The sequence below is a fragment of the Streptomyces sp. adm13(2018) genome (assembly GCF_008042145.1).
In the GTDB taxonomy this organism is placed as follows: domain Bacteria; phylum Actinomycetota; class Actinomycetes; order Streptomycetales; family Streptomycetaceae; genus Streptomyces.
In genome coordinates, this window is record NZ_RDBH01000129.1 from 1,144,179 (window position 1) to 1,184,988 (window position 40,810).

Sequence of the window (40,810 nt, forward strand, 5' to 3'; positions counted from 1 at the left end):
GAGGTGTACTCGCCGGCCGCCATGGAGAAGGCACCGGCGGCGAGGCCCGCGAGACCGGTGATGACGACGGTCTGGGAGGAGACGGCGCCGCCCGCGACTCCGGTCATCAGGGCGAGGTTGGAGACGAGGCCGTCGCTCCAGGCGTGCCGGTGCTGTGCGGAGATCGGGGCGGCCAGGCCCCTGCGGAGGTTCTCCAGGGTGCCGCGCTCCGAGAAGCCCGCGCCGCGGAACGGCCCCTCGTCGAGGTCGGCGATCCAGTGGTGCCAGGCCCGCTCGACGTGCCGGACGGTGAGGGCCGAGCCGTGCCGGGCGAGCAGCAGCGCGGAGAAGATCGCGTACTCGGTGTCGTCCGTGCCCGCCGGCCGGTCCGTCACGAAGCCCTCGATCCGGCCCCAGCGGCGGCGGATCTCGGAGGGGCGCATGTTCTCGGCGGGCGCGCCGAGCGCGTCGCCGACGGCGAGGCCGAGGAGCGCCCCCCTCGCCCGTTCGCGCGTATCGCATGCCGTGGTGGTCACCATGTCCGTGGCCCCTTCCTCGCCGGGGGCGCGCGAGGGGCGCCCCGATGCCTGGATCTGTGCCACGAAGGGCCCGCGAACGCGACGAAGAAACGTCTCTGTCACCCGCCTGACACCCCGCCAGAACCCGGTTCACGCAGCAAGGCCCGCCTTAGTAAGTACGGCCTGCCTTGCTGGCGCGCCCCTTACGTCGCGCGTATTTTCGAGGGTGTTGGGGGCGGCGGGAGCAACCCGGCCCGCCGGAACGAGGGGAGAACCATGTCCATCATCGAAGCCCAGGCACCACTGCACGAGGCCCACCGCGACAACCACACGCACCGTGACGTGAACGGCGGTTGGCTGCGCCCCGCCGTGTTCGGCGCGATGGACGGCCTCGTCTCCAACCTCGCCCTGATGACCGGAGTCGCGGGCGGCGCCGTCTCCTCCCAGACCGTCGTCATCACCGGTCTCGCGGGCCTCGCCGCCGGTGCCTTCTCCATGGCGGCCGGCGAGTACACCTCCGTCGCCTCGCAGCGCGAACTCGTCCAGGCGGAACTGGAGGTCGAGCGTCGCCAGCTGCGCAAGCACCCCGTCGACGAGATGGAGGAGCTCGCCGCGCTCTACGTCTCCCGGGGCGTCGAGCCGACGCTCGCCCGCGAGGTCGCGATGCAGCTGTCGAAGGACCCCGAGCAGGCCCTGGAGATCCACGCCCGCGAGGAGCTCGGCATCGACCCGGACGACCTGCCGTCGCCGACGGTGGCCGCGGTCTCCTCCTTCGGCTCCTTCGCGCTCGGCGCGCTGCTGCCCGTCCTGCCCTATCTGCTCGGGGCGACCGCGCTGTGGCCGGCCGTGCTCCTCGCGCTCCTCGGGCTCTTCGCCTGCGGCGCGGTGGTGGCCCGGGTGACCGCCCGCGGCTGGCTCTTCAGCGGCCTGCGCCAGCTCCTCCTCGGCGGAGCAGCCGCGGCCGTCACCTACGGCCTCGGCATGCTCCTCGGGGCCGCCCTGTAGAAGGGGCGCGATCCGTACGGCCAACCCACCCGTACGACCCGTCCGACCCGTACGACCGATCCACCCCGTACGACCAGTACGACCCATCCGCCCCGTACGGCGCTACGGATTCCGTACTCCGGAAACAGGCCGAGAGGGCCCGAAAGGGACCTCTCGGCCTTTTCGGCGCACCATCAAGGGAGAAACCACGCATTTCGGCTGTGACGCATATCCCTGTCGCGATGCCCTGCGGCGATGAGACACTATGCGGGACGCCACATATGTAGCCGGTTACTCGGCGGTTTCGAACCCGTGACCAACGGGAATGAGGCATGAGCGTCGCTGGGCAACGAAGCCCACACAGTGACGGGTCGGCGACGACCCGGAGATCCTCCGGACCGTCCCGGTCCGTCCCCGCGAGACAGGGCCCCTGACCTCGCAAACCACAGGTGAACCGACACCACCGCTCCGTATCGACGGTGTCCGCATGTTGGAATGCGCTATCCACTTAGCGAGAAACCAGCCATCATGTAACCTGCATGAAATTTCGCGGAGGGCCAACGTCGTCCCTCGGCAGCAGCTCCCCCAGACGTGGTCTGGGAGAAGCCCCCAGCCACGACGACGACGGGAGAGCCGATGCGTTCCGACGCCTGGTCGCCCATGGACGGTCGCCCTGCTCCGCAGGGAATGTACGACCCCCGTAACGAACACGACGCCTGCGGTGTCGGGTTCGTGGCCACCCTCACCGGTGTTGCCAGCCACGCACTGGTCGAGCAGGCGCTGACCGTACTGCGCAACCTCGAGCACCGCGGCGCCACCGGCTCCGAGCCCGACTCCGGAGACGGCGCCGGCATCCTGTTCCAGGTCCCGGACGCCTTCCTCCGCGAGGTCGCCGGCTTCCCGCTCCCCGAGGCCGGCGCGTACGCCGTCGGCATCGCCTTCCTCCCCGAGGACGGCACCGAGGACACCGCCGCGAAGATCGAGACGATCGCCGCCGAAGAGGGCCTGAACGTCCTCGGCTGGCGCGACGTCCCCGTCGCCCCCGAGCTGCTCGGCGCCTCCGCCCGCGCCACCATGCCGGTCTTCCGCCAGCTCTTCGTCTCCGACGCGGCCGGCGAGGCCACCGGCATCGCGCTCGACCGCAAGGCCTTCGTCCTGCGCAAGCGCGCCGAGCGCGAGGCGGCGACGTACTTCCCGTCGCTCTCCGCCCGCACCCTCGTCTACAAGGGCATGCTGACCACCGGCCAGCTGGAGCCCTTCTTCCCGGACCTCTCGGACCGCCGCTGCGCCACCGCCGTGGCCCTGGTCCACTCCCGGTTCTCCACCAACACCTTCCCGAGCTGGCCGCTGGCCCACCCGTACCGCTTCGTCGCCCACAACGGTGAGATCAACACCGTCAAGGGCAACCGGAACTGGATGACCGCCCGCGAGGCCCAGCTGGAGTCCACCGCCTTCGGCGAGGGCCCGCTCGACCGGATCTTCCCGATCTGCACCCCGGACGCCTCCGACTCCGCCTCCTTCGACGAGGTCCTGGAGCTGCTCCACCTCGGCGGCCGCTCCCTCCCCCACGCCGTCCTGATGATGGTGCCGGAGGCGTGGGAGAACCACGAGACGATGGAGCCGGCCCGCCGCGCCTTCTACCAGTACCACTCCACGATGATGGAGCCCTGGGACGGCCCGGCCTGCGTCACCTTCACCGACGGCGTCCAGGTCGGCGCGGTCCTCGACCGCAACGGACTGCGCCCCGGCCGCTACTGGGTCACCGACGAGGGCCTCGTCGTCCTCTCCTCCGAGGTCGGCGTCCTCGACATCGACCCCGCCAAGGTCGTCCGCAAGGGCCGCCTCCAGCCCGGCAAGATGTTCCTCGTCGACACCGCCGAGCACCGCATCGTCGAGGACGACGAGATCAAGGCCGCGCTCGCCGCCGAGAACCCCTACGAGGAGTGGCTGGAGACCGGGGAGATCGAGCTCTCCGACCTCCCCGAGCGCGAGCACATCGTGCACACCCACGCCTCGGTCACCCGCCGCCAGCAGACCTTCGGGTACACCGAGGAAGAACTCCGCGTCATCCTCGCCCCGATGGCCCGCACCGCCGGCGAGCCCCTCGGCTCCATGGGCACCGACTCGCCGATCGCGGCCCTGTCCGCCCGGCCGCGGCTGCTCTTCGACTACTTCACCCAGCTGTTCGCGCAGGTCACCAACCCGCCGCTGGACGCCATCCGCGAAGAGCTCGTGACCTCGCTGCGCTCCTCGCTCGGCCCCGGCAGCAACCTGCTGGAGCCCACCGCCTCCACGTGTCGCAGCGTCACCCTGCCCTTCCCGGTGATCGACAACGACGAGCTGGCCAAGCTCATCCACATCAACGCCGACGGCGACATGCCCGGCATGAAGGCCGCGACCCTCTCCGGCCTCTACCGGGTCTCCGGCGGCGGCGACGCCCTCGCCGCCCGCCTCGACGCCATCTGCGCCGAGACCGACACCGCCATCGAGGGCGGCGCCCGCCTCATCGTGCTCTCCGACCGGCACTCCGACGCCGAGCACGCGCCGATCCCCTCCCTGCTGCTCACCGCGGCCGTCCACCACCACCTCATCCGCACCAAGCAGCGCACCAAGGTGGGCCTGCTGGTCGAGGCCGGCGACGTCCGCGAGGTCCACCACGTGGCCCTGCTCATCGGCTACGGCGCCGCGGCGGTCAACCCGTACCTCGCCATGGAGTCCGTCGAGGACCTCGTCCGCGCCGGCACCTTCATCGAGGGCCTGGAGGCCGAGCAGGCCATCCGGAACCTGATCTACGCCCTCGGCAAGGGCGTCCTCAAGGTCATGTCCAAGATGGGCATCTCCACCGTCGCCTCCTACCGCGGCGCCCAGGTCTTCGAGGCCGTCGGCCTCGACGAGACCTTCGTCGCCACGTACTTCAACGGCACCGCCACCAAGATCGGCGGCGCCGGCCTCGACGTGGTCGCCAAGGAGGTCGCCGCCCGCCACGCCAAGGCGTACCCCGTCTCCGGCGTCGCCTCGGCCCACCGCGCCCTGGAGATCGGCGGCGAGTACCAGTGGCGCCGCGAGGGCGAGCCGCACCTGTTCGACCCGGAGACCGTCTTCCGCCTGCAGCACGCCACGCGCAACAAGCGGTACGACATCTTCAAGCAGTACACGGACCGGGTGAACGAGCAGTCCGAGCGCCTCATGACGCTCCGCGGCCTCTTCGGCCTCAGCTCCGACCGCCCCGCCATCCCGGTCGACGAGGTCGAGCCCGTCTCCGAGATCGTCAAGCGCTTCTCCACCGGCGCCATGTCGTACGGCTCCATCTCCCGCGAGGCCCACGAGACCCTCGCCGTCGCCATGAACCAGCTGGGCGCCAAGTCCAACACCGGTGAGGGCGGCGAGGACCCGGACCGCCTCTACGACCCGGCGCGCCGCTCCGCGATCAAGCAGGTCGCCTCCGGCCGCTTCGGCGTCACCAGCGAGTACCTGGTCAACGCCGACGACATCCAGATCAAGATGGCCCAGGGCGCCAAGCCCGGCGAGGGCGGCCAGCTGCCCGGCCACAAGGTCTACCCGTGGGTCGCCAAGACGCGTCACTCGACGCCCGGCGTCGGCCTCATCTCGCCGCCGCCGCACCACGACATCTACTCCATCGAGGATCTGGCCCAGCTGATCCACGACCTCAAGAACGCCAACCCGGTCGCCCGCATCCACGTGAAGCTGGTCTCCGAGGTCGGCGTGGGCACGGTCGCCGCCGGTGTCTCCAAGGCCCACGCGGACGTCGTCCTCATCTCCGGCCACGACGGCGGTACGGGCGCCTCGCCGCTCACCTCGCTCAAGCACGCGGGCGGCCCCTGGGAGCTCGGCCTCGCCGAGACCCAGCAGACGCTGCTGCTCAACGGCCTGCGCGACCGGATCGTCGTCCAGACCGACGGCCAGCTCAAGACCGGCCGCGACGTCGTCATCGCCGCCCTGCTCGGCGCCGAGGAGTTCGGCTTCGCGACCGCGCCGCTCGTCGTCTCCGGCTGCGTCATGATGCGCGTCTGCCACCTGGACACCTGCCCGGTCGGCATCGCCACCCAGAACCCGGTCCTGCGCGACCGCTTCTCCGGCAAGCCCGAGTTCGTCGTCAACTTCTTCGAGTTCATCGCCGAGGAGGTCCGCGAGCTCCTCGCCGAGCTGGGCTTCCGCAGCATCGAGGAGGCCGTCGGCCACGCCGAGCTGCTCGACACCAGCCGCGCCGTCACCCACTGGAAGGCCCAGGGCCTCGACCTGGAGCCGCTCTTCTACGTGCCGGAGCTGCCCGAGGGCGCGGTCCGCCACGCCCGGATCGAGCAGGACCACGGCCTGGAGAAGGCCCTCGACAACGAGCTGATCCAGCTCGCCGCCGAGGCCCTGAACGCCGCCTCCGCCGAGGAGGCCCAGCCCGTCCGCGCCCAGGTCGCCATCCGCAACATCAACCGCACGGTCGGCACCATGCTCGGCCACCAGGTCACGAAGCGGTTCGGCGGCGCCGGCCTCCCGGCCGACACCATCGACATCACCTTCACCGGCTCCGCGGGCCAGTCGTTCGGCGCGTTCCTGCCGAACGGCGTCACCCTCCGCCTGGAGGGCGACGCCAACGACTACGTCGGCAAGGGCCTCTCCGGCGGCCGCGTGATCGTCCGCCCCGACCGGGGCGCCGACCACCTGGCCGAGTACTCCACGATCGCGGGCAACACGATCGGCTACGGCGCGACCGGCGGCGAACTCTTCCTCCGCGGCCGCACCGGCGAACGCTTCTGCGTCCGCAACTCCGGCGCCCTGGTCGTCTCGGAGGGCGTGGGCGACCACGGCTGCGAGTACATGACCGGTGGCACGGCGGTCGTCCTCGGCGAGACCGGACGCAACTTCGCGGCCGGCATGTCGGGCGGTGTCGCCTACGTCGTCGACCTGGACCGGGACAACGTCAACTCCGGCAACCTCGGCGCCATCGAGACCCCGTCGGACACCGACAAGGCATGGCTGCACGACGTCGTGCGCCGCCACCACGAGGAGACCGGCTCCACCGTCGCCGAGAAGCTCCTCGCCGACTGGACCGTGAACGCGGACCGGTTCACCAAGATCATCCCCACCACGTACAAGGCAGTGCTCGCCGCCAAGGACGCCGCTGAGCTCGCCGGTCTCTCCGAGTCCGAGACCACCGAGAAGATGATGGAGGCGGCGACCCATGGCTGACCCCAAGGGCTTCCTGACCACCGGTCGCGAGGTCGCGCAGACCCGCCCCGTGGGCGAGCGCGTCAGGGACTGGAACGAGGTCTACGTCCCCGGCTCCCTGCTGCCGATCATCAGCAAGCAGGCCGGCCGCTGCATGGACTGCGGCATCCCGTTCTGCCACAACGGCTGCCCCCTCGGGAACCTGATCCCCGAGTGGAACGACTACGCCTACCGCGAGGACTGGGCGGCGGCGTCGGAGCGGCTGCACGCCACGAACAACTTCCCGGAGTTCACCGGCCGCCTGTGCCCGGCTCCGTGCGAGTCGGCCTGCGTGCTCGGCATCAACCAGCCGGCCGTCACCATCAAGAACGTCGAAGTCTCCATCATCGACAAGGCGTGGGACGCCAACGACGTCAAGCCGCAGGTGCCCGAGCGCCTGTCCGGCAAGACCGCCGCCGTCATCGGCTCGGGCCCGGCGGGCCTCGCCGCCGCCCAGCAGCTGACCCGGGCCGGCCACACCGTGGTCGTGTACGAGCGCGCCGACCGCATCGGCGGTCTGCTCCGCTACGGCATCCCCGAGTTCAAGATGGAGAAGGTGCACATCAACCGCCGCATCGAGCAGATGCGCGCGGAGGGCACCAAGTTCCGCACCGGCATCGAGATCGGGCGCGACCTGACCTCGACGGACCTGCGCAAGCGGTTCGACGCCGTGGTCATCGCCGCCGGCGCCACCACCGCCCGCGACCTGCCCGTCCCGGGCCGGGAGCTGAACGGCATCCACCAGGCCATGGAGTACCTGCCGCTGGCCAACAAGGTGGTCGAGGGCGACTTCGTCTCTCCGCCGCTCACCGCCGAGGGCAAGCACGTCGTCGTCATCGGCGGCGGCGACACCGGCGCCGACTGCGTCGGTACGGCCCACCGCCAGGGCGCGGCCTCGGTCACGCAGCTGGAGATCATGCCCCGGCCGGGCGAGGAGCGGAACCCGGGGCAGCCCTGGCCGACCTTCCCCATGCTGTACAAGGTCACCTCCGCGCACGAGGAGGGCGGCGAGCGGGTCTACTCCGTCTCCACCACCCACTTCGAGGGCGACGAGGACGGCAACGTCCAGTCCCTCCACCTCATCGAGGTCGAGTTCGTCGACGGCAAGCTGACCCAGAAGCCGGGCACGGAGCGGAAGATCCCCGCCCAGCTGGTCACGCTCGCGATGGGCTTCACCGGCACCGACGTGGAGAACGGCCTGGTCGCCCAGTTTGGTCTGGACCTCGACGAGCGGGGTAACATCGCCCGAGACGCGGACTTCGCCACCAACGTCGATGGCGTGTACGTCGCCGGCGACGCCGGCCGCGGTCAGTCGCTCATCGTCTGGGCCATCGCCGAGGGCCGCTCGGCCGCCCGGGGCGTGGACCGCTACCTGACCGGAGCCAGCTCCCTGCCGGCCCCGATCCGCCCGACGGACCGTTCGCTGATGGTCTGATCCGACCGGATCACCCCGAGAACGTCCCGTACAACGACGTACGGAACTGAGCACGGCGCCCCCCGAATGTCCCCGACCGGACGACTGGGCGGGCGCCGTGGTGCGTCCGGGGGCGGGGCGGGTGACCGGTTCCCGGGTCAGCTCACCGGGCCCGGGAAGATCCAGGTGACGAGCGAGGCCGCCGACACGGCGAGGACGCCCACGAGACCCATCCAGCGGGCCCAGCCGGTGGTGCGCCGGACGGTGACGGCCCGCTCCCTCTCGTAGTTCAGCAGGTACTCCGCGTCGGTGAGCACCTCCTCGTCCGGCCGTTCGTGAACGGCCGAGACCATCATCCAGGAGGCCGCGAGGAGGAGTAGGAAAGCCCCGGCGAGCAGCCCGATGACCCACCACCTCGGGCCCGTGGTCATCTTGCTCAGGTTCTCCTGCCCCTTGAGCACGAAGATCACGGTGAGCAATCCCGTGAGCGTGGTGAGGAAGTTCCGGTACCCCTCCGCCTGCTGGAGCGCGGCCCGCAGCCGCTCGGGCGGGCTCGCCATCGCCCGGCCCCGCAGGGAGGCGTTCCACAGCTCGTCGTCGGTGAAGTCGCTCACAGAGAGATTCCCCCCGACGGAAGCGCGATCCAGAACGAGGCTCCGCAGCCGTCCGGGACGCCGTCGGGCCGGTTCAGGTGCCAGGTCGTGCACTCGCACCTGGCGGGCCTCGGCCCGCCTGCGGCCAGGAGATCCCGCAGAGGCTTCGAGGGGCCCTTGCTGACGTACTGGACGGCGGCGATGACGTTCTTGGTCACGCACCGGCACTGGGGGCACTCACCCGTGGCCTCCACACCGTCACGATCGCTCCGCACGTGCCAGAGGAAGGTGGTGAGGGGCTGGGTGCGGGGGAAGGGCCTGCGCTGCCAGGGGACGGTCGCACTCATGTCTGCGGTCCTCCGGGGGTGGAGACGACGAGCGAGAAGAGTCGGGCGTAGCGTTCGAAGAGGCTGCGGACGTCGTCCACGGACTGTTCCGTCTCCTCGGCGCAGAGCACGAGGTGCTCGGCGGTGACGGTTCCCGCGATGGCGGGAGCGCGACCGGTCAACCGTTCGGTGAGGACGATGACATCACGCCAGCCAGGGACGATGCCGCGTTCGTCGCCCTGGGGTTCGGGCGTGGTGACGTCGAGACCGAGGCTCTCGAAGGGCGCGTAGCGGTCGTACGTCTCCCCGAGTGTCCAGCCGAAGCGGCCTGCCACGAGGACGAGTTCGAGGGGGCCGAGGGTACCGGGGCCGAGAAGCCCCGGATCGAACGCGGCGAGGTCGAAGTCGGTGGGCTGGAAGTTCTCCAGCCGCTCGGCTCCAGGGCCCGTGAAGGGTCCGGGGAGAGCAGGGCCGCCGACGGAGCGGAAGGCGAGGGAGGTGCGGACGGCGGTACCCAGGCTCTGATTGGCGCGCCTGGCTTGGTGGAGGAGTCGCTTACGAGAGAGCTGGGAACTGGAGGTCATCCGCCCACCAGGCTCCTCTTCGGTGAAGAGGGTCATGACCGCCATACGTGGGGTGAGCGCCCGGATGGATGCGGGCAGATCGACGATCTTCAGGGGAAAAGGCAGGCTGAGCGCTCTCAGCCTGTCGACCTGGGCGCCGATTGTTCCCTTCTCCCGAGCGGCGAGGTCGGTCAACGGCTCCAGGCCCAGACCATGCGTGTCAAGGTCCCAGCGTCCGGCGCTGTAGGCCGAGTACGGATGCACCGTGTCGAGGAAGCGGACCAGGTAGGGGTCCAACGCGGTGATCTGTTCGAGGCTCGCTTCGACGAGCGGCAGGCAGCCGGGGGCCAGCACGCCGCATGCGTCCAGATGACGCAAGTCCTGGCGCAGCGCGTCGAAGTCCGCACCGGTGTCCAAGTAGCGAAACGCGGCGACGACGCGCCAGGGGCCGAAAGGGTCTTGTTCCTGGGGCTCCGACTTGTAGGGCAGGAGTTCTCCGACCCACTGAGGCACGGTCCAGTCGGTGGTGCTGGGTGGTACGTGAGGCGCCGAGAGGCTTGTGGCGGCTGTGAGGTCGCTGATCTGCTCCACTACGCGGCCCAGTGGAACCTTCATGCTCATGGACCGTCTGAAAACGTCGAACAGAGTGAAGCCACGCCTGACCCAGGGGCGCTCGCCGTCGATGTCGTACGAGAGGAGGCGGCGCTCGTCGCCCGTCAGAGGCGGATGGCTGAGAGTGGCGTCGGATACTCCCGCGCTCAGGCGGAGCCCCAGCGGCTCCAGCTCCTTGATCCGCTCGACGAGCTGTTCGCGCTGCTCGACCGATGAGGCGTGGACCAGAAGATCCACGGGGTGGACGGATCCCCCCTGCCAGGTCTGGGGGCGTCTGTCCGTGAGCGCGCCGGGGGAGGCGGCCAGCGCCCTCGCCTCCGTTTCGAGGACGATGCCTCCGGTGAGCCGAGGGATCTCCTCCCAACCGGGAACGGGCACGCTGCGCACGAGATCTCGTGCCGCGGCGATGGTCTCGGACAAGGTGATGTCGTGGACCGCCGCCACCGTGAGGAACGGGGCGAAGGGTGCCGGGGTCTGGTACTCCTCGGCCCACCGGGGACGCCGCGCGTCCCAGTCCGCGAAGTAAAGGTCGGCCATGACCTCCGTGGGGAAGAAGTGGTCGAGTGCGCGGATGTCGGCCGCCTCGGGCACCCGGACGCCGGCGATGGCATAGCGCCGTTGCGCCCGCACAGCCACCGAAAGGGGCTGTCCGGCGAACGCCGCTGCCCGCAGGGGCGCGGCCCACGAGCCGTCGGGCACGACGCGGTCGAACAGCAGCGCGTCGATGCCCTGAGGCAGCGGGTACCCGCGGGGTGCGAAGGGCTTGTGGACCTCGCTGAAGACGTTCAGGACGGAGCTCCGCCATCGGTCGAACAGGGCCCCTTCGTGCCCACGCTCGTCACCGAAGGTCTGCTCGTAGTGGTTCAGGCGGATGGATCTTCCGTCGAAGGGCAGACAACCCACCTCGCGCAGGCGGAAGGTCGAGACGGCCAGACTCTGTTCCTCCTGCGTCGCGTGAAGGACGCCAAGGGCGTCGTCGTCGAGCGAGTCGAAGACCTTGACCGCCAGCGGCGGTTCGCTGAGGGCCAGTTCCCACAGCCAGCGCAGCCGCACCTCCGCGAAGTTTCCGATCGCCTCGGTCACTCCGGCGAGCAGGCGCTCCTCCACTCCCACCTCGTCGTAGTCGACCAGCCCGTTGCGGTCCACCGTCGGGACCGGCTGGTCACGTTCGCGCAGGTTGAAGATGTACCCATCGACCTCCGGGGCGTTCCTGACGACGACGCCGTCCAGGAGCAGCTGGCCTTTGCCCTGGACGAGCCACGCGTCCGTTCCGGCTCCCGCCGGGTCGCCCGGCCAGTCCCCCGAGGCCTTGAGCTCGCCCGGGGACCACTCCTCGGAGCGGATCTTGTTGCCCTCGCGGTCCAGTTCGAGTGCCGTCACCCGGTGGTCGCTCACCCACAGCAGTCTTCGCAGGGTCTCCACCAGGGACGGCGGCGTCTCGCCGTCCGCGCTCAGGTAGAGGCGGACGACGGTGCCGCCGCGTTCCGGTGCGTCGGTGGTCTCGACGATCTCCAGAAGTCCCGAGCCGGACTGGATGGTGGCCTGAAGCGGGGCCTCGGTGCGGGACGGGTTGCCGTGGAGGTCGATGGTGGCGGTGGTGACCACGACCTCCTCGGCCAGCATGAAGTAGCTGAACACCCCGATGCCGAAACGACTGTTGAACGGCATGGGATCGATTCCGGCGCGCCGCCAGTTCCGGCGTTCCTGGACGAAGTCCGGGTCCTGCTCGTACCGCTTGCCCGCGCGGGCGAACATGGAGGTGAGCTTCCGGCGGCTCATCCCCGTTCCCGTGTCGTGGCATTCGATGTACGGCCGGTCCTCGGCGTCGTACCCCTGGACGAAGGAGATCTGAGGTTCCTGGCCCCTTGTCCGGCACCTCTTCAGCCGCTCCCCGTACGCGGTCCGGAGCTGCCGATAGCGGCAGGCGTCCAAGGCGTTCTGATAGAGCTCCCGGACGGCGAGCATCTTGTCGCCGTACAGCTGCGTGCCCATGAGCAGCGGGCGGATCTCGTCCTCGGCGAGCCGGAAGCGTTCCAGCGGCTTGGTGTACTGCTGCTCCAGCGGCTCCAGGAACTCCGTGGTCACCTTCCTAGGGACTCCACGCAGCAGGTCCGGAGCGGTGGTGCGGGCCTCCCTCCAGCTCCGGCGGAGCGCGCGAACCGAGGCGTCCGCGGTGGCTGCCAGCTCCTCCAGCGCGGCGTGCAGTGCGGGGTGGGGGCAGAGGAAGTCGACCGCGAGGTCGTACCCGTCACTTCCGTCCGGTGGCACGTGCTCGTCGTGGGACTCCAGGCGGTACTCGGACAGGGCCGCGGTGACGTCCGCGGGCACGAGGCGGCGGTGCGCGCCCAGGTGGTCGACGAGGACACTGGACATGCGCCGAGGGTCCGCGGCCAGCAGGGAGGCCAGCCAGACGAGGTACGCGAGGTCGCGGGCGCGCCAGGTGTTGCCGGGTACGGCCGGATGCTCGTTCCAGCGGAGTTCGCCGCTGTCGTCGATCCGGGGGCTGCTGCCGGGTGCGACGGTGACGTGGGCCAGCACCTGCCGGAGCTGGCGCTCGATCAGGGTGCGCTTCTGCGGAGAGGGCGCTGTGGGGGAACCGGCGGTCACCGCCGCCGTCACCATGTCCAGCAGATGGTCGACCGCCGGGTAGTCGCCCGTACGGTCCCACAGCCGGTCCCAGTCGGCGATGAACCGATGCCGCAACCAGTGGTCGGCCGCCGCGGCCGGCTCGTGGAGATGACGCTGACGCAGCGTCTCGGCGGCCAGGCTGACCTGCGAGTGGGCTCGGGATACGTCCCGCGCCGCGTCGCACACCAGACGGTCGTGCGGGGTGAGGGCCTCGCGCCCCCGGCCGTCCTCGCGCCGGTCGATCCTGTCCGGCCGCAACGCCGCCAGCTCGCTCAGGGCGATGGCCACGATGCCCTCGTGCAGCAGGGGAGCGGCGAGCAGCGCCGCCGTCTCGGCGGGGGTGAGCCGCTCGCCGCCCGTGAGACGGGCGGCCTCGACGAGGCGGCCTAGCCGATCCACCACCCTGAGCGGATAGTCCGGATCGCTCCACGGGGTGACGAGCGCCGAGTCCGTGACGAGGCGGCTCTTCGCGACCTCGCGCGCGAGGTCGGACAGCCTCTCCTTGACCCGGTCGTGTGTGGCCGACTCGTGCGAGGTGTGCTGCCAGAGGACGGACGCGCTGATCGCGTCGGCCCAGCGCTGGGTCACCCGTGAGCCCCGGCAGAGAACCAGCCGGTCCGCGAGGCCCTCCACGCACTGGAACTCGACCGACGGCGGAGGCTCCATGAGACGCGAGGCGAGCCGCTCCACCCGGTTCCGGACGAACTCGTGGACGTCCCCGAAGGTCTTGGGTGGACTGTTCCGCGACAGGGCCTCCGAGAGGGCGATGCCGAAGTAGCTGCCCTTCTCGGGGTCCGCGTACGCCGGCTGGCCCCGGCCGCTCGCGTGCAGCCATGCCACGTCGCGGTAGGCGGAGTTCACGAGAGGCGTCTCGTGCTTGTCCCGGGGCGGGGACGGAGCCGATACGCGGCACGTGTCGAGGCAGACGACGACCGTGACGCCTGCGGGCAGGTCACCGAGGAGGACCTCGGGGCTGACTTCGAGCATCGCCCGGCCGAACAACGAGCCGTCGGCGCGGGGCCGGGCGTCCGCGGTGAGCAGGTACTCGCGTTCGCCGACGGTCACACCGTGGCAGGAGAAGTAGAGGAACGCGGTGTCCCCGGCCCCGCAGGAGAGCAGGAACTCCTCCAGGGCGGTCTCGATCGAGCCGGACGTCGTGTCCTGTCGCTCCGTGTCGGCGTGGCCGGGATGCAGGGTGTCGACGTCGTAGCCGGACTCGGCGAGGGCGGAGCCCACCATCTCGATGTCGCGGTCGACGAAGTCGAGCGGCGGGTAGCGCAGGGAGAGTCCCTCGTCCCGTTCCAGAAACGGGGTCCTCCCGACGCCGATGAGCAGTGCCCGCCGCCTCCCGGTGACCTCCGGCTCTCCGGCCGTGTCCGCCGGCACGTACGTTGTCGAGCTCACCCTTGCCCCCAGCTCCCGTGCATGGCGCCCCTGTGTCTCCATGATTCCAGAACGTCGCAGGACGCGAGGGGCTCTCGCCGGGAGACGATCCTCAGCCATGTCGCCGCGCCGTCCGGTGCCGCGTCCGCCTCCGTCAAAACCTGCGCCTCGCCGCGGGAGCCGTGGAACATGCCTGTGCGCGGGCGGACTTCGGCAAGGACGACGGAGGGGCGGCACCCGTGCCACCCTCGCCGTGCTCGTGGCGGCGACCGGAGGGCGGCGAACCCGCCACGGCGGGCCGGGGGCCGGAATCCGATGGCCCGTGATCGCGGCCGTGGGCCATCATGACGCGCATGACTTCCCTCGTACGCCACGTGACCATCGACTGCGCCGACGCCTACGCCCTCGCCACCTTCTGGGCGCAGGTCCTGGACGCCAAGGTCTCCGACGAGGACAGCCCGGGCGACGAGGAGGCGCTCGTCGAGACGCCCGGGGCCGGGCTGCTCTTCATCCAGGTGCCCGAGGCCAAGGCGGTCAAGAACCGGATCCACCTCGACCTCCAGCCGCAGGACCGCACCCGCGACGAGGAGGTCGAGCGGCTCCTCGGGCTCGGCGCGACCCTCCTCGACGACCGGCGGAACCCGGACGGCACGGGCTGGGCGACCCTGGGCGACCCGGAGGGCAACGAGTTCTGCGTCGAGCGCAGCGCGGCCGAGCGCGCCTCCACCGCCTCCACCGTCACTCCCACGGCCTCGACCGTCGCCTCGGCCTGAGGGCGGGCCTCCGCCCCACCGTCACCCCCACGGCCTCGACGGTCGTCTCCGCCTGAGGGCGGWCCGCCCTCGGCGCGACGAGGGCCCGCCCCGTCCCGTGCCGCGGCCGCCGGGGCGGTCTCCGTCGGCTGCCGGGACCCGTGGCGCCAGAATGGTCGCGTGCCGAACACTCCCCAGAGCCCCAGCAAGAAGAAGTCCCCGGTGAGCGGCGGGCCCGAGCGGCGTCGTGAGCTCCTCGACACGGCGGCCGAGGTGTTCGCCGCCCAGGGGTACAACGCCACCACCGTCCGGAAGATCGCGGACGCCGCCGGCATGCTCGCCGGCAGCCTCTACTACCACTTCGACTCCAAGGAGTCGATGCTCGACGAGATCCTCTCCACCTTCCTCGACGAGCTGTGGCAGGGCTACGACGCGGTCCTCGACGCCCGGCTCGGTCCCCGCGAGACCATCGAGGCCCTCGTCACCGAGTCCTTCCGCGAGATCGACCGGCACCGCGCCGCCGTCGCCATCTACCAGAAGGAGTCCCGGCACCTCACCGACCAGCCCCGCTTCCACTACCTGACCGACTCGCAGCGCAGGTTCGAGAAGGCCTGGCTCGGTACCCTGGAGCGGGGCGTCGCCGACGGCGTCTTCCGCGCCGATCTGGACGTCCGGCTGACCTACCGGTTCGTCCGCGACACGGTCTGGGTCGCCGCGTCCTGGTACCGGCCGGGCGGGCGGCACAGTCCCGAGGAGATCGCCCGCCAGTACCTGTCCATGGTCCTGGACGGCGTCGCCGTACGCCGCTGACGCCGCCCGCCCGCACCCGTCGGAGGGCCGTGACGGGCGCCCTCCCGCTGTGAGGTCGCCCACGTCGCACCCCGCTGGGCAGGTCTGATCCGTCCGGGCATCGGTCGGGAGGGGCGGGAAGGTTCCGGAGCGCACTATTGTTCCGGTAGAGACATCCGGGGTGCGTCCGCACGTTCCCGGAGAAACAGCCGGGGCCCGTATCGCGTGTTCCGGGTAGAGCAGCCGGGGCCCGTACCGTGCAGGTGCGGGCCCTGGCTGTGCCGCGAGCACCGGCCAGAAAGGCACGCATGACCCGCTCCGAACGCCCTCACAAGCGCAGCCCCCGCACCGCCCAGGCGAAGTCCACGTCACAGCCGAAGGCATCACGCGGAGGCCGTCGTCCCTCCGCGCCCCCGCCGCCGAGCGAGTTCACGCCGCCGGAGACGGTGACGCCCGCCCTGCCCGCGGTGGCCGCCTTCGCCGACCTCGACATGCCCGAGGGCCTGCTGCGGACCCTGGGTGAGCAGGGCGTCACGGAGCCGTTCCCGATCCAGGCCGCGACCCTCCCGAACTCGCTGGCCGGCCGTGACGTGCTCGGCCGGGGGCGTACCGGCTCCGGCAAGACCCTCGCCTTCGGACTCGCGATCCTGGCCCGTACGGCCGGCCGCCGCGCCGAACCGGGCGCGCCGCTCGCACTCGTCCTGGTGCCCACCCGCGAGCTCGCGCAGCAGGTGACCGACGCGCTCACCCCGTACGCCGGGGCGCTGCGGCTCCGCATCACCACCGTCGTCGGCGGCATGTCGATCAGCCGGCAGTCGTCCGCGCTGCGGCGCGGCGCCGAGATCCTCATCGCCACCCCCGGCCGCCTCCACGACCTCATCGACCGCGGGGACTGCCGGCTCGACCAGGTCGCCGTCACCGTCCTCGACGAGGCCGACCAGATGGCCGACATGGGCTTCCTGCCCCAGGTCACGAAGCTGCTGAAGCAGGTCGAGCCGGGCGGGCAGCGCCTGCTGTTCTCGGCCACCCTCGACCGGAACGTCGACCGGCTGGTCAAGATGTTCCTCGACGACCCGGTCGTCCACTCCGTCGACCCGTCGGCCGGCGCGGTCACGACGATGGAGCACCACGTCCTGTACGTGATGGACGAGACCGACAAGAAGGCCGTCACGCTGAAGATCGCGGCCCGCGACGGCCGCACGATCCTCTTCCTGGACACCAAGCGGTCCGTGGACCGGCTGGTCAAGCGGCTCCTCGCCAGCGGTGTACGGGCCTCCGGCCTGCACGGCGGCCGCTCGCAGCCGCAGCGCAACCGGACCCTGGACCAGTTCAAGAGCGGCCAGGTCACCACCCTCGTCGCCACGAACGTGGCCGCCCGGGGCATCCACGTCGACGACCTCGACATGGTCGTCAACGTCGACCCGCCGATGGACCACAAGGACTACCTGCACCGCGGTGGCCGCACCGCCCGCGCCGGTGAGTCCGGCAGCGTCTTCACCCTGGTGCTGCCCGAGCAGAAGCGCGACATGGGCCGGCTGATGTCGCACGCGGGCATCAGCCCCCGTACGGCGCAGATCAAGTCCAGCGACGAACAGCTCGTCGAGCTGACCGGCGCGCGGGAGCCCTCGGGCGTTCCCGTGGTCATCGAGACCCCGCAGCCGACCCCGCCGCGCAAGCCGGCCGGCTCCGGGACGGGCACGGGCCGCTCCGGCGGCCGCCGGCGCCGTCCGGCCCCGGCCGGCGGCACGGCCGCCGCGGGTACGGCCTCGGGCCGCGCCACGGGCTCCGGGGGCCGTACGTCGGGCTCCGCGGGCCGTACGTCGGGCTCGACGGGCCGGGCGTCCGGCGCCGCCGCCTCCGCGGGCCGTACCGCCGGTGCCGCCGCCTCCGCGGGCCGCGCGTCCGGCGGCGGCCGGGGCGCCGGATCCGGCACGGGTGGCGGCCGCGGTGCCGCCGCGGGCGCCGGAGCCGGGCGCGGCGGGCGCCAGGCCGCGGGCACGGGCCGCGCGCGCGGTGCCGGCGGTGCGCGGAACTCCAGGCCGAGGCCGTCCGACGCGTAGTCGGACACGTAGGCGAACGCGCTCCCGTACGAGGAGCGCGGCCGCTCGGGGGCGGTGTCGGGGGACTCCTCCCGCACCTCCCCGAGCGGCATGGTCCCGGGCCGGGCTCCTCCAGGAGCCCGGCCCGTTTCCGTACCCCCCTCCCGACCCCCGGCGCGTCGCTCGGGCCGGGGGTCGGGAGGGGGGGCGCCCGCCCTCACCCCCCGGGCGGCCCGCCCGACCGGGACCCCGTCCGTCCCCGACGTCCCCAAGCCCGACCTGAGGTCGCTGCCGGCCTACGGCATCACCATCGGCGACGCAGCCGGCCAGGGCGCCCCCGGCAAGGACTACCTCGCCTTCAGCGCCAACGTCTGGAACGCCGGCCCGGCTCAGCTCGTCGTCGACGGCTTCCGCTCGCCCGGCAAGGCCAAGATGGACGCCTACCAGTACTTCTACGACGCCAAGGGCAAGCAGGTCGGCTACACGCCCACCGGCACCATGGAGTGGGACCCGCGTCCCGGCCACGTCCACTGGCACTTCACCGACTTCGCCAGCTACCGGCTCCTGAAGGCCGACAAGAAGGAAGCGGTCCGCAGCGGCAAGGAGGCCTTCTGCCTCGCCAACACCGACGCGGTCGACTACACGGTGAAGAACGCCAACTGGCACCCGTTCAACACGGACCTGTCCACCGCCTGCGGCCAGGAGAGCTCCATCTCCGTCCGTGAGGTGCTGGACGTCGGCTCCGGCGACACCTACACCCAGGACCTGCCGGGCCAGTCCTTCGACATCACGGACCTGCCCAACGGCACCTACTACATCCAGGTCCTCGCCAACCCGGCCAAGCGGCTGAAGGAGACCAACCTCGACAACAACAGCGCGCTGCGGAAGATCGTCCTCGGCGGTACGAAGGGTGCGCGCACCGTGACCGTGCCCGCGCACGACCTGGTGAACGCCAACTGACCACCGCGCCGAGGGGCGCGCGCAGACCGGTGTGAGCGGCGGCCGGACCCGGGACACCCGGGTCCGGCCGCCGTTCGGCGTTCGCCGCCCGGGGGACGTGGGTGACGTGCGGGCGTGGCCTGCTTGACCGGCCCCGCCAACCCCTGCACAGTCGGAGGGCGGCACCGCACCGGCCCGCTCGCCCCCGCCGACCGGCCCGGCCGTCCCGCCGTCCACCGGCACCCCCCTCGCGTCCAGGAGCGGCTGATTCGATGGTCCTTGACCTGATCGTGGTCGGCACGGCCATCAGCCTGGGGCCCCTGCACAACAGCGCCTTCATCCTCCTGCTGTCCTCCCGGCGCGGGGTCCGCAAGGGGCTGGCGTTCCTGCTGTCGTGGCTGGCCAACCTCCTCGCGGTGATCGCCTGCGTGGTGCTGCTGACCGGTGGCAAGCCGCCGGCACGCCACAGCGTCCCCTCGACCGCCGCGATCGTCGCGAAGCTCGTCCTCGGCCTGGCACTTGTCGGGTACGGGGTGTACCGGCACCGCCGGCCGCCCCGCCCGCACGGCCCGCCGCGCTGGTCAGCCCGGATCGACGAGGCCTCCCTCGCCACCGCCGCCGCCCTCGCGTGGCTGTTGCAGCCGTGGGGTCTGGTCGGCGTGGGCGCCGCGACCGCCGTCGACGCGGACCTGTCCACCCTCACCGCCTGGCTCACCCTCGCCGGCTACTGCCTGCTGGCCACCCTGAGCCTGGTGGTGATGGAGATGTACGCGCTCCGGGCACCCGAGGCGGCGAACGCCCGCCTGAACGCCCTGCGGACCTGGCTGGAACAGCACCAGGAACGCCTCATCGTCATCCTGGCCCTCGTCGTCGGTCTGTGGACCACGGCCCGGAGCATCTACGCACTGGTCGCCTGACGGGGACGGCCGCAGCGGCTCCCCGGCGCCTCCGACGGCCGGGCCGCCCACCGCGGCGGCCTCTGAGCCGTTCGGCGGACAAGCGCGACGCACGGTGCGGAAGCCGTCGAAGCCGGGGAAGGAGACGACGGCAGGCAATCCGTCCGCAGCCGGAGGAGCGACCACCGTGGACCACGCCGGATCGACCAGCGAGAACCAGCCGTCCCCCGACGGCGCGACGGAGGGAGAACACCCCGGCCACGCCTCGACCGTCTCGCTGCGGGTCAACGGGACCACGTACGAGCTGCGGCTCGACCACCGCACGACCCTCCTGGACACCCTCCGCGAGCACCTGGACCTCACCGGGGCCAAGAAGGGCTGCGACCACGGTCAGTGCGGGGCGTGCACCGTCCTCGTCGGCGGCCGCAGGGTCGACAGCTGTCTGGTCCTGGCCGTCACCTGCGACGAGCCGGTCACCACGATCGAGGGTCTCGCCGGCCCGGAGGGTCTCCACCCCCTCCAGGACGCGTTCGTCGCACACGACGCCCTGCAGTGCGGCTACTGCACCCCGGGCCAGATCTGCTCGGCCGTGGCCATGCTGGACGAGGCGGCCGCGGGCCATCCCTCGCACGTCACGGCGCCGGACGGGCCGGGCGGCGGCCCCCTGGTCCTCACCCCGGAGGAGATCCGCGAGCGCATGAGCGGAAACCTCTGCCGCTGCGGCGCCTACGCGCACATCGTCGACGCCGTCCGGGAGGTCGCCTCGTGAAGCCCTTCGGCTACGTCCGTGCCGAACACACCGACCAGGCGCTCGCCGCGTACGCGGCCCACCCCGGCGCCCACTACATCGCCGGCGGCACCAATCTCGTCGACCTCATGAAGCTGGGGGTGGCCACCCCGCCGTTCCTCGTCGACATCGGCCGCCTCCCGCTCGGCGGCGTCGACGAGACCGCGGACGGCGGCCTGCGCATCGGGGCGACCGTCCGCAACAGCGACCTCGCGGCCCATCCCCTGGTACGCGACCGGTACCCGGTCCTGTCCCAGGCCCTCCTGGCCGGTGCCTCCGCGCAGCTGCGCAACGCCGCCACCACCGGGGGCAACCTGCTCCAGCGCACCCGCTGCCTGTACTTCCAGGACGCCTCGAAACCCTGCAACAAGCGCGCGCCGGGCACGGGATGCCCCGCCCGCGAGGGCGTCCACCGGGACCTGGCGGTGCTCGGGCACTCCCCGGGGTGCGTCGCCACGCACCCCTCGGACATGGCCGTCGCGCTCGCGGCGCTCGACGCCCGGGTCCACCTCCTCGGCCCCGACGGCGAGCGCGCCGTGCCCCTCACCGGATTCCACCGGCTGCCCGGTGACACCCCGGAGCGGGACACCGTGATCCGGCCCGGCGAACTCGTCACCGCGGTGACGCTCCCGCCTCCCTCAGGAGCCCACAGCGCCTACCGGAAGGCCCGCGACCGCGCCTCGTACGCCTTCGCGCTCGTCTCCGTCGCCGCGGCCGTCACCGTCGAGAACGGCGTCTTCCGCCACGCCTCCCTCGCCTTCGGCGGGCTCGCCCACGCACCCTGGCGGGCCTCCCTGGCCGAAGAGGTGCTCCGCGGAGCACCCGCCACCGAGGAGACGTGCGCCCGCGCCGCCGACGCCGAACTCGCGGCGGCCGACCCGCTGCGCGACAACGCCTTCAAGGTGCCCCTCGCCCGCGGTCTCGCCGTCCGCGTGCTCACCGACCTCGCGTCCCGCCCCTGAGGAGGCCGGCCCCGTCATGTCCCCGCACTCCCCGCGCCACGCCCCGTCCACGCCCGACGAGGACGCCCCCGCCCGCCGCGACGCCCGGCAGAAGGTGACCGGATCGGCGCGCTACGCAGCCGAGCACACCCCGCACGGCTGTGCCCACGCCGTCGCGGTTCCCGCCACCGTCGCGCGGGGCAGGGTGACCGCCGTCCACGCCGACGAACTGCTGCGACGACCGGGCGTCCACGCGGTGCTCAGCCACGCGAACGCCCCGCGCCTCGGCGAGGCCGACGACCCGACGCTCGCCCTGCTGCAGACCGACCGCGTGCCCCACCGGGGCTGGTACGTGGCCGTCGTGGTCGCCGACACCCTGGAGGCGGCCCGCGCAGCCGCCGACGACCTGCGGATCGAGTACACCACCGAGGAGCACGACGCGGGCCCGGCCGCCGACCACCCCGGCCTCTACGCACCCGAGGAGGCCAACGGCGGCCATCCGGCCCTGCGCGAGCGCGGGGACTTCGACACCGCCTTCGCCGCGTCGGCCGTGCGCGTCGACGCCACGTACACGATGACCGCCCAGCACAACCATCCGATGGAGCCGCACGCCGCCACCGCGTGGTGGGAGGACGGCGCGCTGACCGTGTACGACTCCAGCCAGGGGGCGACCAAGGTACGGGACGTCCTCGCCGGGCTGTTCCAGGTCCCCCGCGACCGCGTCACGGTCACCTCCGCGTACGTCGGCGGAGGCTTCGGCTCCAAGGGCACCCCGCGGCCCCAGGCCGTCCTCGCCTCGATGGCCGCGCTGCACCTCGGACGGCCCGTCAAGCTCGTCCTGCCGCGCCGCGAACTCGCCGCCGTCGTCGGTCACCGCGCCCCCACGGTCCAGCGCGTCCGCATCGGTGCCGACGCCGACGGCGTGATCCACGCCCTCGCCCACGAGGTCGTCACCCAGACCTCCACGGTGCGGGAGTTCGTCGAACAGGCGGCCGTACCCGCCCGCGCCATGTACACCTCGCCGCACAGCCGGACGAGCCACCGGGTGGTGGCCCTCGACGTGCCGACACCCTCGTGGATGAGGGCCCCCGGCGAGGCGTCCGGCATGTACGCCCTGGAAGCGGCCATGGACGAACTCGCCGTCGCCACCGGCGTCGATCCGGTCGAACTCCGGCTGCGCAACGAGCCCGACACCGAACCCGACAGCGGCAGGCCGTTCAGCAGCAGGAGCCTCACCGCATGCCTGCGGGAGGGCGCGCGGCGCTTCGGCTGGGAGGGCCGCGACCCCCGGCCGGGAGTGCGGAGGGAGGGGCACCTCCTGACCGGTACCGGAGTGGCCGCGTCGACCTACCCGTACCTTCTGAGTCCCTCGTCCGCCTCCGCCCACGCCGCGCCGGACGGCCACCACCTCGTACGGATCGCCGCCACCGACATCGGGACCGGCGCCCGTACGGTGCTCGCCCGGATCGCCGCGGAGGCGCTCGACGTCCCCATGGACTCGGTGCGGGTGGAGCTCGGCAGCAGCAGCCTGCCCACCGCGCCCCTGGCGGGCGGCTCCTCGGGGACCTCGTCCTGGGGCTGGGCCGTCCACAAGGCCTGTACCGCCCTGGCCGGGATGGTGCGCGCCCATTCCGGGCCGCTGCCGCCCGAGGGCCTCACCGCGCGGGCGGACACCACGGAGGAGGCCGGCCGGGAGTCCCCCTACGCACGGCACGCGTTCGGCGCGCAGTTCGCGGAGGTCGGGGTGGACACCGTGACGGGGGAGGTGCGGGTCCGCCGGCTGCTCGGCGTCTTCGCGGCGGGCCGGGTCCTCAGCCCGCGCACCGCGCGCTCCCAGTTCATCGGCGGCATGACCATGGGACTGGGCATGGCGCTGACCGAGAGCAGCACGCTCGACCCCGCGTTCGGGGACTTCGCGGAACGGGACCTGGCCTCGTACCACGTCCCGGTCTGCGCCGACCTGCCGTCGCTCGAAGCGCACTGGCTGGACGAGGAGGACCCCCATCTCAACCCCATGGGGAGCAAGGGCATCGGGGAGATCGGGATCGTGGGGACGGCGGCCGCGATCGCGAACGCGGTCCACCACGCGGTGGGCGCACGGCTCCGGGAGCTTCCCCTGACCCCGGACCGGATCCTGGGCCACCTGCCGGACTGAACACGCGGGCCGGGCACGGCGCCGTGCGGGACTTCCTCGATAGGCTCGTCCGATGACGGAGAGCGAGATCCAGCTCAAAGCCATCGCGGCCCTCACGGCCCTGCGCGGTGGCGTCCCCCAGGACTACGTCTCCGACCTGCTCGGCGAGGTCATTCCGACGCGGTTCCTGGTGCCCGACACCGACGACGCCGTGGAGGTCGGGGCGGCCGTCCTCAGCCAGCTCACCGGCCCGGTCAGCGCCCTGGTCCGCGGCTTCATGCTCGCCTTCGAGACGGTCGCCAACGCCTACGACCAGACGGAACCCGGAGCACCCACCGAGCAGGTCCTCCAGGCCCTGGCCCTCGCGATCGCCGGCGACGAGGACGAGGACGAGGGGGACTGAGGCCCCGCGGCCGGACGCCGGCCGGTTGCTCACGAGCCCGGCTGTTCACGGGCCGTCGGCGCAGCCGGCCGGCCGCCGACCGGCGTGGCGGATGCTGTCAGGCGGCCGGCAGTCCCAGCAGGCCGGCCAGGCGGGCGCGGTGCCAGGGCGGTGGGCCGAAGAGGCGGGCCGAGCCGTGCGCCCGCTTGAAGTAGCGGTGCGCGTCGTGCTCCCAGGTGATGCCGATGCCGCCGTGCAGCTGGATCATCTCGCCCGCCACCGCCGTGTACGCCTCCGAGCAGGCCGACTTCGCGGCGGCGGCGCGGCGGGACAGCTCCGGGGCCCCCGCCGCGGCGGCGAACGCGGCGCCGAGCGCGACCGAGCGGGCCGACTCCACCAGGACGTACGCGTCCGCGAGACGGTGTTTGACCGCCTGGAAGGAGCCGATGGGCCGGCCGAACTGGATGCGCTCCCCGGCGTAGCCGAGGGTGAGCTCCAGGCAGCGTGCGGCGGCGCCGACCTGTTCGGCGGCGAGCGCCGTGCAGGCCAGGTCCAGGACGTGCGACAGGACCTGTTCCCCGTCGCCCTCGACTCCCAGGAGCCGGGCTTCGGCCGCGGCGAGGACCACGCGCGCCTGTGCGCGCGTGGCGTCCATCGGGACCGCGGGTACCCGCTCCACGCCCGTGCCGTCCAGGGGCACCTCGAAGAGCGAGACGCCCGCCGCCGTACGGGCGGCCACGAGCAGCACATCGGCCCGCCCGTCGTCGAGGACGTGCTCCTTGGTCCCGCTGATCCGCCACCCGCCCGCGGGCCCGGGGGCGGCCCGGGCCCGCACGTCCGACGGATCCCAGGAGCCGCCCTCCGCCCACGCCAGGGTTCCCACCGCCGTACCCGAGGCCAGTCCGGGCAGCAGCCGGGCGCAGGCCGCCCCGTCGCCCGAGGCGAGCAGCGTCTGGACCGCGAGCACCGCGGAACCGAGGTACGGGACCGGGCTCAGCTCCCTTCCCAGTTCCTCCATCACCACGCCGACCTCCACCGCCCCGCACCCGGCGCCGCCGTACTCCTCCGGGACGGCCAGGCCCGCGACGCCGATCTGCCGGGTCAGCGGGCCCCAGGCCGCGTCCCCCGGACGGCGGCCGAGCACGGCCCGTACGGCGGACCGCAGTTCGTCCTGCTCCGCCGTCGTCCTCACGTCAGGGCCCCTTCGGCGAGGACGCGGGCGCGGCAGGCCGCGGGAGTGCCCCAGGCGTCCCGGAGGGGGCGGGCCTTGCGGATCCACAGGGCGAGGTCGAACTCCTCCGTGTAGCCGACGGCGCCGTGGAGCTGGAGGGCGGTGCGGGCCGCGGCGTGGGCGGCCTCGCCCGTGGTGACCTTCGCGGCGGCGACCTCGGCCGAGGCGTGCTCCGCTCCCTCCGCCAGGGCCAGGGCGGCCGCGTGGAGCAGCGGCCGGGCGAACTCCAGGGAGATCAGCGTGTCGGCGAGACGGTGCTTGAGGGCCTGGAAGGAGCCGACGGGGACCCCGAACTGGGTGCGCTGCCCGACGTACGCGACGGTCCGGTCGAGCAGGGCCCGGCCGAGACCGAGCGACTGGGCGGCGGTGGCCAGGGCCGCGACGTCGGCGGAGTACGCGGTGGCGGCGGCCACCTCGGGACCCCGGGCGAGCACGGTTCCGCCGAGCGGGCGGGCCAGCCGGCGCGCGGGGTCCGCCGAGGGCTGGACCGGCCCGACGGCCCCGGCGAGGCGGACGGTGTCGCCCTCGACGACGAGCACGGCGTCGGCGGCCTCCGCGTCCAGGGCGTACGGACCGCCGACGGCCGGCACGCACAACGAGACGAGGGCCTCTCCGGCGGCGATCCGGGAGAGCAGGTCGGCGGTTGCGGCGGTCCCGAGCCGGCCGGTGGTGTGCGCTGCCCCGAGCCGGCTGGCGGTGTGCGCTGCCCCGGGCCGGCCTGCGGTGTCCCCGGCCCCGAGCCGGTCGAGGAGTGCCGCCGCGGCGACCGTCTCCACCAGCGGACCGGGCACGACATGGCGTCCCAGCTCGGTGAACGCGACCGCGAGTTCCACCGGCAGCGAGCCGAGGCCCCCGTGGCGTTCCGGGACGGCGAGGGCGAAGAGGTCCGCCTCCGCCAGCCGCGCCCAGAGCGCCCGCCCGGGCGCGGTGTCCCCGGCAGCCCAGGACCGCGCGACCGCCGGGGTGCCGGCCGCGGTGAGCATGCGGTCCAGCGAGCGGGCGAACTCCCGCTGGTCGTCGTCGAGGAGGAACCGCATCACCGGCGTCCCTTCGGGAGGCCGAGCAGCCGCTCGGCGATGATGTCGCGCTGGATCTCGTTGGTGCCCGCGTAGATCGGCCCGGCGAGGGAGAACGTGTGGCCCTCGGCCCAGCCGCCGCCCGCGGGCGCGTCCGTGGCCTCGTCGGCGAGTTCCCCGTACGGACCGAGCAGGTCGAGCGCGGTCTCGTGGAGCGCGATGTCCAGCTCGGACCAGAAGACCTTGTTGAGGCTGGACTCGGCGCCGATCGAGCCTCCGGCGGCGATCCGGGAGGCGTGGGCGTAGCTGAAGAGCCGGTAGGCGCGGGCGCCGATGACCGCGTCGGCGACCCGGTCGCGCAGGGCGGTGTCGGAGGGCTCGGCGTGCTCCCGCCACAGCTCGGTGAGACGCGCGGCGGCGGACGTGAACCGGCCCGGGCTGCGCAGGGTCAGTCCCCGCTCGTTGCCCGCGGTGCTCATCGCGACCCGCCAGCCGTCTCCCGGCGTACCGATCACGTCCTCGTCGGGCACGAAGACCGAGTCGAGGAAGAGCTCGGCGAAGGCGGGCTTGCCGTCCAGGCGCCCGACGGGCCGTACGGTCACGCCCTCGGCGTCCAGCGGGAACATCAGGTACGTCAGGCCCTGGTGCGGCCGGGCCGTGTCGGGGTCGCTGCGGAACAGGCCGAAGGCCCGGTCGGCGAAGGCCGCGCGGGACGACCAGGTCTTCTGGCCGCTCAGGAGCCAGCCGCCGTCGGTGCGTTCGGCCCGGGAGCGGAGCGAGGCGAGGTCCGAGCCGGACTCCGGCTCGGACCAGGCCTGGGCCCAGACGACCCGGCCGCTCGCCATGGGGGGCAGGACGCGGGCGCGCTGCTCCTCGGTGCCGTGCTCGAAGAGGGTGGGGGCGAGGAGGTTGATGCCGTTCTGACCGACCCGGCCGGGCGCGCCCGCCGCGTAGTACTCCTCCTCGAAGATCAGCCACTGGAGGAGGGAGGCGTTCCGGCCGCCGTACTCCTCGGGCCAGGAGACCACCGACCAGCGGTCGGCGGAGAGGATCCGTTCCCACTCCCGGTGGGCGGCGAAGCCCTTCTCCGTCTCCAGGGAGGGCGGCGGTACGTCGGGCACGTGCGCGGTGAGCCAGGCGCGGGCCTCGGCCCGGAAGGCGTGGTCGGCCGCGGAGAAGTCGAGATCCATCAGGCGCCCGCCGCCTTCGTCGAGCGGATGTCCCTGTTCCGGACGGTGTGGTACTCCGGGCGGTCCACGGGGACCCCGGCCACCGGGCCCCGGCGTTCGTAGCGGACGGGTTCCCGCGGCGCGGGCGTGCCGGTCGCGGTGCGGGCAGCGGACATCCGCCCCTCCTTCCCTAACAAGTGTTTGGTAGGTTAACGTACGGCCATGAACGACGTCGAGGCGTTCCGCGCGGAGGTCCGCCGCTGGCTCCGCTCGGAGCTGACGGGCGAGTTCGCCGCTCTGCGCGGCCGCGGCGGCCCCGGACGGGAGCACGAGGCACACGCCGAACGCCTCGCCTGGGAACGGCACATGGCCGCCGCCGGCTGGACCTGCGTCGGCTGGCCCGAGGAGTACGGCGGCCGGGGAGCCACCCTCGAACAGCAGGTCGCCTTCCACGAGGAGTACGCCCTCGCCGACGCCCCCGCCCGCGTCAACCACATCGGGGAGCAGCTCCTCGGCCCCACCCTCATCGCCTTCGGCACAGCCGCCCAACGCGCCCGGTTCCTCCCGCCGATCGCCGCCGCCGAGGAACTCTGGTGCCAGGGCTACTCGGAACCCGACGCCGGCTCGGACCTCGCCAACGTCCGGACCCGTGCGGAGCGCGACGGCGACGACTGGGCGGTCACCGGACAGAAGGTGTGGACCTCACTCGCGCACGAGGCCGACTGGTGCTTCGTCGTCGCCCGCACCGAGCCCGGCTCGACCCGCCACCACGGGCTCTCCTACCTCCTGGTCCCCCTGGACCAGGCCGGCGTGGAGATCCGGCCCATCGTCCAGCTGACCGGGACCTCGGAGTTCAACGAGGTCTTCTTCGACCGGGCCCGCACCCACGGCTCCCACATCGTCGGAGCCCCCGGCGACGGCTGGCGCGTGGCCATGGCCACGCTCGGCTTCGAGCGGGGCGTGTCCACCCTCGGCCAGCAGGTCGGCTTCCGGCGCGAGCTGGAGGCCGTCATCGCGCTCGCCCGGAGCAACGGCGCCGCCGCCGACCCGCTGATCCGCGACCGCCTCGCCCGAGCCTGGATCGGCCTGGAGACCATACGGTTCAACGCCCTGCGGATGCTCGGCGGAGCCGCGGCCGGAGCCCCGGGCCCCGAGGCCTCCATCGGCAAGATCTTCTGGGCCACCTGGCACCGGGAGCTGGGAGAACTCGCCATGGACGTCTGCGGCGCCGAGGGCATGCTCGCCGCCGGAGCGCCGTACGACCTCACCGACTGGCAGCGCCTCTACCTCTTCTCCCGCTCCGACACCCTCTACGCCGGCTCCAACGAGATCCAGCGGAACATCATCGCCGAGCGCGTCCTCGGCCTGCCCAAGGAGGCCCGCGCATGACCGGGACACCACCCCCCTACGTGCCGGGCCACGGGCTGCTCGCCGGCCGCACCGCCGTCGTCACCGCGGCCGCGGGCGCCGGCATCGGTGGCGCCACCGCCAGACGCCTCCTGGAGGAGGGCGCCCGGGTGCTCCTCTCCGACGCCCACGGCCGCAGACTCAAGGAGTCCGAGGCGGGGCTGGCCGCCGAGTTCGGCGCCGACCGGGTCGACGCGCTGCCCTGCGACGTCACCGACGAGACCCGGGTCGCCGCGCTGTTCGACCTCGCCGTGGAGCGCCACGGGCGCCTCGACATCGTCGTCAACAACGCCGGCCTCGGCGGCACCGCCGACCTGGCCGACATGACCGACGAACAGTGGGACCGGGTCCTCGACGTCACCCTGAACGGCACCTTCCGCTGCACCCGTGCCGCCCTGCGCCGCATGAGGGCCGCGGGCGCCGGCGGCGTCCTCGTCAACAACGCCTCGGTGGTCGGCTGGCGGGCCCAGCGGGGCCAGGCCCACTACGCCGCCGCCAAGGCCGGCGTCATGGCCCTCACCCGCTGCGCCGCCGTGGAGGCCGCCGCGTACGGGGTCCGGGTCAACGCCGTCTCCCCGAGCCTGGCCGTGCACCCGCACCTGGTGAAGGTCACCACCCCCGAACTCCTGGAGGAGCTGACCGCCCGCGAGGCGTTCGGACGGTACGCGGAGCCCTGGGAGGTGGCCAACGTGATCGTCTTCCTCGCCAGCGGCTACTCCTCGTACCTGACCGGCGAGGTCGTCTCCGTCAGCAGCCAGCACGCGTGACGCACACCCGGAACACCCGGAACCACGTGGACCTCGCAGAAGGAGCGGTCATGGCCGAGGCATACATCGTCGAAGCGGTACGCACCCCGGTGGGCAGGCGGAACGGCGGACTGGCCGCCGTCCACCCCGCCGACCTCGGAGCGCACGTCCTCAGGGCGCTGATGGAGCGCTCGGGCGTCGACCCGGCCGCCGTCGAGGACGTCGTCCTCGGCTGCCTCGACACCGTCGGCCCGCAGGCCGGCGACATCGCCCGCACCAGCTGGCTGGCCGCCGGGCTCCCCGAGGAGGTGCCCGGCGTGACCGTGGACCGCCAGTGCGGCTCCTCCCAGCAGGCCCTCCACTTCGCCGCCCAGGGCGTCCTGTCCGGCACCCAGGACCTGGTCGTCGCGGGCGGTGTGCAGAACATGTCGATGGTGCCCATCGCCTTCGCCAGTAGGCAGGCGGCCGCGCCGCTCGGACTGAACGACGGCCCGTACGCCGGCTCCGAGGGCTGGCGCGCCCGCTACGGCGACCAGCCGGTCAACCAGTTCCACGGGGCCGAACTGATCGCCGCCAAGTGGGATGTCTCCCGTGCGGACATGGAGGAGTACGCCCTCCGGTCGCACCGGCGGGCCGTCCGCGCCATCGACGAGGGCCGCTTCGACCGGGAGACCGTCGCGTACGGGGACGTCACCACCGACGAGGGCCCGCGCCGCGACACCACTCTGGAGAAGATGGCCGGTCTGAAGCCGCTGGTCGAGGGCGGGCGGCTGACCGCCGCGGTGTCCTCGCAGGTCTCCGACGGGGCCTCGGCGCTGCTGATCGCCTCGGAGCGCGCCGTACGCGAACACGGGCTGACGCCGCGGGCCCGTGTCCACCACCTGTCCGTGCGGGGCGAGGACCCGATCCGGATGCTCTCCGCGCCCATCCCGGCGACGGCGTACGCGCTGAAGAAGGCCGGGATGACGCTCGACGACATCGACCTGGTCGAGATCAACGAGGCCTTCGCCCCGGTCGTCCTGGCCTGGCTCAAGGAGACCGGCGCCGACCCGGACAAGGTCAACGTCAACGGCGGTGCCATCGCCCTCGGGCACCCGCTCGGCGCCACTGGCACCAAGCTGGCGACCACCCTGCTGCACGAACTGGAGCGCACCGGCGGCCGCTACGGTCTGCAGACCATGTGCGAGGGTGGCGGCCAGGCGAACGTGACGATCATCGAACGGCTGTGACGTCTCCGGGCCGGCCCGGGCCGCCCGCCGGGGTGACCGCACCCCGGGGGCGGTGGACCCGGGGGGTCAGGTCGTCGCGGGCAGGGCATGGAGCGCGGTGCGGGCCTCGGACATGAGGCGTTCGACGAGTTCGGCACAGGACGGCAGGTCGTCGATGACTCCCGCGACCTGGCCGGAGGCCATCACGCCGAGGTCGGTGCGGCCGTCCACCATGGACGCCCTGAGCAGCATCGGGGTGTTCGCGGCCAGCAGGATCTGGCTCCAGGTCAGGTCCCTGCCGTGCCGCATCGCCAGGCCGTCCCGGACCATCTCCGGCCAGCTCATGCCGGACTCGCGCCGGAAGGCCGCGGCGTGCCGCACCGCCCGGAGCAGCGCGGACGCCCGGCCCGAGCGCTCCAGCGCGTCGACCAGCTCCGTCCGCAGCATCCGGTGCGGCAGTCCGTCCACCTGGGTGGTGACGGTGACGTCCGTGACCGCCGCCGCGAGATAGCGGGCCTTCACCGCCTCAGGGACCGTGCTGTCGGAGGTGAGGAGGAAGCGCGTGCCCATCGCGATCCCGGCCGCGCCGTAGGCCAGCGCGGCGACCAGGCCGCGTCCGTCGTGGAACCCGCCGGCCGCGACGACCGGGATGTCCACGGCGTCCACGACCTGGGGGAGCAGGACCGTGGTGGCGACGCTGCCGGTGTGGCCGCCGCCCTCGCCGCCCTGCACGATCACCGCGTCGGCCCCCCACGCGGCGACCTTCTCGGCGTGCCGCCTGGCCCCGACCGAGGGGACGACGACCACACCGGCGTCCTTGAGCCGTGCGATCAGCTCGCGGGACGGGGCGAGCGCGAACGACGCGACCCGTACCCCCTCCTCGACGATGATCCGCGCCCGTTCGGCCGCGTCCCCGGCGTCCGCCCGCAGGTTCACGCCGAACGGCGCGTCGGTACGGGACCTGACCTCCCGCACGGCGGCGCGGAGCTGCTCGACGGTCATCGTCGCCGAGGCGAGGATCCCGAGCGCCCCGGCGTTCGCGGTCGCCGAGACCAGCCGGGGGCCGGCCACCCACCCCATGCCGGTCTGCACGACCGGGTGCCGGACCCCGACGAGTGCGGTGAACGGGGTGGGGATCGCGAGGTCGTTCACGCGGGGACCTCCCGCTCGCGCAGTCCCGTCGGGTCGATCTCCTCGCGGATCAGGCGCAGTTCCTCGGCGGTGGGCTCGCGGGTGTACGGCACCTCGTCCGGGACGGCCAGCGCGAAACCGGTCGCCTCGGTGACCTGCTCGACGGTGACGCCGGGGTGCAGCGAGCGCAGCCGCATGCCGCGGTCCGGGGTCTCGAAGTCGAAGACGCCCAGGTCGCTGATGACGTCGGGGACGCGGTGGTAGCGCGCCGCGGCGGGCCCGGCCGCGGCGGCCCGGTCGTAGCCGACGCCGCAGACCATGTCGACCCGCTCGACGAACACCCGGGCCGAGTGCTTGGGCACCCAGTAACTGGTGGGATTGTTCAGGGTGTTGACGGGTGCGCCGCGCACTCCGAGGAGTTGCCGCTTCGGGCGCTCCCAGTCGCCGATGCAGCTGATGTTCTGGTTCCCGTACCGGTCGAGCTGGCTCGCGCCCATCATCACGTGCCGCCGCCCGGTGGCGACCAGGGCCAGGTGCTGCCGGTACGGCAGCCAGCCCTCGACGACCCGGGGCGCGCCGCCGACGGCCGGCACGTCGCCCATCAGCAGCGCCTCCCCGTCGGTCAGCAGCAGGTCGGGGGAGAAGGTGAGCTTCGCGAGGCGGGCGCCGATCACGGGCACGGTGCCCATCGGGCCGGCGAGCACCTCACCGGCGTTCCGCCATGCCTCGGCGCAGGCGACGACGCAGTACTCGGCCCGCGTCACCCCCGTGGCCTGCGGGGGCGTCGTCGTGCCGGTGCCGCTCATGCTTCCTCCTCGTGGAACGCCGCGACCGCGGCCTGGTAGGCGTCCTCGTCACCGGACAGGAAGCGGGCGCTGAAGGCCCGCCACACCTCCGGGTCGCGGGCGGCCCGGACGTAGGCGCGCTGGAAGGCCTCGTCCCGGTCGTAGTCGGGGTCACAGGAGGTGAAGTGCGCGCCGTTCGGGGTCTCGACGACCCCGTCGACGAACGCGCGCTTCAGCAGCAGGGACTGCGGCGCCGCGTCCTTGAGGAGGTCCGCGGTCTCCACCAGGCGCTCGCAGGAGACGTACGCGGTGTCGGCGGCCTCGCAGAACAGGTCGTCGAAGTACGGGTCGGGGCCCAGGTACTGGCCGTTCCCGTGGACGTCGGCCCGGTTGACGTGGACCAGCGCCGCGTCCAGGCGCAGCGCGGGGACGGCGACGAGCTCCTCGCGGTCCTCGTACGGGGAAGTGACCGTCCGCAGCGTGGGGTTGACACGCATCACGTCCGAGGCGAGCCCCGCCCGGATGGGCATGAAGGGCAGCCGGTGCACGGCGGCCGTCAGTCCCCACATGACCATGGCCTCGTCCAGCTCGACCAGTTCGAGGGAGCCCTGCTGCCTGGCCGCGCAGAAGTGCGGCTCCAGGGGGACGGAGTCGAGCGTGGCGAAGGCCGCGACCAGCGTGCGGATCCTCCCCGCGGCGGCGAGCAGGCCCACGTCCGGGCCGCCGTACGAGACCACCGTCAGATCGGTCACGTCGGACCGCAGCAGCGCCCGGACCAGCGCCATCGGCTTGCGCCGGGAACCCCAGCCGCCGATGCCGACCGTCATCCCGCTCCGCAGCCGGCCCACGGCCTCGTCGGCGGTCATCGTCTTGTCCCTGCTCACGACTGCTCCTCCCGGTCCCTGGTGAACGTCGTGTCCGTGGCGCCGCCTCCCGCGCCGCTCCCGCCGCCCCCGCCGAAGGTGTCGCGGACCCGGTCGGCGACACCGCTGAGGTTGGCCTCGAAGGTGAAGCCCTGCTCGAAGCGGTAACTGCGCCGGACGTCCACCGGGTCGATGCCGTTGATCGCCGCCTTGGCGAGCCGGAGGAGGTGCCCGTCCTTCGCGGCGATCTCCCGGGCGAGTTCCAGCGCGGCGTCGCGCAGCGCCTCGCGGGGCACGACCCGCCAGACAGAGCCGTGCCGGTGCAACTCCTCCGCGGTGACCGTGCGCGAGGTGTAGTAAAGGGTCCGCATCAGGTGCTGGGGGACCAGGCGGGCCAGGTGCGTGGCCGCGCCGAGGGCGCCCCGGTCCAGCTCGGGCAGGCCGAAGGTCGCGTCCTCGGCGGCGACGATCGCGTCGGCGTTGCCGACCAGGCCGATGCCGCCGCCGAGGCAGAAGCCGTGCACGGCGGCGATCACGGGCACCTCGCAGTCGTAGACGGCCGCGAAGGCCTCGGAGCAGCCGCGGTTGGCGCCCAGGAGTGCTCCGTGCCCGGCAGCCCGTTGGAGCTCCTTGATGTCCACTCCGGCGTTGAACCCGCGTCCCTCGGCGGTGAGGACGACGCAGCGCACCTCGGGATCGGCGCCCGCCGCGCGGAGGGCGGCGGCGAGGTCGTACCAGCCCCGCACGGGAAAGGCGTTGACCGGGGGGAAGTCGACGGTGACGACGGCGATGCCCTTGTCGGGGGCGGAGGTGGAGACACCCATGAGCGGATCAGCTACCTTTCCACCAAACGTTTGTTAGGTGTAAGATAGCAGTGGTTCGCCCGCTGCGGGAGGTGTCCCTTGGCAGTCACCATCGACCTCTCGGGGTCCGTCGCCGTCGTCACCGGCGGCACGCGGGGCGTCGGGGCCGGGATCGCGCGGGCCCTGCTGGAAGCCGGCGCGGAGGTCGTGACCTGCGCGCGCAGAGCACCCGGCGAACCCGTCGGGGCAGCCGGGCGCACGGCCCGCTTCCTCCCCGTCGACCTGCGCGATCCGGCGGCCGTCACGGCCTTCTTCGACCGGGTGCGCGACGACCACGGCCGACTGGACGTCCTCGTCAACAACGCCGGCGGAACCCCGTACCGCATGCTCGGCGACGGCGGGCCCGGGCAGCACGCCCGGGTCGTCGAACTGAACCTCCTCACCCCCCTGACCGCCTCGCTCGCCGCGTACGAGGTGATGCGCCGCCAGCCCGGCGGGGGAACCGTCATCATGATCGGCAGCGTCAGCGGGACCCGCCCCTCGCCGGGCAGCGCGGCGTACGGCGCGGCCAAGGCCGGTCTGGACAACCTCGCCCGGTCCATGGCGGTGGAGTGGGCGCCGCACGTGCGGGTCAACACCCTCGTCCTCGGCATGGTCCGCACCGAACTGGCCCATCTGCACTACGGCGACGAGGACGGCATCGCCGCCGTCGGCCGCACCGTGCCGCTCGGCCGGCTCGCCGAGCCCTCAGACATCGGCGACGCCTGCGTCTTCCTCGCCTCCGAACGGGCCGCGTACATCAGCGGCGCCAGCCTCCCCGTGCACGGCGGCGGGGAACGCCCGGCGTTCCTGGACGCGGCCACCCCCCGCCCCTGACGACCCGCTCGTCGCTCCCTGCCATCGAAAGGACCCCACCATGACGGGACTCTGCACCGGACGGGTCGTGATCGTCACCGGCGCGGGACGAGGACTCGGCCGGGCCCACGCCCTCGCCTTCGCCGCCCAGGGCGCCCGGGTCGTCGTGAACGACCTCGGCGTCGGCCTCGACGGGACCGGGGGCGGCGCGGCCCCCGCGCAGCGGGTCGTCGACGAGATCAGGGCGGCCGGGGGAGAGGCGGTCGCCCACGGCGGCGACGTCGCCACCCCGGAAGGCGCCGCCTCCCTCGTCGCCACCGCCCTCGACGCCTTCGGCCGACTGGACACCCTCGTCAACAACGCGGGCTTCCTCCGCGACCGCATGCTGGTCAACCTCGACGAGGACGACTGGGACGCCGTCATGCGCGTCCACCTCAAGGGACACTTCCTGCCCCTGAAGTACGCCGTCGCCCACTGGCGCGCGGAGGCCAAGGCCGGACGCACCCCCGAGGCGCGCGTCGTCAACACCGGCTCGGGCGCGGGACTGCTCGGCAGCGTCGGGCAGGGCAACTACGCCGCCGCCAAGGCCGGGATCGTCGGCCTGACCCTCGTCGCCGCCGCCGAGACGGCCCGCTACGGGGTCCAGGTCAACGCGATCGCCCCGGCGGCCCGCACCCGGATGACTGAGCGGACCTTCGCCGGGACGATGGCCGCGCCCGGCGGCGACGCCTTCGACGCCATGGCCCCGGAGAACGTCTCCCCCCTCGTCGTCTGGCTCGGCTCCCCGGACTCCGCCGGGGTCACCGGCCGGGTCTTCGAGGCCGAGGCGGGCCGCATCACGGTCATGGAGGGCTGGCGCCCCGGACCGACCGCCGACAAGGGAGCCCGCTGGACCCCGGCGGAGGCGGGCGAGGCTGCACGGAAACTGCTCGCGTCCTCCGAACCACCGCAACCGGTCTACGGCGCCCACTGATACCGGCGGCCGTCCCGGCACCCACACCGGACGGCCCCGCCGACGGAAGAAGCCGGCCCCTCCCCGTGGCGGGGGGAGGGACCGGCTTCGGTGATCCACCGGGCCGGCCTGCGGGAGGACCGGTCGGCTTCAGGACCGGTCGAGCGCGCGGGCCAGGAAGCGGCGCGTGGCCTGCTCCCGCGGATCGGTCAGCACCTGCTCGGCGGTGCCCTGCTCCACGATCACGCCGCCCTCCAGGAAGCAGACCCGATCCGCGACCCGCCGGGCGAAGTCCATCTCGTGGGTGGCCATCAGGATGGTCAGCCCGCGCCGCTTCAGGTCGGCGACGACGTCCAGGACCTCGCCGACCAGCTCGGGGTCGAGCGCCGAGGTGATCTCGTCGAAGAGCAGCAGCTCCGGCTCGGTGGCCAGGGCGCGGGCGATCGCCGCCCGCTGCTGCTGTCCGCCGGAGAGCCGGTCGGGGTGCTCGTCTGCCTTGTCCGCGAGCCCGAGGCGGTCGAGCAGCTCGCGGGCCGAGGCCTCGGCCTTCCGGCGCGGCACGCCGTGCACGCGGCGCGGCGCGAGCGTGATGTTGTCCAGCACGCTCAGATGCGGGAAGAGGTTGTACGCCTGGAAGACGATGCCGATCCGACGGCGGGCGACGTCGGGGTCGAGACGCGGGTCGGTCAGCTCGGTCCCGCTCAGATGGACGGTCCCGTCGTCGACGACCTCCAGCAGGTCGACACAGCGCAACAGGGTCGACTTGCCCGAGCCCGAGCCGCCGATCAGACAGACGACCTCGTGCTCGGCGACGTCCAGGTCGATCGAGCGCAGCACCAGCCGCTCCCCGTACTGCTTGCGGAGGCCGCGGATGCGCAGCAGCGACTGGCTCATCCGGCCGCCCCCGCCCAGGTGCGCCGGGCCGCCCGCCGCTGGAGCCGGTCGGCGAAGCGGGTCAGCGGGATGGTCACCGCGATGAACAAGAGGGCCGCTCCCAGGTACGGGGTGTAGTTGAAGTCGTAGTCCGCCTTGATCTGCGCGGCCCGCAGGGCTTCCAGCGGACCGAGGACGGCGACCAGGGCCGTGTCCTTCTGCAGGGAGATGAAGTCGTTGAGCAGGGGCGGCAGTACGTTGCGCACGGCCTGCGGGAGGACGACGTGCCGCACGGCCTGCCGCTCGTTGAGTCCCAGGGCCCGGGCCGCGTTCCGCTGGGCGGGATGGACCGAGTTCAGACCCGCGCGGAACACCTCGGCGACGTACGCGGTGTACGAGAGGGTCAGGGCGATCACGCCGAGGATCCAGGGCTCGGACGGGGTGCCCTGGAGCTGGAGCGCGGGCAGTCCGAAGCCGACGAGGAAGACCAGCAGCAGGGTCGGTACGCCGCGGAAGACGTCCACGTAGACCGTGGCCGCGAGCCGCAGCGGCTGGAGACCCGGCGCGCGGGTCACCCGCACCAGGGCGATCAGCAGTCCCAGGACGAGGATCAGGACCTCGGCGACGAGGAACATCTGGATGTTGAGCCAGAAGCCGCGGAGGAGGTCGGGGAGGGCGGCGCGCAGCTCGGCGCCGTCGAAGAACAGACTGTCGACGCGCTCCCAGCCCGGTGACGCCACCGCCGCCGCGCCCACGACCACCAGGCCGAGCAGGGTGCAGAGGGTGGAGACCCAGGTGTGGCGGCGCTTGCGGGAGCGGCGGTACCGCTGCCGCTCCTGTTCGTGCGCGCTGGGCCGGTAGCCCGTGTCGGGCGTGTCCGGAACGGGGGCCGGCCGCTCCGGCGCTGCCGTCTTGCCGATGTCCACAGCCGGCCCGTTATCGCTTCAGCTCGGGGACGTCCGCCGAGGCGGAGAGCCACTGAGTGGTGAGCCGGGCGAGCGTGCCGTCGGTCCTGAGCTCGTCGAGGGCCTGGTCGACGCAGGAGGTGTACCCGCTGTTCTTCGGCAGCAGCAGACCGAACTCCTCGGGGGTGCCGCCCGCGTAGCCGAACTGGCCGACGATCTCCCCGTTCTCCAGCTCCGCCCCGGCCAGGTAGAACACGGTGGGCAGATCGGTGACGATCGCGTCGATCTGACCGTTCCGCAGCGCGGTCACCTCGTCCTTGGTGGTGCTGAAGACGCGCGGCTGCTTCGCCGGCTTGATCTGGTCGAGCACGGCCTGGTAGCTGGTCGTCGCCACCTGTACGCCGATCCTGGCGTCCTTGAGGGCGCTCAGGGAGGTGGCCTTCGCGAACCGGGATCCGTCGAGCGCCAGGACGGCCTGATCGGCCGTGTAGTAACTGGAGGAGAAGTCCACGGCTTTCGCGCGCTGCGGCGTGATGGAGATCTGGTTGATGTCGAAGTCGAAGGACTTGGCGCCGGGGGCGTAGGAATGGGAGAAGGGTTCGACGACCCATTTCACCTGTCCGCGTGCGAAGCCCAGCTTCTCGGCCACCGCATAGGCGACGGCGCTTTCGAACCCCTTTCCGTTCGACGGGGTGTTGCTGTCGAACCACGGCTCGTAGGCCGGGGAGTCGGTCGCGACGGTGAGCCGGCCGCGCTCGTGGAGGCTCGGGTGGTCGGTCGTGCACCGGGCGGGCTTCCTGGCGCCGGACGCCGCATCGGTGCTGTTCGGCTGCGGTGCGCAGGCGGCCGCCGCGAGCGCGACGAGGGCGGCGGCCGCGGCCGCGAGGGACGTACGGGTACGAGACATCGGAGGTCCTTGGGGAGAAGTCCGGGAAAGGTACGGGGAGACGGGCCGGCGATCGGGAAGTCCCCTGCCGGGGTGGCGCGTTGGTGCGGTGTCAGCTGGTGAGGTCGAATACGCGGTCGCCCTGGCGCAGTCCGAAGGCCTCCGCCGCGGAACCGCCGCGGACGACCAGTTCGGCGAAACCGACCCCGGAGCTGCCGACGGTGATTCCGGGCTCGCCCAGCGGGACGTCGGGAAGCCGGTCGTAACAGCGCACCCGGATGTCGCGGCCGTCGCGCCGGTTGCGTACGAGGAGGCTCTCGGCGGGGGCGTAACCCGGCAGTTCGGCCGCCGGGCGGTCCAGCTTGCAGTTGCCGAAGTTGTCGACCACGGCGATCCGCACGTCCTCGGCGGAGGCCGGGCGGACCGGCGTCGGCCGCGCGGGGACGGGATGGCCGTCCACCAGCCAGCGGGCCAGCAGCGGCGCGTACCAGAGGCTGCGGAACTGGGTCCGCACCATCTCCTCGATCTCGGCCGGCGTCAGTGCGGCCCAGTCGGCGGCGGCCGCTTCCAGCACCTCGCGGACATCGGTGACCTGGACCTCCGTGAGCCCCAGGTAGGTCGCCAGCGGTGCCAGCACCCGGTGGTTCAGCGTGCTGACCACCAGGTGGTTCCCGTGGCGGAAGGAGCAGAAGGGCACGCCGTTGGGCCAGTGCCCGTCCCTCGGCGCGATGTTGACGAGGACCACGACGGGCCGGCTCGGGCCGCCGATCAGGTCCGTGGAGCGGAGCAGGTCGAGCAGGGTGAGGGCGGCGGCGCCCTCCGGGTCGGGGCCGCCGAGCGGCAGGACGGTCGGCGTGGAGCCGAAGAGGGCGGCGATCCGGGTGGACTGGCGGGCGAGCGCGTTGGGGTCGGCGCAGTCCGTGAGGGAGACGACCGGAGGAAGGGACATGGCGGTACTTCGCCCTTCTGTCGAGGGAGGGGACGGGGTGGAAGAGGTTCGCGGTGCGGGTGCCGACGGGCTCGGCACCGGGCCGGGACGCAAAAAAGGACCCTCCGTTTCCGGAGGGTCCGTCGCGTCCTGCGCGCACACGGCTTCGCTAGCGAAGCGCCTCCGGGGGAGGGGGCATCATTCGCATCATGGCGAGGGTGGCGGTGTGCTGCATGACCGGCACGCTAGCACCGGAGGGAACCGTCCCAGACTCCGTTCCACATAGTGGACGAGTACTTCCGTTCGCCCGCCGGAGGCCGGGCGCCCGGGTGCCGCCGGACTGGTCGCGGCGCCGCCGGACCGGCCCCTCGTGCCCGCCGGACCGGTGACCCTGCCGTCCCGTGGGTTTGGCGCTCCCAGAACCGGCAAGCCGGGTCCTAGGCGCCCCAAGCAAGCACGACCGAACAGCCAGCCAGGAGTCCCCGTCCAGGAAGGCAGCCATGTCGACCCTGACCACAGTTCTCATCATCGTGGCGCTGGTCGCGGTGGTACTGGTGGCCGGTGTCCTGATCCGGGCCCGCACGGGCACGGGCAGCGGCACGCGCTCACTGAAGCGCAGTTTCGGCCCCGAGTACGACCGCAGCCTCGAACGGCACGGTGGTGACGTCGATGCGACCCACCGCGACCTGCGCGAGCGTACCGAGCGGTACGGCGGCATCCGCCCGCTGCCGCTCGAACCGGCGGTCCGCGAGCAGTACACCACCCAGTGGACCACCCTCCAGGAGCGCTTCGTCGACGCCCCGGCGCAGGCCGTCGCCGACGCCGAGCAGCTCCTCACCCGGGTCGCCGCGGTCCGTGGCTTCCCGGACGCCGACCGGCGCGACGAGCAGATCGGCGCCCTGTCGGTGCACCATCCGCACCATGTCGAGGGCCTGCGCACGATCCACCGGGCGACGCGATCCGGCTCCACCTCCACCGAGGAGCTGCGCGAGGCGCTGGTGCAGGCGCGCGCCCTGTTCGAGGACCTGACCGTCACCGGGTCCACCGCGGGCGCCGACGCCCGASGGCAGCCCGTGCCGGTGCCCGTACGGGGCCGTGGCCCCGTCCTCAAGCCGAAGGGAAGTGATGCCTGATGGCACGCGACAAGCAGGAACGTTGGGCAGCGGGAAGCAC

General features: G+C 72.8%; 32 protein-coding genes and 2 pseudogenes. 18 read left to right on the forward strand and 16 right to left on the reverse strand.

Going from position 1 to position 40,810, the window contains the following annotated elements:
* Window positions 1-518: ADP-ribosylglycohydrolase family protein (locus tag EAO70_RS21900; RefSeq protein ID WP_187283982.1), on the reverse strand; the 518-nt coding region annotated here is incomplete at its 3' end.
* Window positions 519-773: 255 nt separating this feature from the next.
* Here EAO70_RS21900 and EAO70_RS21905 point away from each other — a divergent pair.
* From EAO70_RS21905 to EAO70_RS21915, 3 genes are all read left to right on the forward strand, one after another.
* Window positions 774-1,502, forward strand: coding sequence for a VIT1/CCC1 transporter family protein (locus tag EAO70_RS21905; RefSeq protein ID WP_148004536.1), 729 nt, complete (start codon window positions 774-776; stop codon window positions 1,500-1,502).
* 615 nt (window positions 1,503-2,117) lie between these two features.
* Window positions 2,118-6,683, forward strand: coding sequence for a glutamate synthase large subunit (gltB, locus tag EAO70_RS21910; protein WP_148004537.1), 4,566 nt, complete (start codon window positions 2,118-2,120; stop codon window positions 6,681-6,683).
* On the forward strand, window positions 6,676-8,136 hold the full coding sequence (locus EAO70_RS21915; RefSeq protein ID WP_148004538.1) for a glutamate synthase subunit beta: 1,461 nt from the start codon (window positions 6,676-6,678) through the stop codon (window positions 8,134-8,136). Before gltB ends, EAO70_RS21915 begins: the two co-directional genes overlap by 8 nt.
* Window positions 8,137-8,273: 137 nt before the next feature.
* Here the strand turns inward: EAO70_RS21915 and EAO70_RS21920 are convergent, their stop codons facing one another.
* The 3 genes from EAO70_RS21920 to EAO70_RS21925 are packed head-to-tail and all read right to left on the reverse strand — an operon-like array spanning window position 8,274 to window position 14,241.
* Window positions 8,274-8,729: a hypothetical protein gene (locus EAO70_RS21920; protein WP_261992980.1), complete on the reverse strand. Its 456-nt coding sequence runs from the start codon at window positions 8,727-8,729 to the stop codon at window positions 8,274-8,276.
* Window positions 8,726-9,055, reverse strand: a complete 330-nt coding sequence (locus tag EAO70_RS38085) for a hypothetical protein (RefSeq protein ID WP_187284040.1) — start codon at window positions 9,053-9,055, stop codon at window positions 8,726-8,728. The genes EAO70_RS21920 and EAO70_RS38085 overlap by 4 nt, the downstream gene beginning before the upstream one ends.
* Window positions 9,052-14,241, reverse strand: coding sequence for a caspase family protein (locus EAO70_RS21925; protein ID WP_187283983.1), 5,190 nt, complete (start codon window positions 14,239-14,241; stop codon window positions 9,052-9,054). Before EAO70_RS21925 ends, EAO70_RS38085 begins: the two co-directional genes overlap by 4 nt.
* A 332-nt stretch (window positions 14,242-14,573) precedes the next feature.
* On the opposite strand from EAO70_RS21925, the pseudogene EAO70_RS38090 reads away from it, so the two are divergent.
* From EAO70_RS38090 to EAO70_RS21970, 9 genes and pseudogenes are all read left to right on the forward strand, one after another.
* Window positions 14,574-14,990: pseudogene (locus EAO70_RS38090) on the forward strand (VOC family protein); the annotation flags it as partial.
* Between the two features lie 162 nt (window positions 14,991-15,152).
* Window positions 15,153-15,782 carry a TetR/AcrR family transcriptional regulator gene (locus EAO70_RS21935; protein WP_148004540.1) on the forward strand — a complete coding sequence of 210 codons (630 nt, stop codon included), beginning with the start codon at window positions 15,153-15,155 and terminating at the stop codon, window positions 15,780-15,782.
* Between the two features lie 287 nt (window positions 15,783-16,069).
* The gene (locus tag EAO70_RS21940; protein ID WP_148004541.1) at window positions 16,070-17,821 is read left to right on the forward strand and encodes a DEAD/DEAH box helicase; all 1,752 of its coding nucleotides are present in this window, start codon (window positions 16,070-16,072) and stop codon (window positions 17,819-17,821) included.
* Between the two features lie 183 nt (window positions 17,822-18,004).
* Window positions 18,005-18,760, forward strand: a pseudogene (locus EAO70_RS21945) (lysyl oxidase family protein); the annotation flags it as partial.
* Between the two features lie 251 nt (window positions 18,761-19,011).
* Complete coding sequence (locus tag EAO70_RS21950; RefSeq protein ID WP_148004542.1) at window positions 19,012-19,656, forward strand: GAP family protein; 645 nt, start codon at window positions 19,012-19,014, stop codon at window positions 19,654-19,656.
* A gap of 166 nt (window positions 19,657-19,822) precedes the next feature.
* The gene (locus EAO70_RS21955; protein WP_148004543.1) at window positions 19,823-20,404 is read left to right on the forward strand and encodes a 2Fe-2S iron-sulfur cluster-binding protein; all 582 of its coding nucleotides are present in this window, start codon (window positions 19,823-19,825) and stop codon (window positions 20,402-20,404) included.
* Window positions 20,401-21,384, forward strand: a complete 984-nt coding sequence (locus EAO70_RS21960) for an FAD binding domain-containing protein (protein ID WP_148004544.1) — start codon at window positions 20,401-20,403, stop codon at window positions 21,382-21,384. Before EAO70_RS21955 ends, EAO70_RS21960 begins: the two co-directional genes overlap by 4 nt.
* 16 nt (window positions 21,385-21,400) lie before the next feature.
* The gene (locus EAO70_RS21965; RefSeq protein WP_148004545.1) at window positions 21,401-23,518 is read left to right on the forward strand and encodes a xanthine dehydrogenase family protein molybdopterin-binding subunit; all 2,118 of its coding nucleotides are present in this window, start codon (window positions 21,401-21,403) and stop codon (window positions 23,516-23,518) included.
* A 52-nt stretch (window positions 23,519-23,570) separates the two neighbouring features.
* Window positions 23,571-23,900 carry a hypothetical protein gene (locus tag EAO70_RS21970; RefSeq protein WP_148004546.1) on the forward strand — a complete coding sequence of 110 codons (330 nt, stop codon included), beginning with the start codon at window positions 23,571-23,573 and terminating at the stop codon, window positions 23,898-23,900.
* 97 nt (window positions 23,901-23,997) lie between these two features.
* On the opposite strand, the gene EAO70_RS21975 is transcribed toward EAO70_RS21970, so the two are convergent.
* The 4 genes from EAO70_RS21975 to EAO70_RS38095 are packed head-to-tail and all read right to left on the reverse strand — an operon-like array spanning window position 23,998 to window position 27,471.
* A complete protein-coding gene (locus tag EAO70_RS21975) occupies window positions 23,998-25,071 on the reverse strand; it encodes an acyl-CoA dehydrogenase family protein (protein WP_148004547.1) in 1,074 nt (357 codons plus the stop codon).
* Window positions 25,068-26,147 carry an acyl-CoA dehydrogenase family protein gene (locus tag EAO70_RS21980; protein ID WP_148005289.1) on the reverse strand — a complete coding sequence of 360 codons (1,080 nt, stop codon included), beginning with the start codon at window positions 26,145-26,147 and terminating at the stop codon, window positions 25,068-25,070. Before EAO70_RS21980 ends, EAO70_RS21975 begins: the two co-directional genes overlap by 4 nt.
* Window positions 26,147-27,316, reverse strand: coding sequence for an acyl-CoA dehydrogenase family protein (locus EAO70_RS21985; protein ID WP_148004548.1), 1,170 nt, complete (start codon window positions 27,314-27,316; stop codon window positions 26,147-26,149). Before EAO70_RS21985 ends, EAO70_RS21980 begins: the two co-directional genes overlap by 1 nt.
* Window positions 27,316-27,471: a hypothetical protein gene (locus tag EAO70_RS38095; RefSeq protein ID WP_187284041.1), complete on the reverse strand. Its 156-nt coding sequence runs from the start codon at window positions 27,469-27,471 to the stop codon at window positions 27,316-27,318. The genes EAO70_RS21985 and EAO70_RS38095 overlap by 1 nt, the downstream gene beginning before the upstream one ends.
* Window positions 27,472-27,517: 46 nt before the next feature.
* On the opposite strand from EAO70_RS38095, the gene EAO70_RS21990 reads away from it, so the two are divergent.
* The 3 genes from EAO70_RS21990 to EAO70_RS22000 are packed head-to-tail and all read left to right on the forward strand — an operon-like array spanning window position 27,518 to window position 30,677.
* Complete coding sequence (locus EAO70_RS21990; RefSeq protein WP_148004549.1) at window positions 27,518-28,684, forward strand: acyl-CoA dehydrogenase family protein; 1,167 nt, start codon at window positions 27,518-27,520, stop codon at window positions 28,682-28,684.
* Window positions 28,681-29,469: an SDR family oxidoreductase gene (locus EAO70_RS21995; protein ID WP_148004550.1), complete on the forward strand. Its 789-nt coding sequence runs from the start codon at window positions 28,681-28,683 to the stop codon at window positions 29,467-29,469. The genes EAO70_RS21990 and EAO70_RS21995 overlap by 4 nt, the downstream gene beginning before the upstream one ends.
* Window positions 29,470-29,519: 50 nt before the next feature.
* The gene (locus EAO70_RS22000; RefSeq protein ID WP_148004551.1) at window positions 29,520-30,677 is read left to right on the forward strand and encodes an acetyl-CoA C-acetyltransferase; all 1,158 of its coding nucleotides are present in this window, start codon (window positions 29,520-29,522) and stop codon (window positions 30,675-30,677) included.
* 66 nt (window positions 30,678-30,743) lie between these two features.
* Here EAO70_RS22000 and EAO70_RS22005 read toward each other — a convergent pair whose 3' ends face one another.
* From EAO70_RS22005 to EAO70_RS22020, 4 genes are read right to left on the reverse strand one after another with little or no spacing between them, the layout of a single operon-like run.
* A complete protein-coding gene (locus EAO70_RS22005) occupies window positions 30,744-31,793 on the reverse strand; it encodes an NAD(P)H-dependent flavin oxidoreductase (protein ID WP_148005290.1) in 1,050 nt (349 codons plus the stop codon).
* Between the two features lie 11 nt (window positions 31,794-31,804).
* Complete coding sequence (locus tag EAO70_RS22010; RefSeq protein ID WP_148004552.1) at window positions 31,805-32,593, reverse strand: CoA-transferase subunit beta; 789 nt, start codon at window positions 32,591-32,593, stop codon at window positions 31,805-31,807.
* Window positions 32,590-33,438 carry a CoA transferase subunit A gene (locus EAO70_RS22015; RefSeq protein ID WP_148005291.1) on the reverse strand — a complete coding sequence of 283 codons (849 nt, stop codon included), beginning with the start codon at window positions 33,436-33,438 and terminating at the stop codon, window positions 32,590-32,592. The genes EAO70_RS22010 and EAO70_RS22015 overlap by 4 nt, the downstream gene beginning before the upstream one ends.
* Before the next feature lie 14 nt (window positions 33,439-33,452).
* Window positions 33,453-34,259, reverse strand: a complete 807-nt coding sequence (locus EAO70_RS22020) for an enoyl-CoA hydratase family protein (protein ID WP_148004553.1) — start codon at window positions 34,257-34,259, stop codon at window positions 33,453-33,455.
* Between the two features lie 78 nt (window positions 34,260-34,337).
* Between EAO70_RS22020 and EAO70_RS22025 the strand changes: the two genes are divergently transcribed.
* Together EAO70_RS22025 and EAO70_RS22030 are read left to right on the forward strand one after the other, a co-directional pair.
* Window positions 34,338-35,114 carry an SDR family oxidoreductase gene (locus EAO70_RS22025; protein WP_148004554.1) on the forward strand — a complete coding sequence of 259 codons (777 nt, stop codon included), beginning with the start codon at window positions 34,338-34,340 and terminating at the stop codon, window positions 35,112-35,114.
* Between the two features lie 40 nt (window positions 35,115-35,154).
* Window positions 35,155-36,066 (forward strand): SDR family oxidoreductase, encoded by a 912-nt coding sequence (locus EAO70_RS22030; RefSeq protein ID WP_148004555.1) that lies wholly within the window; start codon window positions 35,155-35,157, stop codon window positions 36,064-36,066.
* Window positions 36,067-36,195: 129 nt separating this feature from the next.
* Here the strand turns inward: EAO70_RS22030 and EAO70_RS22035 are convergent, their stop codons facing one another.
* From EAO70_RS22035 to EAO70_RS22050, 4 genes are all read right to left on the reverse strand, one after another.
* Window positions 36,196-36,939: an amino acid ABC transporter ATP-binding protein gene (locus tag EAO70_RS22035; RefSeq protein WP_148004556.1), complete on the reverse strand. Its 744-nt coding sequence runs from the start codon at window positions 36,937-36,939 to the stop codon at window positions 36,196-36,198.
* Window positions 36,936-37,844: an amino acid ABC transporter permease gene (locus EAO70_RS22040; RefSeq protein ID WP_148004557.1), complete on the reverse strand. Its 909-nt coding sequence runs from the start codon at window positions 37,842-37,844 to the stop codon at window positions 36,936-36,938. The genes EAO70_RS22035 and EAO70_RS22040 overlap by 4 nt, the downstream gene beginning before the upstream one ends.
* 10 nt (window positions 37,845-37,854) lie before the next feature.
* Window positions 37,855-38,730, reverse strand: coding sequence for an ABC transporter substrate-binding protein (locus EAO70_RS22045; RefSeq protein WP_148004558.1), 876 nt, complete (start codon window positions 38,728-38,730; stop codon window positions 37,855-37,857).
* 91 nt (window positions 38,731-38,821) lie between these two features.
* Window positions 38,822-39,658: an SAM-dependent chlorinase/fluorinase gene (locus EAO70_RS22050; RefSeq protein ID WP_261992982.1), complete on the reverse strand. Its 837-nt coding sequence runs from the start codon at window positions 39,656-39,658 to the stop codon at window positions 38,822-38,824.
* Window positions 39,659-40,137: 479 nt separating this feature from the next.
* Here EAO70_RS22050 and EAO70_RS22055 point away from each other — a divergent pair, with 479 nt between their 5' ends.
* Window positions 40,138-40,770 (forward strand): hypothetical protein, encoded by a 633-nt coding sequence (locus EAO70_RS22055; RefSeq protein WP_187283985.1) that lies wholly within the window; start codon window positions 40,138-40,140, stop codon window positions 40,768-40,770.
* Window positions 40,771-40,810: the final 40 nt, after the last annotated feature.

Bases quoted from the DNA above. Each gene is read 5' to 3' on its own strand.
- EAO70_RS21905 (WP_148004536.1), top strand. From the start codon at position 774: ATGTCCATCATCGAAGCCCAGGCACCACTGCACGAGGCCCACCGCGAC.
- gltB (WP_148004537.1), top strand. From the start codon at position 2,118: ATGCGTTCCGACGCCTGGTCGCCCATGGACGGTCGCCCTGCTCCGCAG.
- EAO70_RS21915 (WP_148004538.1), top strand. From the start codon at position 6,676: ATGGCTGACCCCAAGGGCTTCCTGACCACCGGTCGCGAGGTCGCGCAG.
- EAO70_RS38085 (WP_187284040.1), bottom strand. From the start codon at position 9,055: ATGAGTGCGACCGTCCCCTGGCAGCGCAGGCCCTTCCCCCGCACCCAG.
- EAO70_RS21940 (WP_148004541.1), top strand. From the start codon at position 16,070: ATGACCCGCTCCGAACGCCCTCACAAGCGCAGCCCCCGCACCGCCCAG.
- EAO70_RS21950 (WP_148004542.1), top strand. From the start codon at position 19,012: ATGGTCCTTGACCTGATCGTGGTCGGCACGGCCATCAGCCTGGGGCCC.
- EAO70_RS21965 (WP_148004545.1), top strand. From the start codon at position 21,401: ATGTCCCCGCACTCCCCGCGCCACGCCCCGTCCACGCCCGACGAGGAC.
- EAO70_RS21970 (WP_148004546.1), top strand. From the start codon at position 23,571: ATGACGGAGAGCGAGATCCAGCTCAAAGCCATCGCGGCCCTCACGGCC.
- EAO70_RS21980 (WP_148005289.1), bottom strand. From the start codon at position 26,147: ATGCGGTTCCTCCTCGACGACGACCAGCGGGAGTTCGCCCGCTCGCTG.
- EAO70_RS21985 (WP_148004548.1), bottom strand. From the start codon at position 27,316: ATGGATCTCGACTTCTCCGCGGCCGACCACGCCTTCCGGGCCGAGGCC.
- EAO70_RS38095 (WP_187284041.1), bottom strand. From the start codon at position 27,471: ATGTCCGCTGCCCGCACCGCGACCGGCACGCCCGCGCCGCGGGAACCC.
- EAO70_RS21990 (WP_148004549.1), top strand. From the start codon at position 27,518: ATGAACGACGTCGAGGCGTTCCGCGCGGAGGTCCGCCGCTGGCTCCGC.
- EAO70_RS21995 (WP_148004550.1), top strand. From the start codon at position 28,681: ATGACCGGGACACCACCCCCCTACGTGCCGGGCCACGGGCTGCTCGCC.
- EAO70_RS22000 (WP_148004551.1), top strand. From the start codon at position 29,520: ATGGCCGAGGCATACATCGTCGAAGCGGTACGCACCCCGGTGGGCAGG.
- EAO70_RS22010 (WP_148004552.1), bottom strand. From the start codon at position 32,593: ATGAGCGGCACCGGCACGACGACGCCCCCGCAGGCCACGGGGGTGACG.
- EAO70_RS22015 (WP_148005291.1), bottom strand. From the start codon at position 33,438: ATGACCGCCGACGAGGCCGTGGGCCGGCTGCGGAGCGGGATGACGGTC.
- EAO70_RS22020 (WP_148004553.1), bottom strand. From the start codon at position 34,259: ATGGGTGTCTCCACCTCCGCCCCCGACAAGGGCATCGCCGTCGTCACC.
- EAO70_RS22030 (WP_148004555.1), top strand. From the start codon at position 35,155: ATGACGGGACTCTGCACCGGACGGGTCGTGATCGTCACCGGCGCGGGA.
- EAO70_RS22035 (WP_148004556.1), bottom strand. From the start codon at position 36,939: ATGAGCCAGTCGCTGCTGCGCATCCGCGGCCTCCGCAAGCAGTACGGG.
- EAO70_RS22045 (WP_148004558.1), bottom strand. From the start codon at position 38,730: ATGTCTCGTACCCGTACGTCCCTCGCGGCCGCGGCCGCCGCCCTCGTC.
- EAO70_RS22050 (WP_261992982.1), bottom strand. From the start codon at position 39,658: ATGTCCCTTCCTCCGGTCGTCTCCCTCACGGACTGCGCCGACCCCAAC.